The sequence below is a fragment of the Mesorhizobium sp. M0598 genome, from assembly GCF_040320865.1.
Classification (GTDB): domain Bacteria; phylum Pseudomonadota; class Alphaproteobacteria; order Rhizobiales; family Rhizobiaceae; genus Mesorhizobium.
The window spans coordinates 1-55,436 of sequence record NZ_JAMYQL010000035.1 but is presented as its reverse complement, the minus strand read 5'-3'; the positions used below and the strand labels follow the sequence as shown (position 1 = coordinate 55,436).

The window sequence follows — 55,436 nt, the reverse complement described above, 5'->3', positions numbered from 1 at the left end:
TCCGGGGCATCTGCAAGTGCCTTTGGTCGTTTTGGCGGCCGATACTTCTCCACCAACCGGACCTTCTCACGGTCGACCGTGACCAATGGCCCGAGGTCGATCGTCACAGTGTTCTCGTCGATGCGCGTGACCTCGCCTTTTAGGTCGATTTGCTGGCCTCGGTTCACCTTGGTGTGATCGATGATGGAATGTGGGAAGTCGTAACCTGGGATCGAGACCCTTACGCGGTCCTCTGTTACCCGCGTCAGAACCCTGGCCGTAATCGCCACCTGGTCACCAATGCCTATTCTCCGAGCCATGCCATGGATTCTGGTGCGGGCAGTGTCTTCTTCAAGAGGCTTCTAATATACGCCAGCCATCCTAAGGCTGACCTACGACCAGAGTTACAAAAGTTGAACTTGATCGGGGAACACTCCTTCTGTCTGCCTGTTGGATTTGCCAGCGCACCCCGCGCATTCAGACAGGAGAAAGAAGATGAAACGCATCCTTTTGGCTTCGGCCGTGCTGGCGGTGTCGGCCGGGCTTTCCTTTGCCCAGACGACCAGCGGAACTTCGAGCGGAACCTCAACGAGCGGAACCTCGACCACGACGACCATGCCCAGCACGACGGATCAGGGCACCGGCACGACGAGCAGCGGGACCAACATGTCCGGCGATCAAGGCACCGACACGACCACCACCAGCGGCACCACAAATCCGAACTCGGCCAGAGACTGCGCGCCCGGCCAGCAGACTGGCAGCGCTCAGCAGGCGGCGCCTGGTCAGCAGGACACGACAGCCAACACCGCCGCGCCAGGCCAGGTGAAAAAGACCGACGAAGGTTGCTGATTGGCACATCGGCACAGGTTGGGATCACCAGCGTGTGGCTGGCCAGCCTCCCCTGACCACCGCCTGAACTCACTCGGCTGGCGAGCAAGTTGCCGCCAGCCGAGCATCAGTCCAGGAACCTTTGCGCATGCGGCTTCTGTTTGCTTTGGGTCAGCTAGATATCCGTCTGCTCGCGCATCTTGCCTGAAGGGAGCTGCAGCCGCGCTCAGAGGAGAGGCTAACAGGTGATTTCGATCGACGCGCCGTATTGCCGATAGCGCTAGAGCGATTCGACCCCCTACATCGGACAAACGTTTTCGGGGTTGATCGTTGCGGCCGGCTTTGCAGTGGTTCCGGAGGAACGGAGCTTCCGCCGATTTGCCCGGCGGGCTCAACCCACTAACTGACTGCTGCGAGCCAAAGTCGGCGATCTCAACTCGTAGAAGTGAGCGGACCGTCTCGCCAGCTCCCAAAATTCCGTGGGTGTCAGACCTGTAAAACGGCGGAACTCATGAACGGCCTGCGATTGATCAAAGTAGGCCTCATCGACAAGCTGCGTATGACAGGTTCCTCGCCGAGCACCAGGCCGCACGATGAGCCGCGCTCGCCGTCTGTCGACCCGTTGCCCCCGTGCTTGAGCGCGAGTCGTGGCGCCGGTGGCCTGAAGGTCGCGACGAATGAAACGCCGGCCCAGTTCAACCCGCGCGACGTCCTTCAAAGCTCGGGGGATCGATCTTCACCAAGCGGTCTGCGGCCTCGACCGCAGTTCGTATCCTGCTGCACAGCGCGAGATTTTCGGCCAGCATTTCTTCAGTGCGTTGAAGCGCGACCTCAGTCCGGTGGATGCGCTGCCTGGCATTGGCAACTTCCGATGTCAAAAGATCGGCCGCCATCCCGTGGGGTTCCGTAGTGTCCATAGGTTTCTAATACATGGGGGGCGATATCGTTCCCTGATATCGGGCCAGAAAAGCGCGATGGGCCGAATCAATGCGCGCCCTGTCAAAACAGCGCCGGAAAGAGGCGAACGGCTTCGGCCGCTCTACATCCCACGGCAGAGGCGATCACGGTCCAGAGGGCCATTGATCTGTTCAGGTACGACTACAACGTAAGCGAAGACACACTCAGGCGGCTGGTGATCAAGCACCGTCTTCACAACCAGACAATGCCCGGTGCTCCGTGGAGAATAACGCTCCTGGTTTGGCTATGGCGCTCGTCGGGGATGATGACGCGCTTGCGCGGTTGAGGCGGGACGATCGCGAGCATCCGGAGGTAACTCGGTATTTCAAGCAGCTCGGCATCCCGCGACCCTGACCTGTTATCAAAAGTTAGGTCGCGGCGACTGTCTAAAATAGACATTAAGTACTATCCAAGTCGCAGGTAATGGCTGGATCCTCCCGGTTGAAGCTCTTCCCCTTGCGATTGCAGAGACCAATCCCTTCGCGAGTCACTGCTTCGCTATGCCCACGCGTTCCTCATCCAGTCGTCCCGGACGGCACTGGTCAACGGCCACTCAAAAATCGAGGAGCGGCTGGCCCGCTGGTTGCTGATGGTCCAAGACCGGGTCGAAGGAAACAAGATTTACCTGACGCATGAGTTTCTGGCGACCATGGTTGGCACTCGGCGCCCGGGCGTTACCACCGCCCTCCAAATGCTGAGTATCGGGGGCTGGTTCACGCCAGGCGCGGCGAGATCACAATTGTCGACCGGTTGGAATGATACAACTCACACATGGTGCCTACGGCGACGAGGAGCAAAGTCACTTCGGCCTCGCCTCCGCCTAACTGTTCGGAATCGGACAAACTCTTGCAGGCGGCCGAATTGGTGCCATAAATCGTGTTGATTTGGGTTTCAGGGAGGAACTCACATCACTAACACTTTTCACACCGTCACGGTTGAAAGAGCCGCCGAAGCCTATGTCCTCTCCAGGAGGAGCTATTGGCGGCGGCATCCATAATTCACGGTGTGCCCGTCGCTTTCGATGCAAAAACAGCCGATGTCGTAGAACCACGGCTCCATTCGTAGGCCATATATGCCTGCGCTCGCGCAGATGCCCACCTGTCGGACGTTTGTCCGTTACCTGATCGACAATGTCGGCAGGCCGTGCATTTCGATATCCGAGGTTAGCCACGCTGTAATATTTCCGCTTTGCGACCTCACGGATTGGGAACTTGGGGATCTCATTGCGCGAAGCGCGATCGACGCGGGATTTGCGATTGAATTCGAACGCCGCGGGTGCCTAGGACGCCTGTCAAGACTCAATAGCCGAACAGCTGCTTTAGTCATGTGGCTCCCAATCACGGACGGTCAGGTTGCGGCCCCCAAAAAGCCGCCAGGCGGCAACGCGCCTGATATCGCACTTTGAGATTAACTCTGCCGCTTCCTGTTAGCCGAAGTTGCAAGCGGCCCCGCTAACAATCGTGGTTGCGCCTTTAGTGCATCGTGGTTCAGACCGCTGGCGGATTAGAACTCATGTTGGCTTTGCGATCGGCTCGTCGCTGCCGACAATCGGTGACCTATATAAAGGGGCATGTCCACGCGCCGAAAAATCAATGCAACAGCGAAGCTGATTGGAGAGTGGCCTTTAACCCCGGCTGCAACGTTTGGATCGTCCGTCAGAGCGAGGGGTATTTTTCTCGAAATACGCGCCCGCCTTCCAACGGAGTTCAGGAAATTGCTCAATATCGAGTCCCGCGTGCTTACCCTGCGCCTGTCTGAGGGCGCCGAGAATGATGTGCAGGTGGTATTCGGGATCGTATCCAAAGCACTGCAGAATATCGAAGACCTGCCCGTAATCCCCCGTGAAATCGAGGACATTCTGACGATCTCGACGGCCGAACGGCACCGCTGGCTGAAAGATGGTCGCTTGCAGAGCGCCGGGACGAAAACCGTGAAACTCCGCGGGCGGGCAAGGAACATCACCTTTCACGTGTTCGACCCGGAGCACGTGGAGGATGTGCTTGACCGCGACCTGGTTACGGTCTGGCGCGAACAGGACGCAGCGACAGCTGCAGAGAACAGGCGGCGAGCCGCGGGGAAGGCCGCTATGAAACGTGCTCAAAGAAGCGGTCGCGGAACTGCAGCTTCAACTGGCTACGGCCCCGACGAGAACGCGCACTCCAGTTTGCGCGGCTGGGAAGATTTTGAGAATGACGGACTCCTGCGCTGATAGGCCGGGCGCACAAGCAGTTTAGGACGTTTGCCTGCGCCGTGCGAGATGCGCAAGAAGGGCCGTCAAACGCATCGCGTTCAGGACCCGCTTCGCAGGAACACCGCCCTTGCGCGCCATCTCGACACCCCAATGCATGTGGTCGAGCTCGCGGATCGAATGAGCGTCCGGATTGATGCTGAAGATGCAGCCCTGATCGAGTGCCTTTTGATGCCAGCGCCAGTCGAGGTCGAGTCGCCACGGATGTGCGTTGATTTCGACAGCGACGCCGTGTTTCGCACACGCTTTGAGGACTTTGTCGACGTCGAGATCATAACCGGGCCGGCGCAACAGCTGGCGACCGGTCATGTGCCCGATAATTGTCGTCCGAGGATTTCCGATCGCCTCAATGATACGCTCCGTCTGTTCCTTCTTGGGCAACTTGAAGCGGCTGTGCACGCTCGCGACGACGAAATCGAACTGCTCCAAGATATGATTCGGGTAATCGAGCGAGCCATCCGCCAGGATGTCCGCCTCGATGCCCTTCAATATGCGAAATTTTCCATTGTATGCCTTGTTCAGCCGGTCAGCTTCGCGGTGCTGTTCAGCAATCTCCTGCAACGAAAGGCCGCCTGCGTAGTGAGCGGACTGCGAATGATCGGCGACACCATAGTATTCGAAACCGCGCCTACGCGTGGCTTCAGCCATTGCCTCAAGCGTTTCGGTGCCATCGGATGCGGTCGTGTGAGAATGCAGGATGCCATGCAGATCTTCATCCCGAATGAGGGCGGGTAGCTTCTGCTTTGCCGCTCGCTCAATCTCGTCCCTGCCTTCGCGCAATTCAGGTTCGATAAACTGCAAGTCTAGAGCTTGGTAGATTTCTTCTTCTGTCGCTGACGCGATCAGCTTTCTCCCGCGATGGAGCCCGTCGGCGTTTAGGGTGAATCCCTTGTCGGCCGCGAACGTCTTCAGTTGCTCAAGGTGGTCTGCCGAACCGGTTGCTTCGAGCAGGCTCGCGCCAAAGTGCTTCCTGTCCGTGACAACAAGCCTGAGGGTCGTATCCTCGATTCCAGTCGACTTTCTGGCCTGTGCTACCAGGGCGAAGTCGGAAACGAGCTCGCAACCGCGTCGGAAGTCACCTGCAATTTCCACGCGCGAAAACTCTGGATGCTGTTGCTTTACCGATATGACCGCATGGTGGAGAAGAGCGGCGGCCTTGTGCAGGTGAAGTTGCGTTTCGCCGCTTCGCACGATGGCCAGGTTCTGCAGCAGCTTTGTCTGAAGCGCGGCGCCGAGGCCTTTGACAGGGCGGATGCGGTCTTCTCTTGCTGCGGCCTCGAGCTCCGCCAGCGAGTTCACGCCGAGCGCCTGATGAAGCTTCAGTATCTTATCGGGACGAAGCCCGGGTATGGCAAACAGCTCCATCACGCCAGCTGGAACATCCTCGCGCAGCTTCTCAAGGCTTGGGTGCGTGCCGGTTTGGTAAAGCTTGGTCACGATGTCTGCGATCGCGTCACCGATCCCCGGGATCTTGGTGAGGGCGCCGGCGGCGATGATCCGATCAAGCGGCTGCGACAGCGCCGTCAGACTGTCTGCCGCGCGCAAGTATGCCTTTGTGCGATAGGGATTGTCGCCGCGCATAGACGCCCGTTGCGCGTATTCCCTCAAAAGACTGGCGACGGTCCTCGGATCGCTTTTTGCCATGGCTTCAGCCCAACGAGGCCGATCTCCGCAGGTTCCAATCAGGCAAGACCATGAGCGCCGCGTTGTCCTTTAAATCCCGGCTTTACTGCCTCTTCCCGCGTCGGCGCTACAGATTGGGCAAGGATTGGTCAGCGCGACCCCATCCCGCCAGAGCTTTGGAGGCGGCGCGTTTCTTTAATTCAGGAGCATCGCCCACGTGGAAATGAGAGGGCGCATCTATTGTCTTCATCTCCGCCCACGTGATCGGTGCCGCGACAGGAGCGCCCGGACGTGATCTTGCGCTGTAGGGCATGATCGCGGTCGCCCCGCGCTGATTGCGTAGATAGTCCACAAAGATGCGACCCTTGCGGCGCGCCTTTGACAACACAGCCGTGAAATGGGCCGGATCGCTCTGGGCGACCGCCTGCGCCAGGCGAGACGCGAAGTCCTTCACCTCTGGCCACTCGGCGCCAGGGGTGAGGGGCGCGATGACGTGCACTCCTTTGCCTCCCGTCAGCATCGGGAAAGTCGTAAGCCCCAGAGATTTAAGGATAGCGCGGAACTGAAAGGCAGCGGCGCGGACGGCCTCAAAATCGAGGCCTTCATCGGGGTCGAGGTCGAACACGAGGCGGTCGGCCTTTTCGACATCCTCGATCCGAGCCCCCCATCCATGCAGCTCGATCGTTCCCATCTGGACGCAAGTCATGAGTCCATCGGCATCGTCGACATAGAGATATGGTTCCTCGTGCCCGTCCTTCTCCGTGATGCCGACGTGGTGGACTTTGTCGCCAAAGCTGCCGGCGTCGTGTTTTTGGAAGAAGCACTTCTTCGCGCGGCCCTGTGGGCATCGAACCAGACTGATCGGCCGGCTGCCAACCCAAGGAAGCATGATCGCCGCGACCGCTGCGTAATGGTCGGCAAGCTGTCCCTTGGTGATGTTGGACTCCGGATAGATGACGCGGTCACGGTTACTTATCGCGATGGCGGTTGTCGCAGACGCGGCGAGATCGGCTGCATGACGTTCCGTCTCGAGCACGACCGCCTCCGGCTTCTTGTCTTCACGGAGACCAAGATAGCTCGGATGTCGTAACGTCCCTTCATTTGTCATTTCGGTGAAGGCAATCTCAGCGACCAGTTTCGGACGGAGCCAGTGTGCGCCGCGCACTTCGGCGCGTGGTGCGTCGACGGTGGCGGCCTTCTGCTCAAGCGGCGCCATGATCTTCAAGAGACGAAGAAGTTCAGCGGTATCGAAGCCGGTGCCGACTTTCCCGGCGTAACGCAGCTTGCCGCGGTCATGAACGCCAAGGATCAAGGACCGAAACGCGCGGACCTTGTCGGACGGCGTCCAGCCGACAATCACAAATTCCTGCCGCCTGATGCATTTGATCTTCAGCCAGCTTGCGCCGCGGGCCGCCACATAACTCGAATCCGCGAGCTTTGAGATGACGCCCTCAAGGCCGGCAGCGCAGAAGCGATCGAGCAGCTCTTCTCCGCGGCCGAGGATATGGTCGGAGTAACGAAGGACCGGATTTTTCGCAGGCAAGATCGCCTCCAGCTTCGCCTTGCGCTCAACAAGAGGAAGCCTTGTCAGATCTTCGCCGTCGAGCTGCAGCAGATCGAACGCATAAAAGTCGATAGTCGCCGGGGCACCCTTCAATGCATTTTGAAGCGCTTGGAAGTTAGATCTTCCTTCGGCATCGACAACCACGGCCTCGCCGTCAATCAGGGCGGAGCGCACCTTGAGCTTGCGAGCCTCGGAGAGGACCGAGGGAAAACGGCTAGACCAGTCCAGACCAGATCGTGTGTAGGCTCGCGCCTCGCCTCCGCCGACCGCAACGAGAATACGATAGCCGTCGTATTTCATTTCATGGATCCAACGATCGCCGGCAGGGACCGTGTCCACGAGCGTTGCGAGCTGGACCGGCCGGAAAGCGGGCGGCGCTAAAGTGACCTCGTCACGAGCGGGCGACTTCGCTTGACTAGCGCTCGACGCATTGATTGCCTTACGCGACGTTGGCTTGACCACCCTGACCTAAACCATACTCAGAGACGAAACAGCGTTATTTGCCGTCCAACGCGCGACTACTTCTTTAGTTTCGCTGGCGGCCGTGTTGAGCTTTTCGCGATCATTGCCGACCCGCTTGATTAGCGCCTCGGCCTGAGGCCGTGCTTCCTGCCTCCGGCCCTTCCATTCCCGATTTTCGCGCACAGCTCACAGGCAATAATCAAGAGCAGGAACGGGCCCTCAAATGCCGCCACAGCGTATCCGGTTTCTGCCATCGGCTTTAGAAGCCTGACATCCGGTTCCGGTCCCCTGTGCGTACGGTTTTGATCTTCTCGTCGAACCCTATGTTCGATTGATGATTACTCGACGTGCCCCATTGACGCCAACTACCTCGCCCAGAGCAGCTCCGATGCCAGTTTCAAGAAGTGCAAAATGGCCCATGAATGCGCGGACCAGAGTGAATGCTCTCGTATCCGGGTCTATTTCGAGCAGCGCGGACTTAGTCAGCATTAGACAGCCTAACGGGTCCTTCCCAACATAGCCATGGGCACCGGCCTGCTACTCACGCAGCACCCCCTCCTCCTTGGCAGCAGCCTCGAAAGCCTGACGGACCTCTTCCGGAGTCACACGGTCCTGAAAGGCGTCGGCGCACAGTTGCACAGCCTTCCTCCACTTAGGTCCCATCTTGGTCCACTTCATGAGTTCCTCGGCGGCACCCTCGACGTTGTTGCACCCGTAGGTGACCCCAGGTCGGTCGGTCTTGACGTACACCGGAGGGGAGAACCAATGGGTTGCCACGACAACTCCTACTCTGGTGAGAGATACACCTTGGCCTCCTTAGCGGCAGCCTCGAAGGCCTTTCGTATTACATGAGGGTCAATCGGATCGCCCTCCAAGGCTGACAGGCAGAGGGTCACCGCCTTATGCCAGCGAGGCCCTCGCCGGGTCCACATCTTGAGCTGCTCAAGGGCTTCCTTCGCGTTGTTGCAGCCATGCCTGACACCGGTTTCAGTCTTCACGAACACCGGAGGGACGAACCAGATGGGCGCCATGATACCTCCTACTGAGGGGAGAGATACACGTTGGCCTCCTTGGCAGCCACCTCAAAGGCTTCACGGACCTCATGGGGGACATCCTGCCCTCGAACGCGTCGACGCAGGATTGGACCGCCTTCGTCCACCTCGGGCCCTTTGTGTCCCATGCCAGGAGTTCCTCGGCGGCTCCCTCGACGTGGCTGACCCCATTGCGAATGCCCGGACGTTTCGTCTTCACGTAGACCGGGGGAGCGAACCAGAGGGGACCATAAGAGGGAACTTAGAGCGGGAAGAGCCCGCTGACCAACCCCGCTTTAGCCGCAGCTAAGGAACGATGTAGGCCCTCGCGGGTTTAGAGCTTGCAGCGGTCGATCTTCGTGGATGTGCAGCCGCTGTGGGGGGGGTCCGTCGCCTCTCATCTCCATGCTTGGCGGCGGGCTCCTTTCGCGAGGGCGGTGTTGGTCAGAGACACATAGAACCTTGTACCCCATCCAATTTAGCTAGTCGTCATTGGGGGGAGTAGTGTCCCCTCCTCTTTTGCAGCAGCCAGGAATGCCTTGCGGGCCTCCTCAGGTTCCATCTCGTCGAAAATCACGGCCATGCAAACGCGCACCGCGAGGTCCCACCAAGGGCCACGCTTGGTCCACTTCATAAGCTCCTCGCCGGCTGCCTCGGCGTTGTTGACATTGCGGATGATCCCGGGACGCTCGGTCTTGACGGGGACCGGAGGGTTGAACCAGTGGAGAGCCATGCGGTCACTCTTTGTCGGCCCGATCAAGTTCCTCCAGCCTATACTGCTCAGCCGGCAGCTCCCGTTCTACAGGCAGATTTAGCATCCTGCGAAGGTAATTGCGGATTACCTCTAACTAGCGCAGGACGGCGCGCTTCCGTTGCGATGCCACAGTGACTGAATTTGGCTGACAGCTACTCGCGACCGTCGAAAGCCACGCAGAGGCCCATGGCAGTTGCTGCCTCGTCGATTGCCCCGGTTAGTTCTTCGTTAGAGGCCACCAAGCAAGGCGCAGCCTCCCGAGCTTCGCGTAGTGCAGCTTTGATCGAGACCGTGTCGCCACGGTCCGCCCTGTTGAGGAGGCGGTTATTCGCGAAGATCGAACCCGACGAACAGGCCAAAGGCTGGGGCAACATTGACAATAAGCTCCACCAGCTCGCAGTCAGTTTCCGCCAGATGTGGCCCGTCTCGGCGCACCGCTGCGATAGTCCCTTTGACGGAGATGATTTGGCCGCGACGGGCTTGTAGGATCAGCTCGTGAACAAGGTGTTTGGCAGTCACTTTGTCGGGTCGGCAGTTCGTCCAAACGTTCATACAAGGCCTCCCACCTCAGCGAGAACCCAAGGGAACATTCATGATCCTCTGTCGAGAAAAATCAAGCAGAATGTTTGATAACTTCTGAGTGGGAATCAGGGACAAGCCACGAAGCGAGCTTCTATACTCTTTGACCTGACGCTCAGCCAGCCGGCTAGGAACCTTCTTCTGTCGGTCCCTGTTTGGCCCGATCAATAGCCGCAAGTAATGACTGTAGGGTTGGCGGCAGTTCTGGTTCGACCTCCAGATTTAAGAACGTTTGTACGTGATGACGATAGCCTTCGGAACGGATCAGTTTCCGAAACGCTTCCGAGACAGACTGATGGTCTGCTTTGTTGCTCGTTGTCATGTTCGGGAAGTCCGTCCCAATGAGCCGCAACTCGCCCGCAACGAATGGGTTCCATCAGGAGGTCGGAATATTTGGTAGAAATTTCTGAGCGGGAGATCGGATAACTGGCTCGCGCGAAGACCCCCCGTGCCCCCTTCGTTTGCCGCAGCATTAATCCTCGCTCTTTGAACTGAAGATTCGTGTCGATCTAGCGTCGGCGTTGCACATCGTGAACGTTGGAATGCTTCTGTCCAATGTTTGCTCACGCTGTGATGCCAATAGGGCAGGCTCTTGTGGCAGGGTGGCGCTCGACGGATTTAGCATGACAAGAGGGTTGCTTTCTGTATTTTGGCAGGGTATCGGATTTGGCAGGTACCCTAATGGCAGGAAAGAAGACCGATGAACTTCGGATACGCGCGGACCTCGACCACAGATCAGGTAACCGGATTGGACGATCAGGTGGCGGCGCTGGAGAAGGCCGGATGCAAGCGTGTGTACAAGGAGCATGTCTCTGGGGCCGCTTCGAGGCGGGAGCGGCTTGAGCGGCTCATGGAGAGGCTGGAAGCGGGCGACACGCTGACGGTGACCAAAATGGACCGCCTAGCGAGGAACGTCAGACAGCTTCTCGAGATCGTGGAGGACTTGCAGGGGCGTGGCGTAGCGGTGCGTATCCTCGACTTCAACGGCGACACGGTCGACACCAAGACCTCGACCGGCAAGCTCATGTTGACGATGTTCGGGGCGTTCGCGGAGTTTGAGCGTAGCGTCGTGCTGGAGCGCCAACGGATCGGGATCGATGCCGCAAAAGGCGACAAGACCAAGTACCCAGGACGGAAGCCGACAGCGATGGGGAAGCGCGACAAGATCGTGAAGTTGGATGCCGAGGGCATGACCAGAACAGCGATAGCCAAGGAACTGGGGGTCAGTGAGCGGAGCGTCTATCGGGCGCTTCAGGGGACCGGTGAGCCGATAGGGTGACCACTAGAACTACGAGGCGAATTTGGCCCCACCAGACTATGAAACGCTCCTCTCCCAAGCTGACCCGCGCGGTTCTCCCTGCATTGCGACTGCCTGTTGCCCTGTTTGCTCCTTTCCGGGGCGACATCAGCTTTGGCGAGGCGCGTGTGTCCTGATCAGTGCCTTTCCATGGGGACAATCAGTCCCATCGACCACACCCAACAAAGGAGCAATGACGACAACCGGCCTCACGCACAAGATTCCTGACAGTCCCATCGGCCTAGTCTCTTCTGGACAAGAGGGCTGATATGAATACTGAAGTCGAAGAACGCAAACTTGATCCCGCCTTGGCTCTCCCGGTACTCGATGAATCCGCACCGCGCGAACCGCATCGGCAATTTGCGCTCAAGCACGAGGACTGCTTCATCGTCGCCGACAGCTACGGCGACATACGAGGCACGGGCGACGGGCTCTTCCGCGACGACACGCGTGTGCTGTCGCGCTTCCGGCTGTTGATCGCTGACCGCATGCCCTCATTGGTTGGCGCGTCCTTGTCGCAAGACAACATCTTGTTCACAGCCAATCTAACCAATCTCGCCGCAGTGGGGCCAAACGGCAGGGAAGTTCCAGCGAGCGCCGTACACATCGATCGGACCCGGTTCATCTGGCAAGACCGCATGTTCGAGCGTATTACCTTCACCAACTACTCCGCGCGCGCGATTGCGTTGCCGGTCCGGCTCGACTTCGATGCCGATTTCCGAGACATGTTCGAGTTGCGCGGCACCACGCCGTCGCGGTCGTGCCCACGACGCGCTGATCAGGGAGGCAAGCGTCACATTTCGGTCCGAAGGGCTCGATACCGGAACGACGTACCTGAAGGCGAAAGATCGATTTCCGCTCCACGCTCCTCGTTTGTGGCCATCGCCGGACCGAGAGGAAGTCCGCCGCTCCGCTAACACGTGGCTGGACGGGGCGCGCCAAGGTCATCGCTGACTGTCAAGCCATTTCTGCAGAATTTGACGCACACAAGGCCGATCCGAGGCCAACTGGGAGTGCATACCAGCTTGGAATTGTGCGGAACCGTACGAAGCCGATTGCAAGCAACCAACCTGGTTGGCCGGGCATTAATTTAGCAAAGCGTCAATTAGGGAAAGCATCGGGAGGAAGACCATGCTGCACGTTAACATGCCTCGCGAATTTGAGGTCGGCGATGAGGTTGCGCTAGCAGGTACCGCCATCGCGATTCTCCCCAGCGGGCGCGCCAGGGTGAGCATTCCTTCGTATGACCATCCTTATACGATTGATCCGCCACCCAAAGTCCGGGCCGGCGACCGAGTGGTTCCTGTTGGGGACGTCACCCGCATCGATCAGGTTGCGCTCGCGGTAGAGCCGCTTGCTGAAGCAGGGCTTCCATTTCCGGTTGCTCTTGGCCGGGATGTTGGGCGTGGCACCCTGCTCCTGGATCAATTCCCGGATGCGGTCGGCGTCGTAGGCCTTGTCGGCCAGCACAATGGTGCGTTGGCCAAGATGATCGAGAAGCCGATCAGCGATCTGACTGTCATGTGCCTGTCCTGCTGTCAGGCCGAGCCGTATTGGGAGCCCTTGCGCGTCGACGACGACGTGGATCTTGGTCGTGAGCCCACCGCGCGATCGACCGAGACAACGATCTGGTCCCCCTTTTTTGCCGTCGCAGCCTGTTGGTGCGCCCGGATGGAAGTGCTGTCGATCATTTGGATATCCCCAGCGTGCTCGGCGCTGATGGCATCCATCAGCCGGTCCCAGACGCCTGCTCTCCGCCATCGCACAAACCGGTTATAGCAGGTGGTCCGCGGCCCTTAGCGCTCGGGCAGATCCCGCCACGGCGCGCCGGATCGCAGCACCCAGAAGATGCCGTTGAGCACCCGCCGGTCATCGACGCGCGGAACGCCTCGCGGCTTGTTGGGCAACAGCGGCTCGATCACGCGCCACTCGAAGTCGGTCAGGTCATATCGGCTCATGCGGAGCCTGAATCAGATTGCGCCGCAATATGAAAGCCGCCAGTCGGAAAACAACCCATTGCGGAGCTTGAAACTACCAACGATAAATTCAGAATGACAACTCTGCCGACCGCTGTTTTGCCGATCTTTGCCGCAGCCGGATGGTTTCCTGGACGCAAAGTGCCCATGTCTCCAGAGGTCCCGGCTAGTCATCCCGTGGCTGCCGTTCTCAGCGAGTTCGGTGGCCTCAACGTCGGCGAGCTCGGCCGTGGCATGGAATGCGCCCGGAGCGATGTCGTCTTCTGTTGGTCCCCACATGAAGGCTACCGAGAAATCGCCGAAATTGGAGACTTGCTTCAGACGGAGTTGGCTTGCTTTGCCACAGCTCACAACCATCACCAAAGCCTGTATATCGATAGTGGGGGCCGAGTGTTTGTGGTGTCCCCGATGATGAGCGGCATCGGCTTAATGGGGCGCACTTTTGGTGATGCTATGGAGCGCGCCCTGCTAGGCCGAAAGGCATCACCCCTGCTTCTGCCATCACATGAGAGTGTATCTTGGTATGGAGAGGTGCTTCTGCGTGGAAGCCCTCAAATCATGAGCATTGGGGAACTGAAGACGGGATAGGGCGGCCGACTGCTTTCCACCCTATCTCGCTCATTCCGCATTTATGAGTTCACGGCCTAGTGCGTCGCTGGCGTCTTCGGACTACTGGTGAAGCAAGTCCGATGTGGGCCTTCGCGACCCCGCTTCACCTGCCGTCCAGCCGTTCGCACATTCGCGATCGTCGCTCTCGGCAACAGGCGCCGCGCCCGGCCAGGACGTGTCGCATGTGCGCGCTGTCGAAGGAGGCGCCCAGCAACATTTCGCGTGAAGGCAACGCGGGCATCCGATCGATCGTAACCTTTCTCTGCAATGAGCGACTTGTTGCCGGCGATGGGCCTTCGGCTCTTACGCATTATGGAGATCACATGTTGGTCCCGGCACCCGATGCCGGCAACAGGTCTGCTTCGGAGCGCCGCGACAGAACTGGGCGACATGGTTGCGGTGGAGTAGGCGCCGTCGCCCTGGGTTAACAACCCGGTCGGTGACGGCCGCATCGAAAGCCCGCAAGTTCCTGTGAAGACATAGCGTGCCGGCGAAGGTCCGCCCTCGCGACAGGGATTCGTTCTAGGCCGATCAGTCGGCAACGCGACCGGCCAGATGAGCGAGAGCTTACCCTCGGTGTTGGTCTCGACCCGGCTCGCATAGAAGCCGTGAAGGGACATCTCCAAACGCTCGTCGACGGTCGTCCATCACTGCCGACTACGAGTCGAGGTCGTATGGCTCGTGGCCTAGCTCGTTGTGATGAAGCGCCTCTGCCATACACCTGATGTCGAACGCCTGGCCGCACGCCGGGCAGAGGACGAAATACTCCTCCTCCCGAAGTGGCGATGCATCGTGGTCTTGGGGGATGACGATGTCATTGTATTCGTCGGGCATTGGGTCCTCCGGCAACGCCGCCCGCCATCCTGGAACGCCTGCCGGCATGATTTGTTTCAAAGTTACTGCGCTTAAGAAGGAAGCCCTGAGCATCGATTGGGGCCTGATGTCCGGTTTCGACAGCGATGCCGTGCCACCGGGCAGTCAAAGTGATTTTCATCTGCAATCTTTGGTTACGGCACGGGCAAGAACCGTTTCCGCGCGCGGCAAGGCTCGAATTCCACCAAGCATGCGCGGTCATCTGAACTCCAATCCGGCAACGCACACCGCTTGGCCGAGATCGACTATGGAGACTGACGTTGCCCCGAGTTTCTATCCAGATTTGAGTTCGTGGCCGGATATGGAGTAAAATTCAGGCCCGAGATTCCATTTCGCGGTGTTCGGAGAACTCCGCTTCACTGGGTATTTGTGCATCATTTATTGGGTAACGCCGCTCTTGGCGATGCGCTCTTCGAAACTCGGGGCCAAGCCCGACGTGCTGAAGCACTGACCAGCGTCCATCGCGGCGGCAGCTTCTGGGCCAAGCGGATGCCTTTTAGTTACTTGCGGACGTTTGATGTGGCGCAAAGGATCCGCAGAAGCTAACATAACTTTTTCTTGGAGGCTGTCGTGGGTACGAGACGTTTCAGAAAGCCCGTCGTCGTTCAACCCGGCCGGATCGATCGCGACAGAGTTGTTGCGTCGGTATCCGACGCGGCCGAAGTTCTGCTGAGGGATTGGCCGACGCCGGAAGGCAAGTCGCGGCTCGCCGCAATCGAAGCATGCCTTGCCGTAATCCGTGGAGAAAAACCACCAAGGATAGCGCGCCAGGCGTTCATCGCTGCTGCCAAGGAGGCCAGGATATTGCTCGCGGAAGAAATTTAGGCTTATCGTGCGGCGGAGACCCTGCTCGGTCTGATCCAGCCTAACAGCCGCATCCAGTTCAGCGAGACGATGCCGGGCGGCGAGGCCAATGCGATCTTCTATCTGGTCGACGGGCGGGGCTTGAGGGCGCAACCGCGACCTCCGGAGTCCTCGCTTGCGATGTCTGCTTTCAGGATGCGGAGAAGCTGATCTCTACGGCCGAGAGGCGCATTGCTGCCCTTCGCCACGCGGGAAATGACGGGCCCCAATGGCTCATCAACGTGAATGAAAAATCTCCGACGATGCGGTCAGCGTAGCCGGGAACGTCGCAGTTGCGCCACAAATGCTCGGGACGCTAGTCCGGGCTTTCCCCCTACCGACTCACGGGATAACAGCACCGCAGGCTGGTGGTGGTTAATGGCGCGTCGTGCATCAGCTTCGTCGACGAATGCTCTTTGTACGCCATTGGCGCCGCGAGCAGTTGTAGACGCCGCTCCTATTCTGCACCTAGACAACTTTGCGAGGCTTTAATGGATGAAGGGCTGATTCGTTAAAGCATTGATTTCTTCCCCGTTTTTGGTTTTGCGACACTCCGTCGCATGGTAGACAAACCCCTTGTTGAGCGGCCAGTTGACGGCCGTCCAAAATGATTATTAAGTTCGGTCATAGAACGAATTAATCGGAGCTGCTGTTGAACGAAGTCCCGCGAATTTCTCGTCAGTTCTCGCAGCGCTCCGTCATGGAGGCGATCGTGCAAGGCGGGCCGATCTCGCGCGCTTCAATCGCAAAGCAGACCGGCTTGTCCAAGCAGACAATCTCCGAGATCGTCAGGACACTCGAGCAGGAAGGCTGGGTGCAGGAGAGAGGGCGTACGAGCGGACATGTCGGACGCACGGCTGTCACTTACGAACTCGTATTTGACGCGGCCTACATCGCGGCCGTCGACCTCGGCGGCGCCAAAGTCCGGGTCGCCCTCACCGATCTTGCCTGCCAGATATTCGCAGAGGAAACGGCGCCGACCGATCCTCGGGGCGGACAGTTCATCGTCGACCAGATCGTGGATCTAGCGCTTCAGGCGGCCGATAGGCACCGAATCTCGCGCACAAAGATAAGGCTGGCGGTGATTGGTGTTCCCGGTGCACCCGACAAGAAGACGGGCCGCGTCCTGCTTGCCCCGAATATTGCCGGCTTTGGCACGATGAATGTCGTTCGCGCCTTCGAGCAGGCATTCGGGTTTCATGTGATGATCGAGAACGATGTCAATCTGGCGGTGCTCGGCGAGAACTGGCAGGGGTGCGGCCGCGGTATCGACAATCTCGCCTTCATAGCGCTGGGTACCGGTATCAGCAGCGGCCTCATGGTTGCAGGCAATCTGGTGCGGGGCGCCAGCAATGCAGCCGGCGAGATGGGCTTTTTGCCGATTGGCGCCGATCCTTTCGCGCCGACATCGTTGCGCGCCGGCGCTTTCGAGCGCGTGGTCGCAACCAACGCCATGGTTGAACGCTACGCAACGCTGACGGGCAACATCGTCAACGTGCCGACGATTTTCCGCGGTGCATTGGCTGGAGACAGGCATGCCGCGACGGTGCTCGACGAAATCGCGCGCTACCTCGCACAAGGCATTGTGGCCATAGCGGCAATTGCCAATCCGCAAAAGGTCGTCCTGGGCGGCTCGATCGGGCTGCGGCCGGAAATCCTGTTGCGCGTTAGGGACCTGCTGCCGCGCTGCTTCCCCTACCCTATCGCCGTTGAGGCCAGCGAACTCGGGTCGCGGGCAGCGCTCATCGGCGCTGCCGCCATCGGGCTCAGCCAGTTGCACAACACACTGTTCGGCGTCGACGCGCCCGACGGACGCATTTCGCTTCCCCCAGCCAGTTCGGCCGTGCTGCGCGAGGCCACGCTATGACCGCCTTAAAGGACATCACCGCCCGCTTGCGCGCCGCCCTCGATTGCGACGCAGCGGTGGAGCTTCTGCAGGGGGCAATCGGCCGCGAAAGCATAACCGGTCACGAAGAAAACTTTGTCGACTTCCTTGAAGACCGGATGCGCGTGCTTGGCTTGAGCGAAATTCGGCGTGCGGAATTCGCGCCCGGCCGGCCCAACGTCTGGGGTGAGCGCAAAGGTGCTGGCGCCGGGAAGCGGCTGCTCTTCATCGGCCACACCGATACGGTCCATGTCGAGGGCTGGCGCGAGCACTGGGCTGGCACCGCCAAGCAGGATCCGTTTGCCGCGCCAATGATCGACGGGCAGATCTGGGGCCGCGGCGCCGGCGACCTCAAGGCCGGCATCTGCTCCGCGCTGTCGGCACTCTCTCTGCTCGACACAGCCGACATCCAACTGGCCGGCGACGTTGCCTTTGCCTTCGTCGGCGACGAGGAGAGCGGCCAGCCTGGAACCGGCGTCTCCGCCGGCATCAAGGATTTCGTCGGCCGCATTGAGAGAGGCGAAGTCTTTGCGCCCGATTTCGTCGTCTATGTGGAGCCTACCCGCCTTTCGGTTTATCCGGCCCAAATTGGCTTCTTCATTACCGACATCACCATCACCGGACGATCAGCCTATTTCGGCGTACCCGAACTCGGCAAGGATGCCTTGCGTGCAAGCCACGCCGTCATGAGCGCGCTGTGGAAGCATTCGGAAGATGTTGCAACAAGAGCCGAGCACCCGCTGATTGGGCGTGGCTTCCTGCTGATCACCGGGCTTGCGGGCGGCGGCTACATCGCGGTGCCCGAACGCTGCACGTTGTCGCTGATCCGCAAGCTGTTGCCCGGCGAGTCGCTGGACGAGGCCGCCGCCGAAATCGAGGCAGTGGTGCGCGGCGCCATCACCGATCCCGAAATTATGTTGGCGTTCGCCTATCCGGCAGGCCGCGATCATCCGCTTGGGGGTAACGCCGCCGAGATTGCACCTGACAGGCCGGAGGTCGGCGCTCTTGCTGCCGCCATGGCCCGATCGATGGCTGGTCGCGGGGCCATCGAAGGCGCGCCATTCTGGTCAGAGTCATCATTTTTCACCAACCGGCTCGGCATCCCCGCCGTGTACTGCGCGCCAGGCGACATTCGCAACTGCCACACCTTCGACGAACACGTCGATGTCGAGGAATATCTGGCGGGCGTCGTAGGCTTCGCCCGGTTCATGGTGGAGTGTTGCGGCGTTACGGAATGAAGGACAACTGAGAGCGAAAATGGGAGAACTACCATGCTGATAAACAGACTTGTTGCTACAGCACTTGCAGGCAGCCTTATGCTGTTGGCCGGCGGTGCCGGCGCACAGACAGTAGGACCAAGCGGCGAGACGGCGACACCCAGCGCCGAGGTTAGATTGTCGGATGCAGACCTGGCCGCAGTAAAGGAGAAGGGCTACAAGGCGGCGCTGCTGTGGCACACCTCCTCCGACTTCACGAATGCGGTCACGTCCGGTGCCAAGGATGAATTTGCCCGTGCCGGCATTCAAATCGTCGCCACCACCGACGCGGGCTTTGACGCCGCGCGCCAGCGCAGCGACATCGAAACCGCGCTCGCGGCGAAGCCAAACGTCATCCTGTCGCTGCCCCTCGATCCGGTCACTTCGGCCGAGGCGTTCCGTCAGGCGCTCACCGACGGCACCAAGCTGGTATTCCTTTCCAATCTGCCGAAAGGCTACAAGCACGGAACCGACTATGCCGCCATCGTCACTGACGACCTGTTCCAGATGGGCAAGCAGGCGGCCGATGCACTGGCCAAGGCGCTCGATGGCAAGGGCAAGGTCGGCTACATCTTCCACGACGCCAGTTACTATGTGACGAACCAGCGCGACCAGGCTTTCAAGACAACGATCGAGAAGGATTATCCCGGTATCAAGATCGTCGCCGAGCAGGGGATCTCCGATCCGGCGCGGGCAGAAGAGTTGGCCAGCGCCATGCTCGTGCAGCATCCCGATCTTGACGGCATCTACGTCACCTGGGCCGAACCGGCCGACGGCGTGCTGTCGGCCTTGCGGGCAAGCGGAAACACCAAGACCAAGATCGTCACGCTCGACCTCGCCGAACCGGTGGCGCTCGATATGGTCAAGGGCGGTAATGTGACCGCACTGGTGGCCGACAAGGCGTATGAGCTCGGTCGCGCCATGGCCGCTGTCGGCGTCAAGGCGCTGCTCGGCCAGGAGACCCCGGCCTTCGTCGTTGCCCCGGCGCTTACCGTGACCAAGCAGAACGTTGCGCAGGGCTGGAAGGATTCGTTGAACCGTGACGCGCCGCAATCGGTGCTCGACGCGGCCAAATGACAGGCGAATGCCCGGCGGCCAATCAGGGCCGCCGACATCATAAAAACAAGGGGAACTGACATGCGCACAGCAATTGGAATGTTGTCGGCACTGGTAGCGCTCGTCGCCGCCAACGCCTTCGCAGCCGAGGGCACCACCACGGGACCGAACGGGGAAAAGCCGACGCCGGCAAAGAGCGTCGTGCTCACACCAGCTGAGGAGCAGCAGATCAAGGACGGCAAATACACCGCCGCGCTGGTCTGGCATGAGATGAGCGAATACACCAACGCGGTGAACAGCGGCGCCCAGGACGAGTTGAAGCGGCTCGGCATCAGGGTCGTCGCTCAGACCGACGCTGGCTTTGATGCGGCCCGGCAGAAATCCGACGTCGAGACAGTACTCGCCAAAAGGCCCTCTATTATACTGTCCCTACCGGTCGATCCCGCAAGTGCGGCCATCGTCTTTGATCCTGCGCGCCAGGCCGGCGTGAAATTGGGATTCGTCGACAATTCGCCGGCAGGCTACGTTCAGGACAAGGACTATGTGACCATCGTTTCGGACGACCTTTTCCAGATGGGCAACAAGGCCGGGATCGCAATGGCCGACGCGCTCGGCAAGCAGGGCAAGGTCGGCTACATCTTTCACGATGCCGATTTCTACGTCACCAACCAGCGCGATGGAGCATTCAAGCACACGATCGAGCAGGACTATCCGGACATGAAGATCGTGGCCGAGGCCGGAATGGCCGACCCCGCGCGCAGCGAGGAGATCGCGCAGGCGATGATCACACAGCACCCAGACCTCGACGGTATCTATGTCACCTGGGCTGAGCCGGCGCTTAGCGTGCTGTCCACATTGCGGGCGGCCGGCAACAGCCACACCAAGATCGTCACGCTCGACCTGAACGAACCGGCGGCATTGGACATGGTGAAAGGCGGCAACGTTGCGGCACTCATCGCAGACGAAGCCTACGACATCGGCGTGACGCTGGCACGCGCCACGGCCGCCGCGTTGATCGGCAAGAAGGCCGCGCCGTTCATCGTGGTCGATTCCCTCGCCGTCACCAAGGACACTGTCAAGGACGGGTGGAAGCGGTCCCTCAACAAGGACGTGCCCGCGACCATCGCGGCCGCCATGAAGTAGCGGCAGACAATGGCGCCCCGCCGGAGGAAGTGAGAATGTCGAGTATCAACACCAGCCCCGGCCGGGCAGCGAGCTTGGTCAGCCGCTTCAACCTGCAGCAATATGTCGTCTATCTCGGATTTCTGGCGATCTTCCTGTTCTTCGCGATCGTACTGAAGGACAGCGGTTTTCTGACGGTCCGCAACCTGTCGAACATCGTGCTGCAGACGGCACCCGTGACGATCATGGCGATCGGCCTCGTCTTTGTCATGTCGGCGGGCGAGATTGATCTTTCGATAGGTTCGATCGTTGCCGTGGCAGCCCTTGCCGCCGCGGTGGCGATAAACGCCTACGGCTTGTTGGCCGGGGTGCTGGCCGGCCTCGGCGCCGGCCTGCTGATCGGCCTGCTCAACGGCGCCCTCGTGGCTTACGTTAAGTTGCCTTCATTCCTGGTAACACTGGCGACGCTCGGGTTGTTTGCCGGGGTATCTCGCTCGATGACCGATTTGCGGTCGATCCCGGTCACCAACGACGCCTTCACCGGCTTCTTCGGCTCAGGTTCTTTGCTGGGTGTTCCGTCGTTGATCTGGTGGACGGTCATTGCCGTTGCGATCGCGCATCTCATCTTTCGCGAGACGCGCTTCGGCGCCCATGTGCTGGCCACCGGCGACAACAGCCGTGCCGCCAGTGTTTCCGGCATCAGCGTGGCGCAGATAAGGCTGGCCGTTCTGACCATAAGCGGCGGACTCGCCGGCCTTGCCGGGCTGCTCTATGCCGGCCGGCTGCAGGCTGCGAAATACACGCTCGGCGAAACCGACCTTATGACGGTGATAGCGGCCGTCATTGTCGGCGGAACCCTGCTTAACGGCGGCAAGGGATCGATTGTCGGTGCGCTGGTCGGCTCGCTTATGATGGGCATGCTGAACAACGGCCTCATCCTGATGGGCCTGTCCGTCTCCGACCAGATGATCGTGCGCGGCTTGATCATTCTTGCCGCCGTCGCCGTATCGCTGCGCGAAAAGTCCCGTTGAAGGAGTTTTGTCATGTTCCTCGATGTTCTGCGGCGCCGCAATCCGAGCTTTATAGAAAGCGCCACGCGCCTGCACCAGGAAGGAAAGCTGCCGGCTAATTCCTATGTGCTCGACCTCGATGCCGTCGAAAGCAACGCCCGGGTTCTGAAGCGCGAGGCCGACCGGTTCGGCCTGAAGATTTTCGCGATGACCAAGCAGGTCGGCCGCGCCAGTTCGTTCTGCCATGCGCTCAAGCGTGGCGGCATCGATCAGGCCGTTGCCGTCGACATGGCCTGCGCGCGGGCAACGCACAGAGCCGGCCTGAGGCTCGGTCATCTTGGCCACCTGCAGCAGATCGCAAGGCACGAGGCCAATGCGGCGGCCAAAACATTCAGGCCGGACTATTGGACCGTCTTCAACGACACCAAGGCTGAAGAAGCCGCTGCCGGCGCAAGGCTCGCCGGGTACACGCAAAACCTACTTGCCCGCATTCGCGCCGATGGTGACGTTTTCTACCGCGGCCACGAAGGTGGTTTTGAGGCGGCCGATATCGCCGCGGTCGCCGAAAAACTGGATGGTCTCGACGGCGCACGGTTCGCTGGTATCACCACCTTCCCGGCGCTGTTGTTCGACCAGACCACGCGAACGGTCCTGCCGACACACAATCTGGCGACACTGGGCAGAGCTGCCGAAGCGCTCGCCAAGTCCGGCCGCAGCGACATAGAGGTGAACGCGCCCGGCACAACGTCGAGTGTCCTGCTTGGCGCGCTGGCCGAAGCCGGCGCCACGCAATGTGAACCGGGCAATGGCTTGGCCGGCACCACCGCCCTGCACGTCATGGAGGATCTGCCGGAGCTCCCTGCCGTTCTGTATTTGACCGAGGTCTCGCATTTGTCTGGCGGCAAAGCCTACTGCCTGGGTGGCGGCTTCTATATCGATCCGATCTTTCCGGACTACGAGGTGAAGGCAATCGTGTCCGCAGAACCCACCACGGCCGCCGCCGCGCTCAGAAGCGTCGAGGTGCCGCCGCCTGCGGCAATCGACTATTACGCAATGATTGACGCTAGCGGCGCCAATGCTCCACGCCCCGGCGACACGGCGGTGTTCGGCTTTCGTGGCCAGGCGTTCGTGACCCGCGCCTACGTGGTCGGCATCTCCGGTGTCTCAAAGGGGGCGCCCCAAGTCGAAACGATCGAAAACGGTTTTGGCGAAACCGCTGCCTGGCCTGTCTAGGAGCAAGTGATGAACGCGACCACGACCGGCACGCCCCCTGTTTTGCAGCTGCGCGACATCCGCAAGAATTTCGGCGGCCTCACCGCCATCGAAAATTTCTCGCTCGAGCTCTATCCCGGCGAGATAGTAGCGTTGGTCGGCGATAACGGTGCCGGCAAGTCGACGCTGGTCAAGATCGTGACAGGGGTCCATGCTCCGACATCCGGGACGATCATCATCGAGGGGCAGGCGGTGGCAATGTCGAGCGCCACCATGGCGCGCGCACACGGCATTGAGGTGGTCTATCAGGACCTGGCGCTCGCCGATCAGCAGACCGTCTACATGAACATGTTTCTTGGCCGCGAGCCGGTGAACCGCTTCGGCCTGCTCGACCGACGCCGGATGATCGACGACACCGAAAAGCTGGTGAAGGATCTCGACGTTCGCATCCCATCGGCTCACGCCACCATCCGCGATCTTTCGGGCGGCCAGCGCCAGGGCGTGGCGATCGCGCGCGCCACGCACTGGGCAAGCAAGCTGATCCTGCTCGACGAGCCAACCGCCGCGCTCGGCGTTGCCGAGACCGCCAAGGTCGAGACGATTGTTCTGTCGCTGAAGCAGCGCAATATCGGCGTGCTGATCATCAGCCACAGCCTCGACCAGGTGTTCAGGCTCTCAGATCGGATCTGTGTTCTGAGACGTGGCAAACAGATCGGCGTGCGCAAGACCAGCGAGACCGACAAGAACGAGATTGTCGCCATGATCACCGGGCTTCAGCACTAGCCCGGTCCGACAGAGGCGCCGTTCAGACATTGCGTTACCCGAGCAGCGAGTGGCATGACTTCAGATCCACGACGAGGCCCCGGCCAGAGAATGTCGCCAGCATCAATCCAGCGCGCGCAGATAGCGGATGGGGCGCCCACCAGCAATCCGGTCGGCGGCTGTCGCTATGGAATTGGCGTCTATTCCGAAGTGCCGGTAAAGGTCACCGATTGTCCCCGACTGGCCAAAGTGCTCGACGCCGAGACTGCGCGTGCGATGGCCGTAGACTGAGCCCAGCCAGCCCAGCGCGGCCGGGTGGCCGTCGGCGACGGTGACGATGGCACAATGGGCCGGAAGCTCGGCGAACAGCCTTTCGACATGGCTCCTGGCATGAACAAGGCCGCGCTCACGTGCACGGCTTGCCGCCGTCCAGCCTGCGTTCAGCCTGTCGGCCGAGGTCACGGCCAGAAGACCGACGTCGCGACGGTCCTCCGCCATCATGCCGACCGCCTCGATGGCTTCCGGCGCGACGGCGCCTGTATAGGCGACGATCACCTCGGGATTCGGACCCGGACGCCGCAGCCAATAGCCGCCGTCGACAATGTCCTGCTCAAGCTCAGGCTCCATGGCACGAATGATCTGCTCGACCGGGCGCGTCGAGAGCCGCAGATAGACCGAGCCGCCGGTCTGGTCGCGCAGCCAGGTGCGCTCCGATTGCACGGCTTCGCCGTCGCGCTGCATGTAATCCAGTGCAAAACGCGTGATGACGCTCAACTCATCGACGAATGCCGGCTCGTAAGCCGCAAGCCCGTCCTGCGCCATGCCGATCAACGGGGTGGCGATCGACTGGTGCGCGCCACCCTCCGGCGCCAGCGTGACGCCCGACGGGGTGGCTGCCAGGAGAAAGCGTGCATCCTGGTAGCAGGCATAGTTGAGCGCATCGAGACCGCGCTGGATGAACGGATCGTAGAGCGTGCCGATCGGCAACAGCCGTTTGCCGAAAATCGAATGCGACAGCCCGAGCGCCGACAGCAGAATGAACAAATTGTTCTCGGCAATGCCAAGCTCGATGTGCTGGCCGGAGGGGCCGAATTCCCATTTCTGTGCCGATGCTATGCGTTCGCTGCGGAAGGTGTCAGCAAGCGAGCGACGCCCGAACAGGCCGCGCCGGTTGACCCAGGGGCCGAGATTGGTCGAAACGGTGACATCGGGCGATGTTGTGACGATAGCGTCGGCAAGCGGCCCGCCGGCCCGTGCAATCTCGTCCAGGATCCTGCCGAATCCGACCTGGGTGGAGACGCTGCCCTTGCCTTCCGGGCCGAGGCGATCGGGGACGAGAATGCGTTGGGCGTGCCGGCGGCGCCGGCCTTTCGCGGCAAAAGGCACAGCATCAAGGAAACGTGTGAGATCAACCTTGCCGATATCCAGGCCTTCGAAGGCATCCCACTCCCGCCCCTCACCGATCGACAGCGAGGCGCGAAAGACTGCCATCTGATCCTTGGTCATCAGCCCGGCATGATTATCTTTGTGGCCGGCCAGCGGCAGGCAGAAACCCTTGATGGAATAAGCGATGAAGCACGTCGGCCGGTCGTTGCCGCGCGCCGTCTCGAAAGCTTCGATCAGGCACTGCAGGTCGTGGCCGCCGAGATTTGTCATCAGCGCGGCGAGTTCGACATCGGAGCGCCGGTCGACAAGCGATTTCAGGCCCGGCTTTTCGCCCATGTCGGCAAGCAGCCGCTTGCGCCAGGCGCCGCCGCCTTGAAAGGTCAGCGCCGAATAAAGCTGGTTCGGGCAGGCGTCGATCCAGGCCCTCAGCGCCTCGCCGCCCGGCTCGGCAAAAGCGGCTTCGAGCAGCTTGCCGTATTTCAGGATGACCACATCCCAGCCGAAATTCCTGAAGATGCTTTCGAAGCGTTCCCAAAGGCCTTCGCGCACAACGGCATCGAGGCTCTGGCGATTGTAGTCAACGATCCACCAGCAATTGCGAACGCCGTGTTTCCAGCCTTCGAGCAGCGCCTCGAAGATGTTGCCTTCGTCCATCTCGGCATCGCCGAGCAGCGCCACCATGCGGCCCTCGGGCATATTTTGGTCGCGAGCGCCGAGATAATCCTGCACAAGCGAGGCAAACAGCGTCTGCGCGACGCCGAGACCTACGGAACCGGTGGAGAAATCGACGTCGTCGACATCCTTGGTCCGCGACGGATAGCTTTGCGCGCCACCGAAGGCGCGAAATCCTTCGAGTTTCTCCCTGGTCTGATTGCCCAGAAGATACTGGATGGCGTGAAACACTGGCGAAGCATGCGGCTTCACCGCGATGCGGTCGTCCGGCCTCAGCACCGAAAAATAAAGCGCGGTCATGATCGTCACAAGCGAGGCCGAGGACGCCTGGTGTCCGCCAACCTTCAAGCCGTCCGTGTTTTCGCGCAGGTGATTGGCGTTATGGATCATCCATGTCGACAGCCAGAGCACCTTTTTCTCCAGCGCCGAAAGTGCCTCCAGTTTTTGTTTGTCCATGCTGCAAGACTCTCGGTTACGATCGTCGCAATCATAGGGCTGAGCAAGAACCGATTGTCGCTAAACTTGCATGAGAATGGCAGCTGCGTTAGCTGGTTTCAGCAATATCGACCAATGGAGTAACGTTCCATGCCAAAAACTCGACTAGACGGTATCGACCGAAAGATCATTGCTGCGCTGCAGGTCGATGGCAGGATGACGGCCCAGCAGCTTGCCGAGCGGGTCGGCCTTTCGGCCTCCCCCTGCGCCCGCCGGGTCCGGCTGATGGAGGATATGGGCGTGATCACCGGCTATGCCGCTCTGATCGACCAGGACATGGTCGATCTGCCGATCTCGGTGTTTGCCTCGATCAAGCTTGAGCGCCAGCGCGAGAACGAGCTGAAGCGGTTCAACGCGGCAATCGCGCGCTGGCCGGAGGTGGTCGATTGCTATCTGATGACTGGCCAGCGCGACTATCTGCTGCGTGTGGTGGTGCGCGACCTGCACGCCTATGAGCGCTTCCTGAAGGAAAAGCTGACGCGGCTCGATGGCGTCTCCTCGATCGAGTCCAGCTTCGCGCTTGCGCAGATCAAGCGGTCGAACCGGCTGCCGGTCGAGACATGATTTTTCCAAACGTTGGCAAGTCCATCGCTTAAATTCTCCGGTTTCGAACAGCCCGATTTCGCCCGGTGGTGACTGGAGCGGCCGTTTTTGCGATTAGCGTTTCGGCTGACAGGTAGATGCACCATCGCCGGCATCCACCAACTTGTCTGCCAGGCAGCATGTTCGTTCGAGGCGTAACGCCCAACGGCGGCCGCGGTCAGGCCAGCCGCTTGATTGGCGTTTCGGCCCAAAGCACGGGGTCGGTTATGCGGTAGAATTGTCGCGTCGCGGCCAAGGCAGACGGGCCGACGTCGACCATCACGCCGATGATGGTCATGTCGTCGCACTTGAATGAAGACCCAAGCTGCTTTGGGCACCAGCCGATCGATGCCAAGCGGTCGAACCAGTAGTCCTCACAGACGATCGTCAGATTGCCTATGCCTCTTTGAATGCAGAATTCCAGAATTCCGCAGTAGATCACGCCGCCGGCCTGGCAGGGTCGACCAGGCTCGCGAAAATCCCGGGCCACGAAAAATCTCGTCCACTCATAGATATCGGCTCGGCGTGGAACGCCACCTTCGGCAAGTTGCGGAAAGATTTCGCTCATCAGATGCGGACTGAGGCTCGGCACCAGGCGGGATCCGGCAACGACACCTCTTCCCGGCTGGATGCCGAGCAGATGAATCGCTTCTGGTGTATCAAAGGGGTCGATCTCGCGACTGTTGGGGCGCCTCAACTCGTGCCAGCCACGTTCATCGACATAGATTTCATGTCGCAGGCGGAAGTAACTGTCGAGATCCCCTCGATACGCAAAGCTGTTTGACGCATCGACAACGTGGACCTGAATCATTGCGGTTCCTCGAGATGGAACCCCATCCGACCACGCGACGATTGCCCATGAAATACCCAGATCTGAGGATGGATCAAAGTTCGATTTCGCGCCTGCGATAAGCCTCGACAATGGCGTGCACGACGTTGGCGGTGCTGAGCTTCTGCTTGATGTTGCGCAGATGGGTCGTCACGGTGTTTTCCGAAATGCCAAGTATTCGGGAAACCTCCCATGCGGTCTTCCCGCCGGCGACCCACTGCAGGATTTCACGCTCCCGTTGGGAAAGCTTTTGTCTCGGCCGCCCGAGCGAGCTGCCAACGAGTCGTTCGGCAGCCGAGTAGGCATGGCGCGCAAGCGCATGAACGGTGCAGCGCACCGTCGGCGCCAAATCAATTTCGCGTCCGGCAACCGTTACGCAGGCCGGATTGCCAAATGAAGCCTGGATTGGGATGCAGATCCCGTCCCAAAGCCCAAATTCTTTTGCCTCATCCATCACCCTCCTGGCATTGCCGTTCGTCAAGCCGTGATGGACGTCCCTCCAAAGGAACGGCCCGATCGCACCACGGCACAAAGCAACGCAAGGGTCATGACGATAGTGCCCGGCAGCCATGTAGTGGTCGTACCATTCCCCCGGCCAACCGTTGACGAGGATGTGTCCATCCAGCGATCCGGTGTCCTGGCGTGGCAATTCGGTGACGAGACAGGCTGCATAGCCATGACGTTCGATGCTCTTGCGCAGTTGCCGAATGATTTCGGCGACGCTGCTTGCACGATCAATCAGCGCGGTTGCTTCAAAGATTTGCGCTAACTGGTGCTGTAAGACGCTCCCATGAACTGCCGGCATTTCACGCCCCTTCAATGTACTGAGACAAAGAAAGAATAAATGAGTTGGCCGCGACCGCAACATGCGGCATGACGTTTGACTACTATAGTAGGTGGCACTAAAGGGCGCGTTCTGACTGCCTCGCAGCATGAGGCTTAGGTCGGTTTTTGCTCGCAATCTGAGGTTGCTTCGCCAAGGTACCGGCTTGTCGCAGGAACAGCTCGCGGACCTTGCCGGCCTTGATCGAAACTATGTCGGCAAGCTCGAGCGGGAGGAGAACTCACCGACCCTCGATACCTTGGAGGTACTGGCGTTGGCATTGCAGGTTGACGTGGAGCAGCTCGTCCGTCGCAACTCGCCGTAATCCACCGGCTAAGAGGCCGCGGGAGGATCAGGATTTTCTGCTGCGTCGCCCACGTTGCACCACAGCTGGGGCGTCTTTGCCTGGCCGTTTGGTCAATTCCGCGATGTCGACGCTTAATGCAGTGGCAAGCTTTGCAAGCGACAGAAGTGTGGGGTTGCGCCGGCCGGCCTCCAGACCACTCAGGTAGGCGCGCGTGAACCCTGAACGGAACGACAGTTCCTCCTGAGAGAGGGCTTGTGCACGCCGAATCCTCTGTACGTTCAAGCCGACAACCACCCGTAGGTCCATGAGGGCATGGTCGTCGCTGCGTACACTTTAGGACGACACACTATAGTGAACATTCGTCATTGACAGACGCCGCCATTGCTGCTTTTCTCATCATATTGCGGAACGCCATTCCGAAATAAGGAACGCCAGTGACAGGAAATCTTTCGTTGGAACGTGGCCTTGCGGTTCTTAATGTCCTCAAGGAAGCGGACGAAGCGGTCGGGGTGCGCGAACTCGCCCGCCGGCTTGAGCAGAGTGCTCCCGCCGTGCAGCGAATTCTGAACACCCTGGCAGAGCAGGGCTATGTCGAGCAGTCGCCAGACTCGCGGCGCTACCGGCTCGGTCACTCTGTTCTCGCGCTGGCGCGGAAGGTCCTGGACAGAGATCGCCTGGTTGGTTTGGCAGAAATCGAACTGCAGGCGTTGGCCGCCGAAGGTTGCCTCAATGCATTCCTGGGCATCAGGCGGGGCAATCGCGGTATTTATCTCCTGACCGTGCAAAGCAAGAGTCCGGTCGTCATTCGCTCGTCACCCGGCGAAATGTTCCCCTTGCACTCCACCGCGCTGGGTAAGGCACTCCTGATGGAGCTGAGCGGCGATGCAGTTGTTGGAATTCTCGGACGGGGTCCGCTGGAGCAGGTTGCCGTACGCACCGTCACGGATCCGCACAAGCTCATCGCTCAGATCAGAGCCTCCGAGTCTATCGGCTACACAACCTCCCTGGACGAGAACTTTACCGGGTTGATCGCTGTCGGCGCACCGCTTCGCGATGCATCAGGCATGATCATTGCGGCGATAAGTGTGGCCTACCCCCGGTCTGTGGGGCCGCATGTGGAGATCGGCGAGACTGGAGAGGCAGTAATGGCGGCTGCGGCGCGCATCTCTGCCGGCCTCGGCTTTCCGGAAGCAAAACAGGCTCGGGATTCCCACCATGCTGCTTAACGAGGCCCGCCTGCAACAATGCATGTCGGCAGCCGGGCTTGATGCCGTTATAGCCACGACACCGGAAAACGTGACCTATATGAGCGGCTTCTGGGCTCTGCCGCAATGGATTCGTCGTGGTCCGCAGACTTATGTAATGTGGCCGGCTCCGGACAAGGGCACGCCTGAAATCATCACCAGCACCAGCACGCTCGACCTCATTGCCGATCAGGAAGTCTGGGTTAGCAAGGTGCGGCGCTACGGCGACTTTTACGCCGATGTCGGTTCCTCGACCACCGTGGACCGCGCCAATGAACGACACCTCCAGCTTCGCGACCTGCCGAGGCATGGCGATGCAATTGCGGCTTTGATCGCGGCATTGGAAGAAGCCCGGCTCGGCCGCGCGCGGATCGGCATAGACGAGGCGGGGCTCGCGCCAGGATACCAGGAAACCCTCAGAGCCCATTTTTCCAATGCGTCGTTCCTACCAGCGACGGCGCTGCTTCGCGAGGTTCGTGCCGTAAAGACGGCAGATGAAATCGAACGGCTCGGCCAGGTTGCCCAGATTGCCGAACGCTCCATTCAAGCCGCCCTCGCCCTTGCTCAGGAAGGCGCCACCGAAGCCGATCTGGCGCGCGCTTTTCACGTCAGGACGGTCGAGGAAGGCGCCCTGCCCGTACTGGGATGCATCGGCTTTGGCGAGCGCAGCGCGCTCATCAACGTCCAGCCGTCCGACCGCAAGTTGGGCGCTGGAGAAATCATCCGCTTCGACGTCGGTGGCCGGTTTCGGCACTACCGCGCCGACATTGCCCGCATCGCCACGCTGGGCGAGCCGCCGCCGCAGGCGCATCGGCTACAGCAGGCGCTGCTGCGCGGCGTTCAGCATGCCTGCGATATTATCCGGCCCGGCATGCCGGCAGCACAGCTCTTCGAGACGGTGGTGCGTGTGGTTCAGAGCGAAGGAATTGCCCACTACGAGCGCGATCACGTCGGCCATGGCATCGGCCTTGATGGTTACGATGCGCCGACGCTCTCGGCGCGCAGTACAGACGTCCTTGAAGAAGGAATGGTGCTGTGCGTGGAGACCCCCTACTACGAAATCGGCCGCTGGGGACTCCAGGTGGAGGACATGGTGGTTGTTCGCCGGCGCGGAGTGGAGCGGCTGACGCAGACGCACGATGCAATCACCCGGGTTCCGTTATGAGCCGCGCGGCAGGTTTTTCCTGTATTCGATGCGGCGCCTTGTTCCCGATCGATACCAAAATCGACTCACGCGGCTGCCCGATATGCTGCGCCGAAGCGCCAGCCAATCTTAAGGTCGTCTACGATCCATCCGGAGCTAGGTCGGCCGCTTCCGCAGCGGTTGCCGCGCTGCCCTCGCTATGGCGCTATGCCGACACGCTTCCTTGTGGGCTCGGCGATGCAATCTCCCTTGGCGAGGGCCTGACGCCGCTGCTGAGCGCCGAGAGGCTGGGAAAGCAGCTCGGCGTCCCCAAGCTTCTTATCAAGGACGAGGGCGCAAACCCTACGTGGTCCCACAAGGACCGCTTCTCGACCGTGGCGGTGTCCATGGCACGTTTGAGTGGCGCACGTGTGGTGGCGACTGCTTCGTCGGGCAACGCCGGGGCCTCACTTGCCGCCTATGCTGCACGGGCGGGCCTGAAATGCGTCGTTGTCACATTCTCAGGCACCGCCGGCGCAATGCTGGCGCAGATCCGCAAATACGGCGCAAGCGTCATATCCCTGGCCGACAAGTCCCATCGCTGGCCATTGCTTGCCGCTGGTACCGAGCGCCTCGGATGGTTTGCGACGTCCCCGTTTCACAACCCCGTGGTGGGCAGTCATCCTGTCGGGATCGAGGGCTACAAGACCTTGGCTTATGAGATCGTCGAACAGATGCACGGAGCCGTGCCGGACTGGTGCGCCGTGCCTGTTTGCTATGGCGACGCGCTTGCCGGGCTCTGGGCGGGATTCAAGCATCTTCTCAGCCAAGGCAGGATCGATCGGTTGCCGAGACTCGTGGCGGCGGAAGTGCACGGATCCTTGGCAAAGGCGCTTGCCGGCAAGGCCGATCTGGTCGCCGAGGTTCCCGCGGGTTTCGACACGCTTGCCATCTCGATCGGCACCACACGCAGCACGTTTCAGGCGCTCAACGCGCTGCGTGAATCCGGCGGCATGGCGATGCCGGTCGGCAATTTCGGCCTGATAGCCATGCAGCAGCAGCTTGCGGCCACGGAGGGAGTGTTTGCCGAGCTTGCCTCGGTGACGCCATTTGCAGCTATTGAATCCTTGAGATGCGAGGGCACGATCGCGCGGTCGGACAGCGTCGTTGCCATCGTGACGGCGAGCGGCCTCAAGGATTTGGATCGTTCGACCGGCGCGGGCCAAGCACAACAATCGTTTCGGTCAGTTGCCGAAGCGTGGGAACACCTTGCCCAGGACAGCGACTATTTCACGCCCTCTGATGAACAACGCGCGGCCAAGATGTCCTGAAGAGAAGATAGAGACGATCATGAACAGATACGACTTCTGATCGACTGATGATCTCGTCCACCACTGGACGGAATTGCGACTTCCAAAAGCTATTCACGAGAGGCCAATTCAACTCGCTTAGCGAGCGGAATCTCGATTCAAACATGATGAAAGGGGAATTTTCATGCTTCGCAAAACACTCATCGGCTGGCTCGCAGCCCTCGGCGTCGCGACGGCAACTCAGGCGATGGCTGAGGAAACCCTCAGGGTCGGCGTCACGCCAACCGGGGTGCCGTTCACGTTTATCGACACGGCAACCCGAAAGCCGACTGGCGCGATGGTCGATCTGGCAAGTGCGATTGCCGCGAACCTTGGTACGACCGCCGACTTCCAGGTAAACGCTTTTCCAGCCCTGATCCCGGCATTGACGACCGACAAGATCAATCTGATTTCCGCCAGCATGTTCATAACAGACAAGCGCAAGCAGGTGATCGATTTCAGCACGCCGGTTTACGCCTATGGCGAGGCGATGTTTGTTGCTGCCAGCGACAGCAAGAACTACACGATCGAAGAGCTGAGAGGTGAGACCGTGGGGGCGCAGATCGGCTCGACCTACGCCGACGCCCTGGAAGCGCTTGGCGTCTTCGGTCAAGTCAAGCTCTACGACTCAATCGCTGACATGATGCGCGATGTGGTCCTGGGCCGCATCAAGGCCGGCTTTGGTGACGCCCCGATCGTCGCATATCAGCTTTCAAAGAACCCCGAACTGGGAGTTCGCCTCGTCGACGGCTATCGGCCGATGAAGCAAGGCGAAGTCGCGTTAGCGGTCGCCAAGGAAAATCCGCTGCTTCTCGAAAAGGTGAATGCCTCAATCACCAAGCTGAAGGAAAGCGGCGAATTAAGCCGAATATTCGCCAAATATGGCCTCTGAAGCCATCCCGCATTGAGCTCGAAACAAGCGTCGGCTGGCAGGACCATAGGATCGCATCGCAATGACCGGCTGTGAGAGCCGGGGAACGTGCCAAGAGGAAGCCGGCCATGACCAATTTCATCGCCCACGCAACGGAATATCTACCGCTTCTTCTTCAAGGCGTTTGGCTGACCGTCGTGATAACCTTTCTTGCGCTGTGTCTTGCGACGGCGCTCGGCCTTGTCTTGGCGCTGTTCAGGACATCGGGGATACGCTGTGTCAGCGTGCCGACGCGGCTCCTTGTCGACTTCGTGCGCGGCATACCACTGCTGGTGGTTCTCTTTTATATCTACTTTGTCGCGCCCGAGATCGGCATCAACCTGACTGCGCTCCAGGCCGGCACGATCGGGCTGGGCCTGGCTCACTCCTGCTATCTCGGGGAAACCTTCCGCGCGGGCATCGAGGCGGTCGACAAGGGTCAGGTCGAAGCGGCAAAATCGATCGGGATGGAGCGTCCGTTGATGATGCGCCGCGTCGTGCTGCCGCAGGCAATCAAGATTATCCTGCCGCCTTACGCCAACAACATGATCATGCTGCTGAAGGATTCCTCGCTTGTATCGGTGATTTCGGTTCAGGAGTTGACCATGCAGGGTAAGATGCTTGCGTCGTCCACATTCGACAACATGACAGTTTTTACCTTGGTGGCACTGCTTTACCTGTGCCTGACGGTTCCGCTGAACCTGTTTATGCACAGAGTCGAGAGCTATCTTGGGCGGCGGGATGATCACTTTCGACGACGTGCACAAGTCCTTCGGCGCCCATGAAGTCCTCAAGGGAATCAACGCCGAGATCGCCAAGGGACAGGTCGTATGTCTGATCGGGCCCTCGGGTTCCGGCAAATCGACGCTTCTACGATGTGTGAACGGGCTTGAAACCTATCAGCGCGGTCGCATCAGCATCGACGGGACGGTGGTGGATGCCGCCTCGCCCCAGGTTCACGCCATCTGCAGCCGCGTTTCCATGGTTTTCCAACGCTTCAACCTGTTTCCGCACCGCACCGCCCTGGAAAACGTCATGGAAGGGCCGCTCTACGTGCTGAAGGAAAATAGGAACCAGGTCCGCGAGCGGGCCATGGCATTGCTCAATCGCGTCGGCTTAGCCGACAAGACGAATGCCTATCCCGCCTCATTGTCGGGCGGCCAACAGCAGCGCGTGGCCATCGCCCGCGCCCTGGCGATGCGCCCACAGGCCATTCTTTTCGACGAACCCACCTCCGCACTTGACCCGGAAACGGTCGGCGAGGTCCTGCAGGTCATGCGCGCGCTCGCAGACGAGAACATGACCATGCTCGTGGTTACGCACGAAATTCAGTTCGCGCGAGAGGTTCCGATAGCGTCCTCTTTCTCGACGGCGGCCGGATCGTTGAGCAAGGCCCGGCTAAGGAGCTCCTTCGATATCCCAAACACGAACGCACTAGGGATTTTCTTCACCGGGTCATGCACCCTGTCTGACCCTGGTCGATGTGGTTTGTCGCCTTGCCTGAATTCGGAACTGTCACTGCGTAGGGAACCAGCCATCCATCTCTGCGAGGACGGCGTTTAAAGTTCTGCGGTTCCAAGGGAATCTCGTCCACGCCGTCTCTTCGGCCGGACGAATTTGCGTGAGAACAGTTGGTTCAAGAGGAATTGAGATTGGCCAATCCTTCAAACCGGCGAGCCAGTCGGAGTTGTAGACTGTATCGGAATGACGATGCCCTTCATCTGGCATTATCACGACGGTGGAGGCTTCCGGATTTTGCGTGGCGAACCAGGCGCCGACCAAGGCTGCGGCGCCGCTGGTCGGCCCCATGAACAGCCCGTGATCACGAAACAGTCCATGCGCCATTGCGTAAGCCGGCAGTGCGCCCACCCAATGAATATCGTCGATCATCTCATGACGAACATTTTCCGGCAAAACACTGTTGCCGAGCCCGCGCAGCATGCGACGTCCGACAGGCTGGCCAAAGAGCATGCTTCTGTGGGTATCGACAGCAATCATCCTGAGATCAGGAAAGAGCTCACGAAGGAAGCCTCCGGTTCCACAAAGCGATCCCCCAGTGCCCACGCAGCCGACGAGGCAATCGATACGGCCGAATGATCGGACAACGAGGTCGGCCAGGCGCGCGTAGGCAAGGCGGTTTTCCGGACTGTCGTATTGTCGAGGCCAATACGTGCCCGGGCTATCTTGCAGGGTCTGCTGAAGATACTGGAGCCGACCGCGCTGATTGCCGTCTCCTTGAGGATCGTCGATGGCCATGACTTTGGCACCAAGTTGTTCCAGTCGCCGCCTGAGTTTCAGGTCGATGAGGCTGGAGGCGGTGACAAGTGTAAGCGCGTAGCCACGAACCGCAGCTAGCATTGCGATGGCTAGGCCGAATGTGCCCGACGTCGTTTCGATGATGTGACCTTCCTGCCTGAGGCGTCCTGATGCTTCCGCCTGATCGACCATGAACCGGGCGGGGATCAGCTTCATGAGGGAAAAGCAGGCGGCGTTGAGGTTAGGTGCGAGTTGGGCAAAACGCGGCGTTTCATAGGCGCGTAAATAGTCTTGCGCCGCGCTCACTGGATTGGCCCCGTTTCGGCATTAAGGGCAAACGTATGGACGCCTTGGAGGCCTGCGCCGCTCACCTGCCTTGCCAACTCAGCAGCGCGCATGGCCGCCCTGGGCGCAGCCGCGTCCAGAAGGATGCCGATCAATGTTCCGCTATGCGCCACCTGCACACCGCACGCGTCATGCGCCCGTGCTATATCCAAAACGGTATTGAAGGATGCCTTCGGCAGATGCCTCTGACTGATACTGGCGCTGATGGTTGCGACACGTCCAAGCAGGCGGGGATCTTGTTGCCGGATGGAGCGGTTCGCCAGTCCCCGCAGAACACGGAACAGCCCGATTTCCTCACCATCGTAGCGTGCCCGCGGCATGGTTAGCGTATCGATCGGCCGGGCACTGCCGTCCCTGAAACCTACCAAGAGAAGGGGCGGAAATTCGCCACCGAAGTGTTCGATCGTACGGCCTTCCCGGTGGGCGAAGAGAAGGGGTTGGTCGCCGTAGGCAATGGCATCGCTTGCGCCTTCCGCGGCCACCGCCAGTCGCGCAATCGTGGACTGGCGCAGCGTGAGGCCCGCTGCAGCTGCCACCGCACGAATCGCAGCAATGACGTCTGCGGTCGAGGAACCGTAGCCATGCCCTATCATAATAGGGCTTTCGATCGTAAGTTCTCCACCTCCTTCAGCTATTCCGATATGCGCGAGCGTGAGGGCCGCCGCGCGAGCCGCTTTGGTCCGGTTTGCAGGCCGCGGTCGAATCCCAGTTTGTTCATGCGGCCAGAAAGTCGCTAGCGACTCTTGCGACGTGAGCGGCAGGGTTACGAGTCCGCGACAAAGCCTTCCGTTTTCCCCTTCAAAGACGCCTTGGAGGAATTCCCCATGATGGGCGTGCGCTCGTCCGACTCCTACCGCCAGAGGCAGCCTGATAGCCTCGTTGTTGTCCGAGCTTGTCCGATGGCCAGATCTCGTCATCCCCGTCTTTGTCACCACGTCATCTCCTCACCTGGAATTGACAGATGATGCTTATGACTGATCCATGCTGTCACTCGCCAAATCTTGGTAGTGGCAAGGCAAGCGCATCATGCAAAGATACGGGCAAGATCGACCCCACCAATTGGGGCGCCCAATAATGGACTAGACACAGCAGCACTCACCGAGCGCGGTTGGCCATGCGGACAACCGTCCAAAACGAGCGCGCCATGCACGTGTCTTCATTATTGTTCTTGTAAGGAGGGTTGGACTGCTCACCCTGTGTCAATAGTGAGATTTGGCGATAGCCCGCAGCGGCCAAAAGCGCTCAAACGCGTTTTGTCGCCAACTTGACTTTGAGCAGAGATGCGGAGCTCCATCCAACTTGCGACCCTCAATTATGCACTTGTGGTCGCGGAGGAGGGCAGCTTCCTTCGCGCCTCGCGACGCACAGGGATCGATCACTCCGCGCTCAGCAGGCGCATCCGCGATCTGGAATACGCGGTGGGTACGAGGATATTTCATCGCCATGCCCGCGGCGTCGGCCCAACCCCGGCCGGCGAGCGCTTCCTGGAGCGTCTGCGCTCCGTGCTGCTCGAGCTCGACAACACGCTCACTCTGGCCAGGTCCGGCACCAGAGATGACCAACAAAAGCTTTCCATCGGTTCCAACGGGATCATCCGCGCCGGGCGGGCCTTGGATGCAATCATCGAGTTCGGGCAATCTCATCCCAATGTGACCGTCAGCTTGACAGAGAGTCCTTACCCTTCGCCTGAGGCTGCTCTGGGTGCCACCCAGGTCGACGTGGTCGTGACCTCCTCCTCCCGGTTTACCGGCGGCGCGTTCGAATTGACGCTGTGGAAAGACACTCTGGCTGTCGTTCTTGCTTCAAATCATTCTCTCGCCAGCCGTTCCGTGATCGAGTGGCACGAGTTGCACCAGGAAACGCTGCTGGTACGCAGGGGCGAAGCATTTCTGCTCGCCGACGCTGTTGGACGCAGCGTGCAGCGTCCTCCAATCCTCGAACATCACGTCAGTGCAGGCATCTTTTGCGCCTCGTCGGAAACGGGCTCTGTAGTCGCTCTGATCCACGACCGAGATACCGACAGGGTTCTTAAAGATGCGATGTGTCGTAAGCTGCGGATCGGGGGCGAACCAATTCAGATCTCCAGTTTAGCCCGTTGGCGATCCGACAACGCCAATCCTGCCTTACCGATCTTCGTCGCGTTCCTGCGCGATCGGTATTCGTCCTGACAGTTATCCGACCGTCCTGGCCGGACAATCAACCCGGTTTCAGAGTCCGTCGTGCCTTGGCGAATGCTCTGTTTATTGTGATGAACCGGGTCAGCATCGGCGGGATCGGTTCCGGGCCAATCTCACAACTAAGGCGTCGGCGCTTTTAACGCCCTTGCCTCTGCGCGTCTTGCACGGCTGGGCTGCCGCTTTCCTTGCAAAACTGGAACTATACTCCATAATTGCAAGGATAATCGGACTCCGCATCAGCATAGAACTCACCGAGACGCTGGACAGCATGCCCGCTGTTGCGCTGCTCGGGCCGCTTCAGGTCGGCAGACAACCCTGGCGCCGGAAATAGCCGAACGGCGTCCTTCGATCTACCTTGACCTCGAGTCGGACGCCGACCGCGCACGGCTTGCCGAGCCGGAGCTTTATTTGGCCGAGCATCAGGACAAGCTGGTTATCCTCGACGAGGTCCACCGGCTACCGAACCTGTTCCAGAAACTGCGCGGGCTGATCGACCGAGGTCGGCGTGGCGGTCGCAAAGCCGGCCGCTTCCTGCCAAACTCTAACGCTTGGCACCCAACTAAACTGCCGCTCAGAGGTGGACAGCGGCTGTTTGTTTTGTCCACCCGAACGGGCAAGGAGCGCCAGGAGCTGCCATTCCCGGCGCTTCTCCAAACCTGACCTTCGCGCTACGGCTTGAGTCGACCCCGAGCGGAAGTTCGTTCGTCGAGGGCGAATTCACGCCGATGACCCGAACCGATCCTTCCCGGGGCGATTTGGCGGCCCGAAAGCTGACCTTTAGCGGAACCGGGGGTCGTGACCCTGAAGCGACATTCGCGCTGAGGTGGACAGCGAGTCTCGTTGACTGGCTGCCGCATCGGCGCATAATCGTCGACCAGCACGATGCCCCATTTGGGGAACAGTCGTATGAGGGGAGGCAGGCCATGGAAGTCGCCGGTGGCGCTGGTGCCGACGTTCACGTCCCGTATATTCTCGTCCATTCCGATCGCGAGATCAGGCGTCTCAGCCATCAGGCGGACATCATTAACCCGATCACGCGAAGAATCTTGCTCTCTGCGGGCATGAGCCCCGGGATGCGCGTGCTCGACGTGGGCTGTGGCGCGGGTGATGTTACATTCCTGGTTTCCGAGATGGTTGGCAGCGAAGGTCAGGTCATCGGCGCAGATCGGGCTCCAGCGGCCTTGGCGGCGGCGGAGCGGCGTGCGGCGGCGCATCCGATCCAGAACGTCAGCTTCCGTGAAGGCGATCCCGCGGCACTCTCGTTCGACCGACCGTTCGACGCCGTGATCGGCCGCTACATTTTGATGTTTCAAGCCGATCCTGTGGCCATGCTGCGTGGCGTCGCTCGTCATCTCCGGCCTGGAGGGACCATCGTCTTCCATGAGCCGGATTGGGACGGCTGTCGATCCAGCCCGCCGGCGCCGACCTACGACCAATGCTGTCGATGGATCGTCGAGACGTTCCGGCGCAGCGGTATCGAGACCAATATGGGTATCAAGCTCGATGCGGCATTCCGCGCGGCTGGATTGACCGCGCCCTCAATGCGTATGGAGGCGGTTGTTGGGGGAACCAATGGCGGCTTCGACTGGTCACACCAGACCGCCGAACTCATTGTCACGATGCTGCCGGATATCCAGAGCCGGGGCGTTGCGACGGCCGCTGAGGTCGATATTGAAACTTTGGGACAGCGGATGCAGCGCGAAATTGAGGCGGGTAGCGTCATCGTGAGCCGTTCGGAAGTAGGCGCCTGGTCGCACCCCTAGAGCTAGTCATGACACTGGGCGGCTGCCTCTCACGAAAGACTAAGGCGCATGTCCGCTCTTGGCGCGATCGAGGCGATGCGGACTTCGCCTACTCAGCAGCCGCCAGTGCGGGTCAAACGGCTTGGTTGGGTGGTTCTCTGCCGTCTGTCTCGTCGAGCGGGACGAGCAGGCATCGCCAGGAGCGGTCGTTGAAGCGATCGAGGCCGAGCGCCGGAGCCGACCCAAAATGGACATTTGGCCTCCCAAAGCCACTGCGTCACCAACCCGACTTTCCGAATATTCTACGGACAATCTCGTCCTCATTCGCATCAAAGCAGCGGCCGTGACTGAGAATCACCCGCCGCGGCTGCCACGACTGGAGTTTGCATATTACTGCCTGTGCTTTCCGCCGATTGAAGAGAATTGGCAGCCGCATGCCAAAGAAGGTCCGCCCGTGCGGGTGAGCCATCCGAGTCAGCTTGGCCATCGTGCGCCAAGGCTCATCGATCATGTCCAATTCGAGATTGATGATCGTGTCTGTAAGGATCAGCGTCTTTGAAGCTTGGTGGAAGAATATGAACTCTTTGAAGTAGCCACCGGGAAACAGTGTCTGATCCATGTCCCGCCGCCACTCCTCCGGAGGATCGGCCTCCAAATCTCGTGCGAACGTCACATCCGCGTGCCGTGCGCGTGCTCTTTGCCGGACTCTGGGCGATGCCCATGTTATTGCCTCAGGGAAAGCCTTCGACCACTCACCGATATGAGCGTAGTGAAACTGGTTGGGTGAAACGAGATGGCGAATTCTGCCCAAGTTCCGTAACTCTTTGGCCACCGTCAAAGCAAACTTAATGGGCGAATGAAGGAACAGATCGCCGTTCGATAGGCGCACCACCGTCATCCGAGTGGTGAATGGCAGCGGAAGTTTTGTTCCTGCTACCGTCAGATACTCAAACGGACCGTCAACGACACCAATATAGGGTCCCTGAGGTTTGTAGACGTTCACCGGCTCGTAAAGGGACGCACCCACAGCCCATTCCATTTCATCAGCTCGGCGCAAGGCGAAGATTATCTGGCTGTTGCACTGGCGATGCAATGCGTCTGACCTGAAGGTCCGCTCCCTATCCTTCTAGCGACGTTGCCGCCGTGCAGCGGCAATGACCGGTTTGGGTCACGAAGGGGACATAGTCGGGCGACTGGTCAGGTGATCCGTTTCAATCATCACCGATCCTCCATGCGCTCAATTCCGGACCTCGAGGAACGGAACTCGCCTTCAAGTGCTGCAATGCCGAGGTCCAAATGCACCGGTTTTGTCGAAACTAGTGACGGAAACGGTAGACGCGTGCCAGTTTGTTCGGCACCGTCATGAGTTCGTTCGCAGTGCTGAAGCCAGCATCCCGGGCCATGCCAATCCAAGTCGCGGCCGTCTCGGCATAGTCGGACGTTCGACTGTGGCTCTCGAAGGCGGCGAACTCCTCGTCGGAGATCGCTGCCCAATCCGGCCGCATATGATGAAATCGCTTCATCCATCCCTCGCGGTCCTCGCCCTCGAGGCACGTCGGCTCCCAGATCAAGAAAAGACCACCTGGTGGCAGCAGGCTGTGGATTTTGCGCATAAGGGCCACCTTATCCTGCGCAAGGAGGTGGTGCAGGGACTGGCCAATCCAAACCACGTCGAGCGGGCCCTTCCAGGAATCGATCGCCACGACGAAATCCCCGCAACGCAGTTCGACCGGACAGGTGAGAGGGGCAAGCGCTTCCTTCGCCACGTCGAGCGACGGTTGGGATATGTCGATGCCGATGTAGCGTGCGACGTTGTTGCCGGCCAGTGCGGCTGCCGAACCAGGAGCGGTGCCGCAGGCCAGATCGGCGAACACGAAGCCGTCGGAAGCCTCATCTAGCAGAACTTGGCGCAGCATTTCGTAGACCTCGCTGTGCGCCATGTAATTCGCCGCGACAACCTTCTGGTATGTTGCGAGACCTTTCGCGAATAATTCCTGGTCGGACTTCATGGCCCCGCCTCACGACGAACATTTCGCATGCCAGAAAAAGCGCTGCGCTCAGATCTTCGGACGTTATTCGATTGGCGCCGGGCATTGGCCCGGAGCCGCCACGATATTAGTTGCAGCTTAAGGACTGTCTTCCATTTGCCAAGGGCCGTCAATCTTTGCCGTCTGGCTTTGACGCGAGAAGGACGTCGCATCGGAGAGTGAGCAGTCCGAACGGCCAGGTAGTTTCGCATGGCTCAGGGACAAGCCGCGGCTGGACAAGGGCCGAAGAAACCGCATGGCAGCAGATACCTGAAGCCTGTGCATAGCCAGGGGGCGGCACTCGGGAGCCGCGGCACGGCGTCCGCGTTGTCGGCACCTCCAGACGGTCGAAGGTGCGATCCTCGGCTGGGCGGTGGCCAGTCGTTCGACGGAACGCTAAAATAGGTGAGCAGGAATACTATCGGCAGCTTGGCGGTATGAAGAAATCTTAAGAAATGCATCCCGCGACAAGTTTCTGGATGCGAAGCTAACGACAATCTTAAACTTGGTGCGTATAGAATCGCGCATTGTGAAAGCGTCGTTGAGGATGTCCATGAAATAACCCAAAGCTCAAAAGCGCAGCCCGTCGCAAGGTAATGCTAGCTGGATACGTTAATAACGAACCGTTGAAACATTTTGCGGCCACGATCGGATGCTCACTGGCGAGTTTAACGCACCAGTAAATTCGGTTGCACTCGAACCCCGAAGGAGGCGGCCGAATTTCGGCGTGGCTTTCATATCCCGGAACATAAATGGGAAGATTGCCACCAGTTAATGATCCATAATAGTATAAATGTCGCGATTGCGTGCAAACTTTGGGGTCTTAACGGTGAAATCATCAGGTACCGAGTAACTTGTTACAACACCATCTGAAACGATATTGTCGCTTAACGACTTTCTGTAAATCCCGAATAACTTGCTTCAGGCTGGTGAAACTTTGGGTAGGGGTAGAAAATGACTCTGATCGATAGACACACTGAAGCTGCAGCGGGCAACCGATCCATTGTGATGAGGATCAAGTATGACCGCGAGGCCCATACGAAGCGGCCCTATTATGCCTATTCAGATCGTGCATCAGATCGACTGGGCGCAGGGGTCGGGGAGCCAAGAGCACGCAGTCTGGAATCCATAACCGGCATGCTTGATCGCATCGGCTGCGGCTATCTCGTGCTGAACCGCGAGAGGAAAGTGGTCGAATGGAACGCAGCCGCTCAAACCACTCTGGAGCGCCAGGGCGAAGTAGCCGATACGGCCAGCGGCCTTTCAGTGGCCTTGAGGCGGCTGATCGCGAATGTTCCGGCCCATTTCCTGCCGGGCTCACTATCATGGGTGGTGATCCGCAGCAGCGCCGACAGGCCGGTGATATTGAACGAGAACGGGTTTATCGCTCCTGACGAAACGAGCATTGTGGCGTTACTGGACCGCGAGAACAGGTCGGGGCCAAATCCTCAGACACTGCAAAAGATGTTTGGCTTGACGGGCGCGGAAACGCACCTCGCGTTGCGCTTGGCTCAGGGCGATGCGCCTTTGGAGATCGCCCGCAGTTGGCGCCTCAGCCGCACCACGATCCGCTCCCAGCTTGCCTCGCTATTCGCCAAGACCGAAACGAAACGTCAGGCGGAACTGGTGGCTCTTCTTGGGCGCATCTCAGTCTTGCCATAAGGGCCGTCGTTTGGATCCATCCCAGCAAACAGCCAATCCCGAAACGCTTTGACTTTCCGCTGGGCAATGGCGCGGGGCGGGTAGACGATGAAGTATTTTGACGAGGCCTCGAGGGCGAGTTCAAAGGGACGTACAAGTGTGCCGGCGGCAAGGTCAGCCGCGACCAGCATGGTTCGACCCAAAACGACGCCCTCACCTCGAACGGCGGCCTCGACGGCGAAGGTTGCGGAGTCGAACGTCACGCCACAACAATGCCGGCATTCGATAGCCAAGTCGCCCAAGTGATCGGGAACTCGTCGTGATGAGCGTATGGTATCTGAGATCCTCATGGGCGTTCAAGCCTCCAAGGGCTACGCCAGCGGCGCACGTGATTTCTTCTGCGAATGCTGGTGCCAAGGTCGCGACGTGCAGGCCGCCTGATTGCGGCCCGTACGTCATGCGTCGGCCGTCGGGCTTCTCAACAAGCTTCATGCCGTACAATCGGCAGGCATCGGTTAGCGAAATATCATAGCGCGCGATGACGCCCCCGGCGCCAGGCGGCTCCGGTCTAATTGACAATATGTGCAAGTTGGTGGTTCCCTTTTTGAAGTTGCCGCGGTTGGATCCGCGGTGGTTTTGAAGACAGCGGGTTAAGCCGCCCTCGCCGCGATCTTCGCTGCAATCCAGTCGGAGAGCTCTGAGTGAACAAAGGCGACGCGGCGGTCGCCGAGTGAGACTGCAACCGGAAACCGGCCTTCGGCGCGATATCTGTTGACCATCGTTCGACTCATGCTCGTCATCTTCGCGGCGTCATTCAAGGACACAAGTGTAGGCGAGTTATCGTTCATGGTTCCTCCTCGCAGCCCGACAGATTCGGACGCGGTTCAACTGCTGATTTGAAAGAGCTGGGAGGTTTCGTCATCGTCCACATGGGAGCGGCGGGATGCTGGTCTGGCCATCCTGCAGGCGACCAACGGGCCGCACGTCAGCACTAGGTTGCTGCTACGGGTGACATAAGATTCAGTGGCTAAATGAGCAGTTTGGCATGCTATAATGCGGAGCTGGCACAATATGCTGCCCAATCCGCCATCATCTTGCGCCGCTTATCCTAGGCGTCGCCTCGCCGGTAGGCGCTCGGCTGCGGTGCCAGTAGCGTGCGCAAGTTGCTGCCTCGGCAACTTCGGTCTGATAGTCCGTTTCCTCACACACCCAATCTCGCAACGCGCTGCGCATTCCATGAACTGTGAAGTCGCCGCCGCCTGCCGTTTTCAATGCTTGGCGAGAGTCATGTCGCTAAGCGGCGAGCGCGGACGCTGGCCGGAAATACAAAATCGGAAATGTGTTTGTTCTTCATGTCGCGCAGTATTTCGACGGCACGATCTGATAATGGCACGCGGTGCGCCTTACCTGACTTCCTGCGGGCCGCAGGAAGCGACCATAGCTTCCGTCCAGATCGATTTCCGACCAGACCGCCCCTCTCGCCTCTCCACTTCGCGCAGACGTAAGGATGGTGAATTCCAGCGCCCTCGCCCCGTCTCGCCTCTTCGGCAAATAATGTGATAAGACAAGCGCGTCGCGACTGAACGGATTCATGCGACGCGCGCACTTTTGGGCGACATATACTAATGTCCGGTTGCCGCAGCCTTTTGCCGACGAGACCTGACCGCCTCCAGCAGTTCGCGCTCGCTGGTGTGAGCATTTCGAAAAATGGCCACAACCATCACCGCCAAGATTTCGGTGTCCGGGTCCAAAGGGTCGAAATTCTCATCCGAGCAGACCTGATCGAACACGCGTTCGCAAATAGCCAGATCGTGAGGGCTCAGGCAGGTGGGATTGAAACGCCGACGCAGCATCTGTGCAAACCTTTCAGGCCCGCCCCCATGCTTTGCGGCGGGCTTTTTGCTGATGAACCGGAGACGCGATGGGATGCTTAAGCGATAATATCGCTCACAGTGTATTGGAATCAGTTTACCTGCTGCCTAATGCTTTCTCTGTTAATAGTTCCAAACTCAGCGCGTACTTCCGGACGTGAAGTCCGCGCCGAAATTCCGCCGCTTCTTTAGGAGTTCGTGTACATCCGAGTTTGCTGGCGGTGATTTTCAAACTCGCCAGCGAGCATCCGATCTTTACCGCAATAACTTTCAACGGCCCGTTGTCACGGTATCCATCAAGAATTATCTTGCGACGAGCTTCGCTGTTTAGCTTTGTGCTCATTTCGGTGACATCCTCAACTACTATTTCACGGTGCTAGATTCTATACGCATCAGGTTGAAGAGTGTCGTTATCTTCGCATCCAGAAACTTATCTCGGAATGCATTTCTTACTGTAATCCAGCGTGATCGCCGTTTCGGTCGACTCGAGTTCCGCCAGCCTTGCCAGATGCCTGAAATACACCACATGATTGAGAGGGGCATGGGCATACCCGATTCGGATATGGCACCACGCGATGGACACTAAGAGGCAAGACGAGGCTCCTGCGAGGCAGCCGCGGGACCGTGATCGACGTCGTTGGTCGCGCGAAGGTCAACCCCGCAATGAGGCCGCTCCATCACTCGCGCCGGCGCTCGAACCTCTGCCCTTTTCAACGCTCGAACTGGCGCCAGGGGATCAATTCGCCGCTTGGCAAGCGCAAATGGCGCCGCTTGTCGAGGTCAGGTTGCCGGATGACAAATCGCTGAACGATGGTTTTCCCGCCGACCACACAGCCTGGAATCTCGGTGGCATGCTGATTGTTCAACAGCGCGCGCCGGCACATAGCTACTTGCGTTCCGCCGCGAAGCTCCGATCCAGTTCGATCGATCACTGGTATATCGTCTTGCCACGAACTGGCCGGTCGTGGACGGAGGTCGATCGCCGCGTTGCAGAAAACCAGCCGGGCAAGTTGGAGATCAGATCGCTTGGCTACCCGTTTCGCGGGAGGGTAACGGACTCGGAAAGCCTCTTTCTCTATCTGCCGCGTGATTTGTTCTCTGATGCGGCGTCAACCCTCGACGCAAAGAACAATTCAATTATGTCCGGCAACTTTGCCAACCTCTTTGTCGACTACGTCAACAGCATCGAAGCAAGACTGCGCAGTCTCACGGCTGAAGATCTGCCCCGCATCGTACACGCAACACGCAGCATGATCATTGCCTGCCTCGCGCCTCCGGCGGAACATGCCGCGGCCGCCGAACAATTGGCGAGTGTCGCGCTGATGGAGCGAGCGCGTCGATACGTCCAAAACAATCTGGATGCGGCTCATCTGGCACCGGATTCAATGTGCCGGGCGCTCGGCGTATCGCGCTCTCGTCTCTATCAATTGTTCGAACCGAGCGGTGGTGTTCTCCATTACATACAAAGTCGCCGACTTCTGGCAGCCCATGTTGCGCTTAGCGATCCGGCGGACAGCCGGCGAATTGTCGATATTGCTGAGGCCTTCGGGTTTAGTTCAGCGGCTAATTTCAGCCGAGCATTCAGCAAGGAATTCGGTTACAGCCCCCGCGAAGGCCGCAGTACTGTGGTGTTACCGCGCCCCGCCCACTCTGTTTCGCTTGCTGAACACGAGAAGGCGTCTTCCTTTGAAGGTTGGCTCAAAGCGCTCGGAAGCTGAGTACAAGATCGGCGGTGGTTGAGATGGGGCGGGCTCAAAACAGGGGAAGACCACGCCGCCTCATGGACCAGAATATTTCGTGTCGCGTCCACCACGCCATCAATCATATAGCCAATTCGCAACAATTCCCGATTTAATAACCAACTGCGATTGTTCATCGTTGTCGCTGCCAATCACAGCGGAGCACACATTGCAACTACGCCGCATGCGGCACTTGTTAAGACTGCGCATTGAAAAATTTGCCAAGCTTGCCAGTTATGCTATTTCTGGAATGGGGGACGTGGATTCGCACCGCCTATGGAGGTGGCTCTTGCACCCAGAGGCATCAGGCGTCGGCAAGGGGAGTGAGGGGCCTTCCTCAAGCGATGTTCTACGTCCCGGCGAAGCGCTTCTCGCTGACCTTTTGGCGAACACGGCCGAACTTTTGTCGTTCTATGACCGCGACTTCTGTCTGACCCACTACGCAACCAAGCTCAAAGGCGTGTACGGAGGCGCGGTGGCGCCGGGTGCCTCCGTTTGGGAGATCTACCCGAGCTTCCTCGATGCGAGATATCGCGACGAATTTCTTCGTGTGTTCCACGGCGGCCCGCCGGCAAGCATCGATTTGCCGCGATCATCGGGCGAAGCGCCGCGCTCCGCTTTCGTTTTCTCCACTGCAAATGGTGTGGGAATCATCGAATCAAGGGAGCGCGGTGGGCGGAGCGTAGCGGAGGAGCAAGAGCATGTAATTCTGCTCCATCAGGCGACGCACGATGTGTTGACCGGACTGCAGAATCGGCGGCGATTCGGCGAGCGGCTGCAGCAAGCACTGGCGGCCCTCGGCGAACCAAAGCCGAAAGCCGCCCTGCTGCAGATCGACCTTGACGATTTCAAAGCGGTCAACGACACGCTCGGTCATGGAGCAGGCGATACGCTTCTTCAGCTCGCGGCGGGTCGTATCCGCGGCGCGCTGCAGGACGGCGAATCCGCGTACCGGTATGCCGGCGATGAGTTCGCTGTCATCCAATTGGGAAAGGAGCAGCCAGCAGAAGCTGAGCGCCTCGCCGGATCGCTGGTCGACGCGTTCAAGAACCCGTTCGTCATCAACGGCATTCCCGTCTTCGTCGGCTCGAGTATCGGAATTGCTTTCGGGCCGGAGCACGGGACCGATGGCGAACAGTTGATGAAAGCCGCTGACATTGCCCTTTACGCGGCCAAGACAGATGGACGCGGCTGCGCTCGAACATTCAACCGTTCGATGCTGCTCTTGCTTGAGCAACGCGAGAATCTGAGGCGCAGCCTTCGAACCGCGCTGGAGCGGGGCGAGCTTTATCTGGAGTATCAGCCGCTCATTCGGCCTCCCTCGTCGGTGATCGGTTTCGAAGCGCTGCTGCGGTGGCGGCACCCTGAGGTCGGAATCATTCCACCTAACGTGTTCATACCGATCGCCGAAGCCGACGGTCTGATGGACGAGATTGGACGATGGGTGCTCGAGCAAGCCTGTCGCCAGGCGTTGACGTGGCCTTCCTCGCTGACAGTCGCAGTGAACCTGTCACCAGCTCAGTTCCTTAGCGGTTCGCTGACGGACACCGTCGCCCAGATCATCGACGCAGTTGGAATCGAGGCCGACAGACTTGAACTTGAGATAACGGAGACGGTCCTACTTGAGAAGACGATCGACAATATCGATACGTTGAATACCCTGAACGTCCTGGGAATACGAATTTCGCTCGACGATTTTGGAACATACTACTCATCGTTAAGCTATCTTAAGAACTTTCCCTTCGATACTTTGAAGATCGATCAGTACTTTATTGCGGACCTGGAGACCGACCTCAAAAGCCAAACGATCGTGCGATCCATCATGAATCTGGCGCACGGCCTAGGGATAAATGTCACTGCGGAGGGAGTCGAAACATCGGCACAGGCACGGTGGCTGATCAAGGAACATTGCGATTGCCTGCAAGGTAATTACCTAGGACGGCCGCTCGGAGCCGAGGCGATCAGCGATTTCATCAAGCGGTCCCCGCCGAGGGTGGTACGAGCGATGGAGGAATCAAATCGGGCGCTCTAGCGCCTTGAACCCTTTGTTAACGATGAAGTGGAGATTTGTAGAATGATCGAGGCGGATACCGCGCAATTCTTCGAGTCAGTGCCAGACTGACTGACCACGGGCGGTGAAATTTTCGTCGCGTAGGCCATCACCCCGCGGGGGTTCAATACTGATGGAACAAGTGAGGATGCCGATGGGACCTGTTGACCTGGCTGGCGGCGGACCGACCTTTGAACCCATGATCCAGATTGACATGGAAATCAAAGCTTTTGTCTCCGCCTGGAGACACTGCGATTATGTCTCGACATACATGGCCCGGATGATCAGTCAAAACAGGTCTGACTCGGTCCGGCATTCAAATCTCTTTTCCTCCGCCTTCAACGAATTGCTGGAAGTCGCCTTTCGCACGCGCCATGCCGACGGCGAACTGGCATGCAGGGTGTCTCGCCATGGCGCGACGGATAGGATCGAGTTGACATTTCCTTGCGTGCCGGAGGAGCGCCAATTCTACGAAGAAGCCGTGTCGCAACTTGCAGGAATAGAGGCCAGAGAGCGATACCTCAATTCGGTGTCCGGGGATCTCGCGCCGAGCCGCGAGGTCATACTCCTGGAACTGGCTGTCGACTACAACGCGACACTCTGGATCGAGGAAGCCGACGGCGATGCAATCAAGCTTGTCGTGGATCTTCCGCTCGAGGGCTTGCAAAATTGAGCCCTTACGACCTTCTCCCGCGCTTTAAGGCGCAATACGACGCAAACAACCAGGAGTTCTCCATATCGGGAGTGGTCCGGCCTCAGGCAATCGATGAGCTTGGGCCTAGCATGGCATTACTTCGCGATGCGATCGGCCGTGTGCGCGGCGTTCTCTACGTCAATGTCAGGCGCCTGACGCAGATGAACAACGCTGCGTTTCACACCTTTTCGAGGATCATCATCGACGCTTGTCGCGCTCGACCCGATCTCAAATTCGTCGTCATCACGTCAAGCGTCGTCGGATGGACCTCACGAAAATTCGGTCGCCTGAGCGGAATTGAACCGAACATCACCGTCGAGGAGTATGACACCGAATTCTATCCGGGGCAGGGCTTCCTTGAGGAAGGCGGGTTCGTACCGATCCTGCGTACTCAGACAAAGATGACATGGCGCCACGAGCGCGCAATCTTGCCGCGACACGGGATGAGGCCCGGGATCGTCATGGCCGACATCTGTTGCGGGATCGGCGATTTCGCTGTGCTCGCGCAGAAGGAGTTCCAGCCATCGCGGATCGTCGCCCTCGACCACTCCAGATCAAGCCTGAACTATGCTCGACGAGTGATGCGGGAGTTCGACATCCGGGGCATCGAATATACGTATGGCGATGCGTCGGAGATGCTGCTCGACGAAGCGCAATTCGACTTAGTCACCTGCCGACATTCCCTGCAAATCTTCAATCGACCTGAACTCATCCTCAAGGAGCTCTACCGCATATGCAAGCCAGGCGGTCGGGTCTATATCACCAACGAAAAGAATTCGCATTGCCTCGGCGAGCCGCGCGCCGAAAGCATTCGCTGGACCTACGACGAGGTGGCGAAGCTGTTCGGGCATTTCGAGATGGACGTCGAGCTTGGGCCCAAGAGTCGGCGATACCTGGTGGAAGCCGGATTCGAAGACATCCTTGTGGAGACCTTCATGGTCACTAACCTGGACGGCGATCCGCAGGACTTCGCCGACGTCATTGCAGCCTGGGCGGATGTCTATGCCGGGGAGATGGCGACCAGACGCGGTGACGGACCGGAGTTCGTCGCACGGTTCCGGCAGGGCTTCCAGGATCACATTTTCGCTGCACTACACCCCAAGGGTTATGCGGGTTGGCCGATCTGGGTCGCATCGGGGCGACGGCCACAATGAAAGCCGATAACGAGCCTACACCGCGCTTCGGCCTGCGCTCCTTTCGAGCGAAATTCGTATTGGTCGTTGGCGGCGCCGTACTGTTCGACCTCCTGCTGAGCGGTGGTCTGGCGCTTTGGAACGTTCAAAAGCTGTCGCGCGACGCCACATCGGAAGTCGGTGAGGGCCTGACGAACGCAAACCAGGAATACATTCGTTCCTATGCCGAGTCGACGGCGTTGAGCGTTGACCTGCTGCTCGATCGGGTTCACGGGGACGTCAAGGCGCTAGCTGGCGTGCTGCAGGCCCAGATCGACGATCCGAGGAGGCAGCAACAGGTCGGAGCCACGCTTTCGCATGAGGCGCCCGGCTCCGTGAAGGTTGTCTACAACGCGCAGGGCGATTGGGCGCAGAATCTGCCGGGCGCGCCTTCCGTGGTAAGCGTCTGGGGCTACCTGCTGGGCGCCGACCACAGTCCGCTGCCGAGCGTTCAGCAGGAAATAGAAGACAGTACCGTGATCGATCTCGTCGCGCCGGCTCTCATGGCAAGCGGGTCGTCCAAACTGCAGATGTACTATATTGGTCCAAAAGAGCGGCCGATCTTCCGGACGGTACCGTATACGGATCAGGCACAGACCTTCGACCGACTCTATCCAGGCCACAACAAGGCGGAATTCTGGGAGTTCTTCTTTCCGGGAATCTATGGTTCATGGCAGCAATGGGCCAGGGATTCAGCCTCACGTCCGGTCCCTGACGATATTACCCAGACAGCGCCTTACACCGATGCAATCACGGGAAAGCTGATCGTCAGCTTTTTCCACCCGCTATGGACGCGCGATCGCACCGGTATCGCCGGTACGGCGGGAGCAGACATCACTCTCGATCAGCTCGCGAAAGTCGTCGAAAGGGTGCAGATCGCTGAAACCGGGTTCGGCTTCCTCACGATGTCGACTGGCAACGTGGTGGCGATCAATCCGTCGGGCCAGGCGATCATCGGCCTGACTTCATCGAGCGATGCGGGCACGCAGGGCGTCACCGGCTTGGAAAGGTCTCTGCGGGGAAGTACGCAGCCGGCTATCGCGTCACTACCTCTGGACCATAACAATGACGGTGTCATTCAGCATATCATGCTCGACAACAAGGGCGAACACGTTCCCTATATTGTTGTCCTCAAGAGATTGAAGCCGACCAATCTGTGGAGTTCGGGACCAATCAAGTCCGAAACGATGTCGGTCGGGATCGTCGTTCCCGAACGGGAGATCTATGCATCCCTGTTCGCCGCGCAGGAGAGTATTTCTCGCGCAACCAATCGTATCCTGCTGTTTCAGATCGCGGCGATCGCCGTTTCGCTTCTGATTGTTTTTGCGGCCGTGCTCGGAATTTCGAAGCGGATCACCGCGGGCCTCAGGGCGCTTGCCAGCGCCGCCCAGCGGCTCCAGTCCAAAGATTATTCAGTCCGCGTGAACATCCCGACGCGCGACGAGGTTGGAGCGGCAGGAATCGCTTTCAACCGGATGGCCGAGCAGATCAGCTTTCACACTGAAAACCTCGAGCAACTCGTCGACGAACGAACCAGGGAACTCGGGGACGCCAATCAGGAGATTTCCGCGCTCAACGAAAAGCTGCAGGACGAGAACGTCCGCCTTGGCGCCGAACTCGCGGTCGCCAGGCAGATACAGATGATGGTCCTGCCGAAACAATTCGAACTCGAAGCGATTCCGGGGCTGGAGATCGCGGCCTACATGCGGCCGGCCGACGAGGTCGGCGGTGACTATTATGACGTCCTGCAGAACGGGTCACGGGTCAAGATCGGCATCGGCGACGTGACCGGTCATGGTCTCGAGAGCGGCGTGCTGATGCTGATGGTGCAATCCGTTGCACGCGCGCTGCAGGAGACCAACGAGGGGGATCCGCACCAGTTTCTGGATCGGCTGAACAGAGCGATCTACAAGAACATCGAGCGGACGAACACCGGCAAGCATCTCTCGCTGGCCTTCCTTGACTTCGAGGATGAGCGGGTAACGCTATCCGGCCAGCATGAGGACGTTCTCGTCGTGCGTGCGGACGGGGACGTCGAACGTATCGACACGATGGATCTGGGTCTGCCGGTTGGCCTGGAGAATGACATCTCGAAGTTCATTGCCACGCGCGACATCCTGTTCGGCAGTGGCGACGTGATCGTGCTGCACACCGACGGTGTGACCGAGGCGGAAGACCAAGACAGAAGGCTGTTCGGGTTCGAGCGCCTCTGCCAGAGCGCGCGAAAACGTCAAGGCGGGAGCGCCGAGGAAATCAAAACCGGGATCATCGAGGATCTGATGGCCCATATCGGGATCCAGAAGATCCACGACGACATCACCCTCGTGATCATAAGGCACACATAGCCATGACAACGCTGTTCGGGACCCCTGACGTTGCAATCGGGATGAAGGAGAGCGTCAGTCGCGTGCGGCTGTTCGACGGACCTCTCGACTTGAGTTGGCGTCATTGTGCCACGACCTCGGACTTCATCGCCGATCTGTTCGCATTGCGCTTCCGGTCGTCCCGCAATGACTACATGGAAGTGCGGCACAGCATTGGATATCTGGTCAACGAACTCATCGAAAATGCCGTCAAGTTTCGCGCACCGGGTGAGATCTTGATCGAGGCGTCGATGGATTCGGAATGCTTCAAGCTCAAGGTGTCGAATGACGTCGATGGTGAAGATGCGTCCGAGTTCCAAAGCCTCCTGGAGGACATCACGGTTGGCGACCCCATGGACCTGCTGATACAGCGAATTGAAGCCAATGCCGCGAACCCCGACGTAGGAGGCTCCGGACTTGGATTGCTGACGTTGATGAGCGACTACGGCGCGCGCCTGGCTTGGATATTCAGCGCCGCCGACGAAAGCGATCGGATTTGCGTGGAGACATATGCCTCCATTCCGATCTCTCAAATTCACAATTAGAGGAAACGAAGCCAGGCTATGGAAATCAGGACAGACGACTACCGCGTGTGGATTGAAGGAAGCGAAATTTTCTTCGACGGTGCAATGCGGCTTGCCAGTTCCGACGCCGGTGCGCCTATCACGGCGTTGGCGACCAGTGTGCTTGCCTCGAATCCCGCTTCCATTACGCTCAATCTGAAGGACCTTCACTTTCTCAACTCTTCCGGCATCAACCTGCTGGCGAAATTTACCATTGAGGTGCGCAAGCATCCCGATGTTCGACTCGTCGTGCGTGGAGCGCCCGACATACCCTGGCAATCGAAATCATTGCCGAATCTGAAGAAGCTGCATCCCGCTCTGGTGCTTTTGATGGACTAACCAGGTCGCTCGAAATTAACCAAAGACTGCGTGGTGCAAGACCGCCGCAACGAGCGAGATATGTACGCCAGGACAAGTATGTGGATGCGAAGCTAACGACAATCCGGCCTGGTGCGCAGATGCTCGCAATGGCTCGGCGGGGGCTCGGCACAGGCGGCAGGCGTCCAGGTTGGGGGGATGTCGGGCTCCCTGTGCCGATCAGCCGCCGCTGCGCGATCAAAGGTGGCGTCATTGAGTAAGCGTGCCAAGGTGAACGGCGGCCGGCTGGAGTTCATTCCGCCGCAGATCCCGACTCGGGTCAAGGAGCCGCCCGAAGATGAGGGATGGCTTCACGAGGTCAATCTTGACGGCTACCGAACGCAGATCATCATCGATAAAGGCGGCGTGCGTCTTTATAGCAAGAACGGCCGTGACTGGACCACGAAATACTGGCCTATCGCGCTGGCTACCGAGCTGCCATGCCGGGCTGCCATTATCGACGGCGAGGTCATTGTTCCAGGCGAGCAGGGCGCTCCCCATTGCCCTGCGCTGGAAGCCGCGATCTGGCACGAACCGAGCCGGCTGGTGTTCGTCGCGTTCGATATCCTCCATCTCGACGGTCGCAATCTAGCCTCCTTGCCCCTGCTGCAGCGCAAGCAGGCGCTGTGGCAATTGGTTGAGCACGGCCTCGGCAAGATCCAGTACAGCGAGCATTTCGAGAGCAGTGCGCTAGACGTCATGTTCCGAGGCGGAGAACGGTGGCCCGCCCTTTCGTGCGATTAAAAGACGAGGGTTGCTCGGATGGGCCGAGCCGATCCTCACGCACGGAGAG

General features: G+C 59.5%; 55 protein-coding genes and 3 pseudogenes (2 of these 58 only partly in view). 34 read left to right on the top strand and 24 right to left on the bottom strand.

The window, feature by feature from the left end:
* A protein-coding gene (locus NKI59_RS29150; RefSeq protein ID WP_352643653.1) for a hypothetical protein crosses the window boundary here: on the bottom strand, nt 1–10 show its 5' portion. The gene continues 179 nt to the left of window position 1, outside the view; only the first 10 of its 189 coding nucleotides appear in the window; the start codon lies at nt 8–10; the stop codon falls past the left edge of the window.
* Nucleotides 1–299, bottom strand: the 5' portion of a protein-coding gene (locus NKI59_RS29145) for a hypothetical protein (RefSeq protein WP_352549757.1). Its footprint begins 4 nt before the window's first position; 299 of the gene's 303 nt are visible here — the first part of the coding sequence; its start codon is at nt 297–299; its stop codon lies off the left edge, out of view. The genes NKI59_RS29150 and NKI59_RS29145 overlap by 14 nt, the downstream gene beginning before the upstream one ends.
* 175 nt (nt 300–474) lie before the next feature.
* On the opposite strand from NKI59_RS29145, the gene NKI59_RS29140 reads away from it, so the two are divergent.
* Nucleotides 475–828: a hypothetical protein gene (locus NKI59_RS29140; RefSeq protein ID WP_352456137.1), complete on the top strand. Its 354-nt coding sequence runs from the start codon at nt 475–477 to the stop codon at nt 826–828.
* Nucleotides 829–1,502: 674 nt separating this feature from the next.
* On the opposite strand, the gene NKI59_RS29135 is transcribed toward NKI59_RS29140, so the two are convergent.
* Entirely contained in the window at nt 1,503–1,700 is a 198-nt protein-coding gene (locus NKI59_RS29135; protein ID WP_352594633.1) for a hypothetical protein, read from the bottom strand.
* 653 nt (nt 1,701–2,353) lie between these two features.
* On the opposite strand from NKI59_RS29135, the gene NKI59_RS29130 reads away from it, so the two are divergent.
* Together NKI59_RS29130 and NKI59_RS29125 are read left to right on the top strand one after the other, a co-directional pair.
* Entirely contained in the window at nt 2,354–2,647 is a 294-nt protein-coding gene (locus NKI59_RS29130; RefSeq protein ID WP_352625738.1) for a hypothetical protein, read from the top strand.
* A gap of 687 nt (nt 2,648–3,334) precedes the next feature.
* Nucleotides 3,335–3,973 (top strand): hypothetical protein, encoded by a 639-nt coding sequence (locus tag NKI59_RS29125; RefSeq protein WP_352594637.1) that lies wholly within the window; start codon nt 3,335–3,337, stop codon nt 3,971–3,973.
* Nucleotides 3,974–3,994: 21 nt separating this feature from the next.
* On the opposite strand, the gene NKI59_RS29120 is transcribed toward NKI59_RS29125, so the two are convergent.
* The 6 genes from NKI59_RS29120 to NKI59_RS29095 all read right to left on the bottom strand — a co-directional run bounded on the left by NKI59_RS29120 (nt 3,995) and on the right by NKI59_RS29095 (nt 9,998).
* Nucleotides 3,995–5,656, bottom strand: coding sequence for a DNA polymerase/3'-5' exonuclease PolX (locus NKI59_RS29120; RefSeq protein ID WP_352594639.1), 1,662 nt, complete (start codon nt 5,654–5,656; stop codon nt 3,995–3,997).
* Nucleotides 5,657–5,762: 106 nt separating this feature from the next.
* On the bottom strand, nt 5,763–7,661 hold the full coding sequence (gene ligD / locus NKI59_RS29115; RefSeq protein WP_352594641.1) for a DNA ligase D: 1,899 nt from the start codon (nt 7,659–7,661) through the stop codon (nt 5,763–5,765).
* Between the two features lie 537 nt (nt 7,662–8,198).
* Nucleotides 8,199–8,438, bottom strand: a complete 240-nt coding sequence (locus NKI59_RS29110) for a DUF982 domain-containing protein (protein WP_352625651.1) — start codon at nt 8,436–8,438, stop codon at nt 8,199–8,201.
* 8 nt (nt 8,439–8,446) lie between these two features.
* Entirely contained in the window at nt 8,447–8,692 is a 246-nt protein-coding gene (locus NKI59_RS29105; protein ID WP_352625652.1) for a DUF982 domain-containing protein, read from the bottom strand.
* A 478-nt stretch (nt 8,693–9,170) separates the two neighbouring features.
* Entirely contained in the window at nt 9,171–9,425 is a 255-nt protein-coding gene (locus tag NKI59_RS29100; RefSeq protein WP_352595415.1) for a DUF982 domain-containing protein, read from the bottom strand.
* Between the two features lie 345 nt (nt 9,426–9,770).
* On the bottom strand, nt 9,771–9,998 hold the full coding sequence (locus NKI59_RS29095; RefSeq protein WP_352595417.1) for a hypothetical protein: 228 nt from the start codon (nt 9,996–9,998) through the stop codon (nt 9,771–9,773).
* 727 nt (nt 9,999–10,725) lie between these two features.
* Between NKI59_RS29095 and NKI59_RS29090 the strand changes: the two genes are divergently transcribed.
* Both NKI59_RS29090 and NKI59_RS29085 read left to right on the top strand, forming a co-directional pair.
* Nucleotides 10,726–11,304 carry a recombinase family protein gene (locus NKI59_RS29090; RefSeq protein ID WP_352708147.1) on the top strand — a complete coding sequence of 193 codons (579 nt, stop codon included), beginning with the start codon at nt 10,726–10,728 and terminating at the stop codon, nt 11,302–11,304.
* A 287-nt stretch (nt 11,305–11,591) separates the two neighbouring features.
* A pseudogene (locus NKI59_RS29085) lies at nt 11,592–12,141 on the top strand (glycogen debranching N-terminal domain-containing protein); the annotation flags it as partial.
* A gap of 504 nt (nt 12,142–12,645) precedes the next feature.
* Here the strand turns inward: NKI59_RS29085 and NKI59_RS29080 are convergent.
* Nucleotides 12,646–13,280 (bottom strand): annotated as a pseudogene (locus NKI59_RS29080) (IS5 family transposase); the annotation flags it as partial.
* A gap of 93 nt (nt 13,281–13,373) precedes the next feature.
* Here NKI59_RS29080 and NKI59_RS29075 point away from each other — a divergent pair.
* Nucleotides 13,374–13,886 carry an SUKH-3 domain-containing protein gene (locus NKI59_RS29075; protein ID WP_352453847.1) on the top strand — a complete coding sequence of 171 codons (513 nt, stop codon included), beginning with the start codon at nt 13,374–13,376 and terminating at the stop codon, nt 13,884–13,886.
* A gap of 678 nt (nt 13,887–14,564) precedes the next feature.
* Here the strand turns inward: NKI59_RS29075 and NKI59_RS29070 are convergent.
* Nucleotides 14,565–14,741, bottom strand: coding sequence for a hypothetical protein (locus tag NKI59_RS29070; RefSeq protein WP_352495879.1), 177 nt, complete (start codon nt 14,739–14,741; stop codon nt 14,565–14,567).
* Nucleotides 14,742–14,787: 46 nt separating this feature from the next.
* Here NKI59_RS29070 and NKI59_RS29065 point away from each other — a divergent pair, with 46 nt between their 5' ends.
* The gene (locus tag NKI59_RS29065; protein ID WP_352708145.1) at nt 14,788–15,090 is read left to right on the top strand and encodes a hypothetical protein; all 303 of its coding nucleotides are present in this window, start codon (nt 14,788–14,790) and stop codon (nt 15,088–15,090) included.
* Between the two features lie 68 nt (nt 15,091–15,158).
* Here the strand turns inward: NKI59_RS29065 and NKI59_RS35205 are convergent, their stop codons facing one another.
* The gene (locus NKI59_RS35205; protein WP_502897462.1) at nt 15,159–15,737 is read right to left on the bottom strand and encodes a hypothetical protein; all 579 of its coding nucleotides are present in this window, start codon (nt 15,735–15,737) and stop codon (nt 15,159–15,161) included.
* A gap of 538 nt (nt 15,738–16,275) precedes the next feature.
* Between NKI59_RS35205 and NKI59_RS29055 the strand changes: the two genes are divergently transcribed.
* Genes NKI59_RS29055 through NKI59_RS29025 form a run of 7 tightly spaced genes read left to right on the top strand, consistent with a single transcriptional unit; the run spans nt 16,276 to nt 23,947 of the window.
* On the top strand, nt 16,276–17,490 hold the full coding sequence (locus NKI59_RS29055; RefSeq protein WP_352708143.1) for an ROK family transcriptional regulator: 1,215 nt from the start codon (nt 16,276–16,278) through the stop codon (nt 17,488–17,490).
* Nucleotides 17,487–18,746: a M20 family metallopeptidase gene (locus NKI59_RS29050; RefSeq protein WP_352708142.1), complete on the top strand. Its 1,260-nt coding sequence runs from the start codon at nt 17,487–17,489 to the stop codon at nt 18,744–18,746. The genes NKI59_RS29055 and NKI59_RS29050 overlap by 4 nt, the downstream gene beginning before the upstream one ends.
* Nucleotides 18,747–18,779: 33 nt before the next feature.
* Nucleotides 18,780–19,841: a substrate-binding domain-containing protein gene (locus NKI59_RS29045; protein ID WP_352708141.1), complete on the top strand. Its 1,062-nt coding sequence runs from the start codon at nt 18,780–18,782 to the stop codon at nt 19,839–19,841.
* 60 nt (nt 19,842–19,901) lie between these two features.
* Nucleotides 19,902–20,963, top strand: a complete 1,062-nt coding sequence (locus tag NKI59_RS29040; RefSeq protein ID WP_352708139.1) for a substrate-binding domain-containing protein — start codon at nt 19,902–19,904, stop codon at nt 20,961–20,963.
* 35 nt (nt 20,964–20,998) lie between these two features.
* Nucleotides 20,999–21,973, top strand: a complete 975-nt coding sequence (locus NKI59_RS29035) for an ABC transporter permease (RefSeq protein WP_352621950.1) — start codon at nt 20,999–21,001, stop codon at nt 21,971–21,973.
* Between the two features lie 12 nt (nt 21,974–21,985).
* Nucleotides 21,986–23,185 (top strand): alanine racemase, encoded by a 1,200-nt coding sequence (locus NKI59_RS29030; RefSeq protein WP_352708138.1) that lies wholly within the window; start codon nt 21,986–21,988, stop codon nt 23,183–23,185.
* A gap of 9 nt (nt 23,186–23,194) precedes the next feature.
* Nucleotides 23,195–23,947 carry an ATP-binding cassette domain-containing protein gene (locus tag NKI59_RS29025; protein ID WP_352458022.1) on the top strand — a complete coding sequence of 251 codons (753 nt, stop codon included), beginning with the start codon at nt 23,195–23,197 and terminating at the stop codon, nt 23,945–23,947.
* Nucleotides 23,948–24,049: 102 nt separating this feature from the next.
* On the opposite strand, the gene NKI59_RS29020 is transcribed toward NKI59_RS29025, so the two are convergent.
* On the bottom strand, nt 24,050–26,440 hold the full coding sequence (locus NKI59_RS29020; RefSeq protein ID WP_352708137.1) for a thiamine pyrophosphate-binding protein: 2,391 nt from the start codon (nt 26,438–26,440) through the stop codon (nt 24,050–24,052).
* 129 nt (nt 26,441–26,569) lie between these two features.
* Here NKI59_RS29020 and NKI59_RS29015 point away from each other — a divergent pair, with 129 nt between their 5' ends.
* Complete coding sequence (locus NKI59_RS29015; RefSeq protein WP_352595435.1) at nt 26,570–27,043, top strand: Lrp/AsnC family transcriptional regulator; 474 nt, start codon at nt 26,570–26,572, stop codon at nt 27,041–27,043.
* 196 nt (nt 27,044–27,239) lie between these two features.
* Here NKI59_RS29015 and NKI59_RS29010 read toward each other — a convergent pair whose 3' ends face one another.
* Nucleotides 27,240–27,872 (bottom strand): acyl-homoserine-lactone synthase, encoded by a 633-nt coding sequence (locus tag NKI59_RS29010; RefSeq protein WP_352708136.1) that lies wholly within the window; start codon nt 27,870–27,872, stop codon nt 27,240–27,242.
* A gap of 73 nt (nt 27,873–27,945) precedes the next feature.
* Nucleotides 27,946–28,695, bottom strand: a complete 750-nt coding sequence (locus NKI59_RS29005; protein ID WP_352595439.1) for an autoinducer binding domain-containing protein — start codon at nt 28,693–28,695, stop codon at nt 27,946–27,948.
* A 127-nt stretch (nt 28,696–28,822) separates the two neighbouring features.
* Here NKI59_RS29005 and NKI59_RS29000 point away from each other — a divergent pair, with 127 nt between their 5' ends.
* On the top strand, nt 28,823–29,038 hold the full coding sequence (locus tag NKI59_RS29000) for a helix-turn-helix domain-containing protein (RefSeq protein WP_352595442.1): 216 nt from the start codon (nt 28,823–28,825) through the stop codon (nt 29,036–29,038).
* A gap of 27 nt (nt 29,039–29,065) precedes the next feature.
* Here the strand turns inward: NKI59_RS29000 and NKI59_RS28995 are convergent, their stop codons facing one another.
* The gene (locus NKI59_RS28995; RefSeq protein WP_352595445.1) at nt 29,066–29,326 is read right to left on the bottom strand and encodes a helix-turn-helix domain-containing protein; all 261 of its coding nucleotides are present in this window, start codon (nt 29,324–29,326) and stop codon (nt 29,066–29,068) included.
* A 146-nt stretch (nt 29,327–29,472) separates the two neighbouring features.
* Here NKI59_RS28995 and NKI59_RS28990 point away from each other — a divergent pair, with 146 nt between their 5' ends.
* From NKI59_RS28990 to NKI59_RS28965, 6 genes and pseudogenes are all read left to right on the top strand, one after another.
* Nucleotides 29,473–30,246, top strand: a complete 774-nt coding sequence (locus NKI59_RS28990; protein ID WP_352595448.1) for an IclR family transcriptional regulator — start codon at nt 29,473–29,475, stop codon at nt 30,244–30,246.
* Entirely contained in the window at nt 30,236–31,429 is a 1,194-nt protein-coding gene (locus NKI59_RS28985) for a M24 family metallopeptidase (protein WP_352708134.1), read from the top strand. The genes NKI59_RS28990 and NKI59_RS28985 overlap by 11 nt, the downstream gene beginning before the upstream one ends.
* On the top strand, nt 31,426–32,718 hold the full coding sequence (locus NKI59_RS28980; protein ID WP_352595453.1) for a threonine synthase: 1,293 nt from the start codon (nt 31,426–31,428) through the stop codon (nt 32,716–32,718). The genes NKI59_RS28985 and NKI59_RS28980 overlap by 4 nt, the downstream gene beginning before the upstream one ends.
* A 163-nt stretch (nt 32,719–32,881) precedes the next feature.
* On the top strand, nt 32,882–33,628 hold the full coding sequence (locus tag NKI59_RS28975; RefSeq protein ID WP_352595456.1) for an ABC transporter substrate-binding protein: 747 nt from the start codon (nt 32,882–32,884) through the stop codon (nt 33,626–33,628).
* A 107-nt stretch (nt 33,629–33,735) separates the two neighbouring features.
* Nucleotides 33,736–34,431, top strand: a complete 696-nt coding sequence (locus tag NKI59_RS28970; RefSeq protein ID WP_352708133.1) for an amino acid ABC transporter permease — start codon at nt 33,736–33,738, stop codon at nt 34,429–34,431.
* Nucleotides 34,388–35,118, top strand: a pseudogene (locus NKI59_RS28965) (amino acid ABC transporter ATP-binding protein). The gene NKI59_RS28970 and the pseudogene NKI59_RS28965 overlap by 44 nt, the downstream one beginning before the upstream one ends.
* A 43-nt stretch (nt 35,119–35,161) precedes the next feature.
* Here NKI59_RS28965 and NKI59_RS28960 read toward each other — a convergent pair.
* Nucleotides 35,162–36,208 (bottom strand): cysteine synthase family protein, encoded by a 1,047-nt coding sequence (locus NKI59_RS28960; protein WP_352708131.1) that lies wholly within the window; start codon nt 36,206–36,208, stop codon nt 35,162–35,164.
* Nucleotides 36,205–37,164: a GHMP family kinase ATP-binding protein gene (locus NKI59_RS28955; RefSeq protein ID WP_352708153.1), complete on the bottom strand. Its 960-nt coding sequence runs from the start codon at nt 37,162–37,164 to the stop codon at nt 36,205–36,207. The genes NKI59_RS28960 and NKI59_RS28955 overlap by 4 nt, the downstream gene beginning before the upstream one ends.
* A gap of 363 nt (nt 37,165–37,527) precedes the next feature.
* Here NKI59_RS28955 and NKI59_RS28950 point away from each other — a divergent pair, with 363 nt between their 5' ends.
* The 3 genes from NKI59_RS28950 (at nt 37,528) to NKI59_RS28940 (ending at nt 40,187) form a co-directional block, all read left to right on the top strand.
* A complete protein-coding gene (locus NKI59_RS28950) occupies nt 37,528–38,415 on the top strand; it encodes a LysR family transcriptional regulator (RefSeq protein WP_352708130.1) in 888 nt (295 codons plus the stop codon).
* Nucleotides 38,416–38,592: 177 nt separating this feature from the next.
* Nucleotides 38,593–39,084: an AAA family ATPase gene (locus NKI59_RS28945; RefSeq protein WP_352708152.1), complete on the top strand. Its 492-nt coding sequence runs from the start codon at nt 38,593–38,595 to the stop codon at nt 39,082–39,084.
* Nucleotides 39,085–39,347: 263 nt separating this feature from the next.
* The gene (locus tag NKI59_RS28940; protein WP_352708128.1) at nt 39,348–40,187 is read left to right on the top strand and encodes a class I SAM-dependent methyltransferase; all 840 of its coding nucleotides are present in this window, start codon (nt 39,348–39,350) and stop codon (nt 40,185–40,187) included.
* A 256-nt stretch (nt 40,188–40,443) separates the two neighbouring features.
* Here the strand turns inward: NKI59_RS28940 and NKI59_RS28935 are convergent, their stop codons facing one another.
* Nucleotides 40,444–41,205, bottom strand: a complete 762-nt coding sequence (locus tag NKI59_RS28935; protein ID WP_352596206.1) for a DUF4336 domain-containing protein — start codon at nt 41,203–41,205, stop codon at nt 40,444–40,446.
* 277 nt (nt 41,206–41,482) lie between these two features.
* On the bottom strand, nt 41,483–42,175 hold the full coding sequence (locus tag NKI59_RS28930; RefSeq protein WP_352596209.1) for a class I SAM-dependent methyltransferase: 693 nt from the start codon (nt 42,173–42,175) through the stop codon (nt 41,483–41,485).
* Between the two features lie 972 nt (nt 42,176–43,147).
* Here NKI59_RS28930 and NKI59_RS28925 point away from each other — a divergent pair.
* On the top strand, nt 43,148–43,855 hold the full coding sequence (locus NKI59_RS28925; RefSeq protein WP_352596212.1) for a helix-turn-helix transcriptional regulator: 708 nt from the start codon (nt 43,148–43,150) through the stop codon (nt 43,853–43,855).
* Here the strand turns inward: NKI59_RS28925 and NKI59_RS28920 are convergent.
* The 4 genes from NKI59_RS28920 to NKI59_RS28905 form a co-directional block, all read right to left on the bottom strand.
* Nucleotides 43,807–44,184, bottom strand: coding sequence for a LysR substrate-binding domain-containing protein (locus NKI59_RS28920; RefSeq protein ID WP_352708127.1), 378 nt, complete (start codon nt 44,182–44,184; stop codon nt 43,807–43,809). The genes NKI59_RS28925 and NKI59_RS28920 overlap by 49 nt on opposite strands.
* Nucleotides 44,185–44,484: 300 nt before the next feature.
* Entirely contained in the window at nt 44,485–44,682 is a 198-nt protein-coding gene (locus tag NKI59_RS28915) for a helix-turn-helix transcriptional regulator (RefSeq protein ID WP_352708126.1), read from the bottom strand.
* A gap of 774 nt (nt 44,683–45,456) precedes the next feature.
* Nucleotides 45,457–45,687, bottom strand: coding sequence for a hypothetical protein (locus NKI59_RS28910; RefSeq protein WP_352625102.1), 231 nt, complete (start codon nt 45,685–45,687; stop codon nt 45,457–45,459).
* A 115-nt stretch (nt 45,688–45,802) separates the two neighbouring features.
* The gene (locus NKI59_RS28905; protein WP_352595928.1) at nt 45,803–46,048 is read right to left on the bottom strand and encodes a hypothetical protein; all 246 of its coding nucleotides are present in this window, start codon (nt 46,046–46,048) and stop codon (nt 45,803–45,805) included.
* Nucleotides 46,049–46,280: 232 nt separating this feature from the next.
* Between NKI59_RS28905 and NKI59_RS28900 the strand changes: the two genes are divergently transcribed.
* The 8 genes from NKI59_RS28900 (at nt 46,281) to NKI59_RS28865 (ending at nt 55,387) form a co-directional block, all read left to right on the top strand.
* The gene (locus NKI59_RS28900) at nt 46,281–47,423 is read left to right on the top strand and encodes a helix-turn-helix domain-containing protein (RefSeq protein ID WP_502898123.1); all 1,143 of its coding nucleotides are present in this window, start codon (nt 46,281–46,283) and stop codon (nt 47,421–47,423) included.
* 271 nt (nt 47,424–47,694) lie between these two features.
* Nucleotides 47,695–49,476 (top strand): putative bifunctional diguanylate cyclase/phosphodiesterase, encoded by a 1,782-nt coding sequence (locus NKI59_RS28895; RefSeq protein ID WP_352625106.1) that lies wholly within the window; start codon nt 47,695–47,697, stop codon nt 49,474–49,476.
* A gap of 172 nt (nt 49,477–49,648) precedes the next feature.
* On the top strand, nt 49,649–50,167 hold the full coding sequence (locus NKI59_RS28890) for a ubiquinone biosynthesis methyltransferase UbiE (RefSeq protein WP_352708125.1): 519 nt from the start codon (nt 49,649–49,651) through the stop codon (nt 50,165–50,167).
* Complete coding sequence (locus NKI59_RS28885; protein WP_352708124.1) at nt 50,164–51,342, top strand: methyltransferase domain-containing protein; 1,179 nt, start codon at nt 50,164–50,166, stop codon at nt 51,340–51,342. Before NKI59_RS28890 ends, NKI59_RS28885 begins: the two co-directional genes overlap by 4 nt.
* Complete coding sequence (locus NKI59_RS28880) at nt 51,339–53,705, top strand: SpoIIE family protein phosphatase (protein WP_352708123.1); 2,367 nt, start codon at nt 51,339–51,341, stop codon at nt 53,703–53,705. Before NKI59_RS28885 ends, NKI59_RS28880 begins: the two co-directional genes overlap by 4 nt.
* A gap of 2 nt (nt 53,706–53,707) precedes the next feature.
* Nucleotides 53,708–54,268, top strand: a complete 561-nt coding sequence (locus tag NKI59_RS28875) for a slr1658 superfamily regulator (protein WP_352708122.1) — start codon at nt 53,708–53,710, stop codon at nt 54,266–54,268.
* Between the two features lie 18 nt (nt 54,269–54,286).
* Nucleotides 54,287–54,625 (top strand): slr1659 superfamily regulator, encoded by a 339-nt coding sequence (locus NKI59_RS28870; protein ID WP_352595916.1) that lies wholly within the window; start codon nt 54,287–54,289, stop codon nt 54,623–54,625.
* A 231-nt stretch (nt 54,626–54,856) separates the two neighbouring features.
* On the top strand, nt 54,857–55,387 hold the full coding sequence (locus NKI59_RS28865; protein WP_352708121.1) for an ATP-dependent DNA ligase: 531 nt from the start codon (nt 54,857–54,859) through the stop codon (nt 55,385–55,387).
* Nucleotides 55,388–55,436: the final 49 nt, after the last annotated feature.

What these genes read in the sequence shown, in the direction of transcription:
- NKI59_RS29105 (WP_352625652.1), bottom strand. Translation starts at nt 8,692, where the DNA reads ATGGCGCCCATCTGGTTCGTCCCTCCGGTGTTCGTGAAGACTGAAACC.
- NKI59_RS28870 (WP_352595916.1), top strand. Translation starts at nt 54,287, where the DNA reads ATGGAAATCAGGACAGACGACTACCGCGTGTGGATTGAAGGAAGCGAA.
- NKI59_RS29125 (WP_352594637.1), top strand. Translation starts at nt 3,335, where the DNA reads ATGTCCACGCGCCGAAAAATCAATGCAACAGCGAAGCTGATTGGAGAG.
- NKI59_RS29130 (WP_352625738.1), top strand. Translation starts at nt 2,354, where the DNA reads ATGGTCCAAGACCGGGTCGAAGGAAACAAGATTTACCTGACGCATGAG.
- NKI59_RS29035 (WP_352621950.1), top strand. Translation starts at nt 20,999, where the DNA reads ATGTCGAGTATCAACACCAGCCCCGGCCGGGCAGCGAGCTTGGTCAGC.
- NKI59_RS28930 (WP_352596209.1), bottom strand. Translation starts at nt 42,175, where the DNA reads ATGAAGTCCGACCAGGAATTATTCGCGAAAGGTCTCGCAACATACCAG.
- NKI59_RS29010 (WP_352708136.1), bottom strand. Translation starts at nt 27,872, where the DNA reads ATGATTCAGGTCCACGTTGTCGATGCGTCAAACAGCTTTGCGTATCGA.
- NKI59_RS28950 (WP_352708130.1), top strand. Translation starts at nt 37,528, where the DNA reads ATGCGGAGCTCCATCCAACTTGCGACCCTCAATTATGCACTTGTGGTC.
- NKI59_RS28925 (WP_352596212.1), top strand. Translation starts at nt 43,148, where the DNA reads ATGACTCTGATCGATAGACACACTGAAGCTGCAGCGGGCAACCGATCC.
- NKI59_RS29070 (WP_352495879.1), bottom strand. Translation starts at nt 14,741, where the DNA reads ATGCCCGACGAATACAATGACATCGTCATCCCCCAAGACCACGATGCA.
- NKI59_RS29050 (WP_352708142.1), top strand. Translation starts at nt 17,487, where the DNA reads ATGACCGCCTTAAAGGACATCACCGCCCGCTTGCGCGCCGCCCTCGAT.
- NKI59_RS28985 (WP_352708134.1), top strand. Translation starts at nt 30,236, where the DNA reads ATGCTGCTTAACGAGGCCCGCCTGCAACAATGCATGTCGGCAGCCGGG.
- NKI59_RS28900 (WP_502898123.1), top strand. Translation starts at nt 46,281, where the DNA reads ATGGACACTAAGAGGCAAGACGAGGCTCCTGCGAGGCAGCCGCGGGAC.
- NKI59_RS29100 (WP_352595415.1), bottom strand. Translation starts at nt 9,425, where the DNA reads ATGGCTCTCCACTGGTTCAACCCTCCGGTCCCCGTCAAGACCGAGCGT.
- NKI59_RS28980 (WP_352595453.1), top strand. Translation starts at nt 31,426, where the DNA reads ATGAGCCGCGCGGCAGGTTTTTCCTGTATTCGATGCGGCGCCTTGTTC.
- NKI59_RS29095 (WP_352595417.1), bottom strand. Translation starts at nt 9,998, where the DNA reads ATGAACGTTTGGACGAACTGCCGACCCGACAAAGTGACTGCCAAACAC.
- NKI59_RS28975 (WP_352595456.1), top strand. Translation starts at nt 32,882, where the DNA reads ATGCTTCGCAAAACACTCATCGGCTGGCTCGCAGCCCTCGGCGTCGCG.
- NKI59_RS29015 (WP_352595435.1), top strand. Translation starts at nt 26,570, where the DNA reads ATGCCAAAAACTCGACTAGACGGTATCGACCGAAAGATCATTGCTGCG.
- NKI59_RS29120 (WP_352594639.1), bottom strand. Translation starts at nt 5,656, where the DNA reads ATGGCAAAAAGCGATCCGAGGACCGTCGCCAGTCTTTTGAGGGAATAC.
- NKI59_RS29020 (WP_352708137.1), bottom strand. Translation starts at nt 26,440, where the DNA reads ATGGACAAACAAAAACTGGAGGCACTTTCGGCGCTGGAGAAAAAGGTG.
- NKI59_RS28935 (WP_352596206.1), bottom strand. Translation starts at nt 41,205, where the DNA reads ATGGAATGGGCTGTGGGTGCGTCCCTTTACGAGCCGGTGAACGTCTAC.
- NKI59_RS29045 (WP_352708141.1), top strand. Translation starts at nt 18,780, where the DNA reads ATGCTGATAAACAGACTTGTTGCTACAGCACTTGCAGGCAGCCTTATG.
- NKI59_RS29000 (WP_352595442.1), top strand. Translation starts at nt 28,823, where the DNA reads ATGAGGCTTAGGTCGGTTTTTGCTCGCAATCTGAGGTTGCTTCGCCAA.
- NKI59_RS28915 (WP_352708126.1), bottom strand. Translation starts at nt 44,682, where the DNA reads ATGAACGATAACTCGCCTACACTTGTGTCCTTGAATGACGCCGCGAAG.
- NKI59_RS28955 (WP_352708153.1), bottom strand. Translation starts at nt 37,164, where the DNA reads ATGACGAGATCTGGCCATCGGACAAGCTCGGACAACAACGAGGCTATC.
- NKI59_RS28880 (WP_352708123.1), top strand. Translation starts at nt 51,339, where the DNA reads ATGAAAGCCGATAACGAGCCTACACCGCGCTTCGGCCTGCGCTCCTTT.
- NKI59_RS29030 (WP_352708138.1), top strand. Translation starts at nt 21,986, where the DNA reads ATGTTCCTCGATGTTCTGCGGCGCCGCAATCCGAGCTTTATAGAAAGC.
- NKI59_RS28875 (WP_352708122.1), top strand. Translation starts at nt 53,708, where the DNA reads ATGACAACGCTGTTCGGGACCCCTGACGTTGCAATCGGGATGAAGGAG.
- NKI59_RS29135 (WP_352594633.1), bottom strand. Translation starts at nt 1,700, where the DNA reads ATGGCGGCCGATCTTTTGACATCGGAAGTTGCCAATGCCAGGCAGCGC.
- NKI59_RS29040 (WP_352708139.1), top strand. Translation starts at nt 19,902, where the DNA reads ATGCGCACAGCAATTGGAATGTTGTCGGCACTGGTAGCGCTCGTCGCC.
- NKI59_RS29140 (WP_352456137.1), top strand. Translation starts at nt 475, where the DNA reads ATGAAACGCATCCTTTTGGCTTCGGCCGTGCTGGCGGTGTCGGCCGGG.
- NKI59_RS28890 (WP_352708125.1), top strand. Translation starts at nt 49,649, where the DNA reads ATGGGACCTGTTGACCTGGCTGGCGGCGGACCGACCTTTGAACCCATG.
- NKI59_RS28920 (WP_352708127.1), bottom strand. Translation starts at nt 44,184, where the DNA reads ATGAGGATCTCAGATACCATACGCTCATCACGACGAGTTCCCGATCAC.
- NKI59_RS28910 (WP_352625102.1), bottom strand. Translation starts at nt 45,687, where the DNA reads ATGCTGCGTCGGCGTTTCAATCCCACCTGCCTGAGCCCTCACGATCTG.
- NKI59_RS28905 (WP_352595928.1), bottom strand. Translation starts at nt 46,048, where the DNA reads ATGAGCACAAAGCTAAACAGCGAAGCTCGTCGCAAGATAATTCTTGAT.
- NKI59_RS28895 (WP_352625106.1), top strand. Translation starts at nt 47,695, where the DNA reads ATGGGGGACGTGGATTCGCACCGCCTATGGAGGTGGCTCTTGCACCCA.
- NKI59_RS29090 (WP_352708147.1), top strand. Translation starts at nt 10,726, where the DNA reads ATGAACTTCGGATACGCGCGGACCTCGACCACAGATCAGGTAACCGGA.
- NKI59_RS28940 (WP_352708128.1), top strand. Translation starts at nt 39,348, where the DNA reads ATGGAAGTCGCCGGTGGCGCTGGTGCCGACGTTCACGTCCCGTATATT.
- NKI59_RS28995 (WP_352595445.1), bottom strand. Translation starts at nt 29,326, where the DNA reads ATGGACCTACGGGTGGTTGTCGGCTTGAACGTACAGAGGATTCGGCGT.
- NKI59_RS29025 (WP_352458022.1), top strand. Translation starts at nt 23,195, where the DNA reads ATGAACGCGACCACGACCGGCACGCCCCCTGTTTTGCAGCTGCGCGAC.
- NKI59_RS29065 (WP_352708145.1), top strand. Translation starts at nt 14,788, where the DNA reads ATGATTTGTTTCAAAGTTACTGCGCTTAAGAAGGAAGCCCTGAGCATC.
- NKI59_RS29075 (WP_352453847.1), top strand. Translation starts at nt 13,374, where the DNA reads ATGACAACTCTGCCGACCGCTGTTTTGCCGATCTTTGCCGCAGCCGGA.
- NKI59_RS29005 (WP_352595439.1), bottom strand. Translation starts at nt 28,695, where the DNA reads ATGCCGGCAGTTCATGGGAGCGTCTTACAGCACCAGTTAGCGCAAATC.
- NKI59_RS28970 (WP_352708133.1), top strand. Translation starts at nt 33,736, where the DNA reads ATGACCAATTTCATCGCCCACGCAACGGAATATCTACCGCTTCTTCTT.